Annotated in this window: 62 protein-coding genes and 3 tRNA genes (1 of these 65 running past the window's edge); 19 read left to right on the forward strand and 46 right to left on the reverse strand. The window is 42.5% G+C overall.

Features of this window, described 5'->3' with window-relative positions; translation table 11 throughout:
• Positions 1–483 precede the first annotated feature (483 nt).
• The 11 genes from E0D70_RS17500 to E0D70_RS13045 form a co-directional block, all read right to left on the reverse strand.
• Positions 484–639, reverse strand: a complete 156-nt coding sequence (locus E0D70_RS17500; protein WP_165942907.1) for a hypothetical protein — start codon at positions 637–639, stop codon at positions 484–486.
• A gap of 34 nt (positions 640–673) precedes the next feature.
• Positions 674–1,765: a hypothetical protein gene (locus E0D70_RS13000; RefSeq protein ID WP_133012724.1), complete on the reverse strand. Its 1,092-nt coding sequence runs from the start codon at positions 1,763–1,765 to the stop codon at positions 674–676.
• 194 nt (positions 1,766–1,959) lie between these two features.
• Positions 1,960–2,478 carry a hypothetical protein gene (locus E0D70_RS13005; protein WP_133012725.1) on the reverse strand — a complete coding sequence of 173 codons (519 nt, stop codon included), beginning with the start codon at positions 2,476–2,478 and terminating at the stop codon, positions 1,960–1,962.
• 498 nt (positions 2,479–2,976) lie between these two features.
• A tRNA-Leu gene (locus E0D70_RS13010) sits at positions 2,977–3,062 on the reverse strand.
• A gap of 11 nt (positions 3,063–3,073) precedes the next feature.
• A tRNA-Cys gene (locus E0D70_RS13015) sits at positions 3,074–3,147 on the reverse strand.
• A 26-nt stretch (positions 3,148–3,173) separates the two neighbouring features.
• Positions 3,174–3,248 (reverse strand) — tRNA-Gly (locus tag E0D70_RS13020).
• Between the two features lie 96 nt (positions 3,249–3,344).
• Positions 3,345–3,905, reverse strand: coding sequence for a CDP-diacylglycerol--glycerol-3-phosphate 3-phosphatidyltransferase (pgsA, locus tag E0D70_RS13025; protein ID WP_133012726.1), 561 nt, complete (start codon positions 3,903–3,905; stop codon positions 3,345–3,347).
• A gap of 38 nt (positions 3,906–3,943) precedes the next feature.
• Entirely contained in the window at positions 3,944–5,764 is a 1,821-nt protein-coding gene (uvrC, locus tag E0D70_RS13030; protein WP_133012727.1) for an excinuclease ABC subunit UvrC, read from the reverse strand.
• A 10-nt stretch (positions 5,765–5,774) separates the two neighbouring features.
• Complete coding sequence (locus E0D70_RS13035) at positions 5,775–6,419, reverse strand: response regulator (RefSeq protein WP_133012728.1); 645 nt, start codon at positions 6,417–6,419, stop codon at positions 5,775–5,777.
• A 123-nt stretch (positions 6,420–6,542) separates the two neighbouring features.
• Positions 6,543–7,343: a replication protein P gene (locus E0D70_RS13040; RefSeq protein ID WP_240537127.1), complete on the reverse strand. Its 801-nt coding sequence runs from the start codon at positions 7,341–7,343 to the stop codon at positions 6,543–6,545.
• Entirely contained in the window at positions 7,252–8,124 is an 873-nt protein-coding gene (locus tag E0D70_RS13045) for a DnaT-like ssDNA-binding domain-containing protein (RefSeq protein ID WP_133012729.1), read from the reverse strand. The genes E0D70_RS13040 and E0D70_RS13045 overlap by 92 nt, the downstream gene beginning before the upstream one ends.
• Positions 8,125–8,358: 234 nt before the next feature.
• Between E0D70_RS13045 and hpf the strand changes: the two genes are divergently transcribed.
• The 6 genes from hpf to E0D70_RS13075 all read left to right on the forward strand — a co-directional run bounded on the left by hpf (position 8,359) and on the right by E0D70_RS13075 (position 10,956).
• Positions 8,359–8,676 carry a ribosome hibernation-promoting factor, HPF/YfiA family gene (gene hpf / locus E0D70_RS13050; RefSeq protein ID WP_133012730.1) on the forward strand — a complete coding sequence of 106 codons (318 nt, stop codon included), beginning with the start codon at positions 8,359–8,361 and terminating at the stop codon, positions 8,674–8,676.
• A gap of 162 nt (positions 8,677–8,838) precedes the next feature.
• Positions 8,839–9,495 (forward strand): Bax inhibitor-1/YccA family protein, encoded by a 657-nt coding sequence (locus E0D70_RS13055; RefSeq protein WP_133012731.1) that lies wholly within the window; start codon positions 8,839–8,841, stop codon positions 9,493–9,495.
• A gap of 37 nt (positions 9,496–9,532) precedes the next feature.
• Positions 9,533–9,982 carry a sulfurtransferase complex subunit TusD gene (gene tusD, locus E0D70_RS13060; protein WP_240537129.1) on the forward strand — a complete coding sequence of 150 codons (450 nt, stop codon included), beginning with the start codon at positions 9,533–9,535 and terminating at the stop codon, positions 9,980–9,982.
• 6 nt (positions 9,983–9,988) lie between these two features.
• Positions 9,989–10,336, forward strand: coding sequence for a DsrE family protein (locus E0D70_RS13065; RefSeq protein ID WP_133012732.1), 348 nt, complete (start codon positions 9,989–9,991; stop codon positions 10,334–10,336).
• Positions 10,336–10,626: a DsrH/TusB family sulfur metabolism protein gene (locus E0D70_RS13070; protein WP_240537130.1), complete on the forward strand. Its 291-nt coding sequence runs from the start codon at positions 10,336–10,338 to the stop codon at positions 10,624–10,626. Before E0D70_RS13065 ends, E0D70_RS13070 begins: the two co-directional genes overlap by 1 nt.
• Positions 10,627–10,641: 15 nt before the next feature.
• Positions 10,642–10,956, forward strand: coding sequence for a TusE/DsrC/DsvC family sulfur relay protein (locus E0D70_RS13075; protein ID WP_240537131.1), 315 nt, complete (start codon positions 10,642–10,644; stop codon positions 10,954–10,956).
• Between the two features lie 110 nt (positions 10,957–11,066).
• On the opposite strand, the gene cobA is transcribed toward E0D70_RS13075, so the two are convergent.
• The 6 genes from cobA to E0D70_RS13105 all read right to left on the reverse strand — a co-directional run bounded on the left by cobA (position 11,067) and on the right by E0D70_RS13105 (position 18,320).
• Positions 11,067–11,810: a uroporphyrinogen-III C-methyltransferase gene (gene cobA / locus E0D70_RS13080; protein WP_133012734.1), complete on the reverse strand. Its 744-nt coding sequence runs from the start codon at positions 11,808–11,810 to the stop codon at positions 11,067–11,069.
• A 61-nt stretch (positions 11,811–11,871) separates the two neighbouring features.
• Positions 11,872–13,173: a serine--tRNA ligase gene (gene serS / locus E0D70_RS13085; protein WP_133012735.1), complete on the reverse strand. Its 1,302-nt coding sequence runs from the start codon at positions 13,171–13,173 to the stop codon at positions 11,872–11,874.
• 66 nt (positions 13,174–13,239) lie between these two features.
• Entirely contained in the window at positions 13,240–13,617 is a 378-nt protein-coding gene (gene crcB / locus E0D70_RS13090; RefSeq protein WP_240537132.1) for a fluoride efflux transporter CrcB, read from the reverse strand.
• An 11-nt stretch (positions 13,618–13,628) separates the two neighbouring features.
• A complete protein-coding gene (locus E0D70_RS13095) occupies positions 13,629–14,969 on the reverse strand; it encodes a replication-associated recombination protein A (protein WP_133012736.1) in 1,341 nt (446 codons plus the stop codon).
• Entirely contained in the window at positions 14,969–15,595 is a 627-nt protein-coding gene (lolA, locus tag E0D70_RS13100; RefSeq protein ID WP_240537133.1) for an outer membrane lipoprotein periplasmic chaperone LolA, read from the reverse strand. The genes E0D70_RS13095 and lolA overlap by 1 nt, the downstream gene beginning before the upstream one ends.
• A gap of 34 nt (positions 15,596–15,629) precedes the next feature.
• Entirely contained in the window at positions 15,630–18,320 is a 2,691-nt protein-coding gene (locus tag E0D70_RS13105) for a DNA translocase FtsK (RefSeq protein ID WP_240537134.1), read from the reverse strand.
• 257 nt (positions 18,321–18,577) lie between these two features.
• Between E0D70_RS13105 and aat the strand changes: the two genes are divergently transcribed.
• Positions 18,578–19,300: a leucyl/phenylalanyl-tRNA--protein transferase gene (gene aat / locus E0D70_RS13110; RefSeq protein ID WP_133012737.1), complete on the forward strand. Its 723-nt coding sequence runs from the start codon at positions 18,578–18,580 to the stop codon at positions 19,298–19,300.
• Between the two features lie 233 nt (positions 19,301–19,533).
• On the forward strand, positions 19,534–19,752 hold the full coding sequence (infA, locus tag E0D70_RS13115; protein WP_133012738.1) for a translation initiation factor IF-1: 219 nt from the start codon (positions 19,534–19,536) through the stop codon (positions 19,750–19,752).
• Positions 19,753–19,849: 97 nt separating this feature from the next.
• Here infA and clpA read toward each other — a convergent pair whose 3' ends face one another.
• Positions 19,850–22,108 carry an ATP-dependent Clp protease ATP-binding subunit ClpA gene (gene clpA, locus E0D70_RS13120; RefSeq protein ID WP_133012739.1) on the reverse strand — a complete coding sequence of 753 codons (2,259 nt, stop codon included), beginning with the start codon at positions 22,106–22,108 and terminating at the stop codon, positions 19,850–19,852.
• 20 nt (positions 22,109–22,128) lie between these two features.
• Positions 22,129–22,476, reverse strand: a complete 348-nt coding sequence (gene clpS / locus E0D70_RS13125; protein WP_207923266.1) for an ATP-dependent Clp protease adapter ClpS — start codon at positions 22,474–22,476, stop codon at positions 22,129–22,131.
• A gap of 324 nt (positions 22,477–22,800) precedes the next feature.
• Here clpS and E0D70_RS13130 point away from each other — a divergent pair, with 324 nt between their 5' ends.
• The 6 genes from E0D70_RS13130 (at position 22,801) to E0D70_RS13155 (ending at position 28,571) form a co-directional block, all read left to right on the forward strand.
• A complete protein-coding gene (locus E0D70_RS13130; RefSeq protein ID WP_133012740.1) occupies positions 22,801–23,067 on the forward strand; it encodes a cold shock domain-containing protein in 267 nt (88 codons plus the stop codon).
• Positions 23,068–23,189: 122 nt separating this feature from the next.
• Positions 23,190–23,900 (forward strand): pseudouridine synthase, encoded by a 711-nt coding sequence (locus E0D70_RS13135; protein ID WP_133012741.1) that lies wholly within the window; start codon positions 23,190–23,192, stop codon positions 23,898–23,900.
• The gene (locus tag E0D70_RS13140) at positions 23,836–24,240 is read left to right on the forward strand and encodes an NUDIX domain-containing protein (RefSeq protein ID WP_133012742.1); all 405 of its coding nucleotides are present in this window, start codon (positions 23,836–23,838) and stop codon (positions 24,238–24,240) included. Before E0D70_RS13135 ends, E0D70_RS13140 begins: the two co-directional genes overlap by 65 nt.
• Before the next feature lie 64 nt (positions 24,241–24,304).
• Complete coding sequence (mnmA, locus tag E0D70_RS13145) at positions 24,305–25,432, forward strand: tRNA 2-thiouridine(34) synthase MnmA (RefSeq protein ID WP_133012743.1); 1,128 nt, start codon at positions 24,305–24,307, stop codon at positions 25,430–25,432.
• 32 nt (positions 25,433–25,464) lie between these two features.
• Positions 25,465–26,094: a high frequency lysogenization protein HflD gene (gene hflD, locus E0D70_RS13150; RefSeq protein ID WP_133012744.1), complete on the forward strand. Its 630-nt coding sequence runs from the start codon at positions 25,465–25,467 to the stop codon at positions 26,092–26,094.
• Positions 26,095–26,348: 254 nt separating this feature from the next.
• On the forward strand, positions 26,349–28,571 hold the full coding sequence (locus E0D70_RS13155; RefSeq protein ID WP_133012745.1) for an NADP-dependent isocitrate dehydrogenase: 2,223 nt from the start codon (positions 26,349–26,351) through the stop codon (positions 28,569–28,571).
• A 79-nt stretch (positions 28,572–28,650) separates the two neighbouring features.
• Here the strand turns inward: E0D70_RS13155 and E0D70_RS13160 are convergent, their stop codons facing one another.
• The 6 genes from E0D70_RS13160 to E0D70_RS13180 all read right to left on the reverse strand — a co-directional run bounded on the left by E0D70_RS13160 (position 28,651) and on the right by E0D70_RS13180 (position 32,813).
• The gene (locus E0D70_RS13160; RefSeq protein WP_133012746.1) at positions 28,651–30,261 is read right to left on the reverse strand and encodes an ABC-F family ATPase; all 1,611 of its coding nucleotides are present in this window, start codon (positions 30,259–30,261) and stop codon (positions 28,651–28,653) included.
• 366 nt (positions 30,262–30,627) lie between these two features.
• The gene (locus E0D70_RS17720; protein WP_276312854.1) at positions 30,628–30,750 is read right to left on the reverse strand and encodes a hypothetical protein; all 123 of its coding nucleotides are present in this window, start codon (positions 30,748–30,750) and stop codon (positions 30,628–30,630) included.
• Positions 30,751–30,851: 101 nt separating this feature from the next.
• Positions 30,852–31,163, reverse strand: a complete 312-nt coding sequence (locus E0D70_RS13165; RefSeq protein ID WP_133012747.1) for a hypothetical protein — start codon at positions 31,161–31,163, stop codon at positions 30,852–30,854.
• Between the two features lie 28 nt (positions 31,164–31,191).
• Positions 31,192–31,581 (reverse strand): hypothetical protein, encoded by a 390-nt coding sequence (locus tag E0D70_RS13170; RefSeq protein WP_133012748.1) that lies wholly within the window; start codon positions 31,579–31,581, stop codon positions 31,192–31,194.
• 51 nt (positions 31,582–31,632) lie between these two features.
• On the reverse strand, positions 31,633–31,935 hold the full coding sequence (locus E0D70_RS13175) for a DUF883 family protein (protein ID WP_133012749.1): 303 nt from the start codon (positions 31,933–31,935) through the stop codon (positions 31,633–31,635).
• A 197-nt stretch (positions 31,936–32,132) separates the two neighbouring features.
• Positions 32,133–32,813: a phosphatase PAP2 family protein gene (locus E0D70_RS13180; protein WP_133012750.1), complete on the reverse strand. Its 681-nt coding sequence runs from the start codon at positions 32,811–32,813 to the stop codon at positions 32,133–32,135.
• A 269-nt stretch (positions 32,814–33,082) separates the two neighbouring features.
• Here E0D70_RS13180 and hflK (E0D70_RS13185) point away from each other — a divergent pair, with 269 nt between their 5' ends.
• Genes hflK (E0D70_RS13185) through E0D70_RS13200 form a run of 4 tightly spaced genes read left to right on the forward strand, consistent with a single transcriptional unit; the run spans position 33,083 to position 39,159 of the window.
• Positions 33,083–35,047, forward strand: coding sequence for a protease modulator HflK (gene hflK / locus E0D70_RS13185; protein ID WP_133012751.1), 1,965 nt, complete (start codon positions 33,083–33,085; stop codon positions 35,045–35,047).
• Positions 35,048–35,057: 10 nt separating this feature from the next.
• Entirely contained in the window at positions 35,058–36,116 is a 1,059-nt protein-coding gene (gene hflC, locus E0D70_RS13190; protein ID WP_133012752.1) for a protease modulator HflC, read from the forward strand.
• Positions 36,113–37,177, forward strand: a complete 1,065-nt coding sequence (gene hflK, locus E0D70_RS13195; RefSeq protein ID WP_133012753.1) for a protease modulator HflK — start codon at positions 36,113–36,115, stop codon at positions 37,175–37,177. Before hflC ends, hflK (E0D70_RS13195) begins: the two co-directional genes overlap by 4 nt.
• A complete protein-coding gene (locus tag E0D70_RS13200) occupies positions 37,174–39,159 on the forward strand; it encodes a heavy metal translocating P-type ATPase (RefSeq protein ID WP_133012754.1) in 1,986 nt (661 codons plus the stop codon). Before hflK (E0D70_RS13195) ends, E0D70_RS13200 begins: the two co-directional genes overlap by 4 nt.
• Before the next feature lie 32 nt (positions 39,160–39,191).
• On the opposite strand, the gene E0D70_RS13205 is transcribed toward E0D70_RS13200, so the two are convergent.
• The 14 genes from E0D70_RS13205 to E0D70_RS13270 form a co-directional block, all read right to left on the reverse strand.
• A complete protein-coding gene (locus E0D70_RS13205) occupies positions 39,192–39,611 on the reverse strand; it encodes a gamma-glutamylcyclotransferase family protein (RefSeq protein ID WP_133012755.1) in 420 nt (139 codons plus the stop codon).
• Between the two features lie 24 nt (positions 39,612–39,635).
• A complete protein-coding gene (locus E0D70_RS13210) occupies positions 39,636–40,295 on the reverse strand; it encodes an NADPH-dependent FMN reductase (RefSeq protein ID WP_133012756.1) in 660 nt (219 codons plus the stop codon).
• Between the two features lie 59 nt (positions 40,296–40,354).
• Positions 40,355–41,041 carry an ABC transporter ATP-binding protein gene (locus E0D70_RS13215; protein WP_133012757.1) on the reverse strand — a complete coding sequence of 229 codons (687 nt, stop codon included), beginning with the start codon at positions 41,039–41,041 and terminating at the stop codon, positions 40,355–40,357.
• On the reverse strand, positions 41,038–41,874 hold the full coding sequence (locus tag E0D70_RS13220) for an ABC transporter ATP-binding protein (RefSeq protein WP_133012758.1): 837 nt from the start codon (positions 41,872–41,874) through the stop codon (positions 41,038–41,040). The genes E0D70_RS13215 and E0D70_RS13220 overlap by 4 nt, the downstream gene beginning before the upstream one ends.
• A complete protein-coding gene (locus E0D70_RS13225) occupies positions 41,864–42,709 on the reverse strand; it encodes an ABC transporter permease (RefSeq protein ID WP_133012759.1) in 846 nt (281 codons plus the stop codon). Before E0D70_RS13225 ends, E0D70_RS13220 begins: the two co-directional genes overlap by 11 nt.
• The gene (locus E0D70_RS13230) at positions 42,706–43,761 is read right to left on the reverse strand and encodes an ABC transporter permease (RefSeq protein WP_133012760.1); all 1,056 of its coding nucleotides are present in this window, start codon (positions 43,759–43,761) and stop codon (positions 42,706–42,708) included. The genes E0D70_RS13225 and E0D70_RS13230 overlap by 4 nt, the downstream gene beginning before the upstream one ends.
• Entirely contained in the window at positions 43,761–45,326 is a 1,566-nt protein-coding gene (locus E0D70_RS13235) for an ABC transporter substrate-binding protein (RefSeq protein WP_133012761.1), read from the reverse strand. Before E0D70_RS13235 ends, E0D70_RS13230 begins: the two co-directional genes overlap by 1 nt.
• Positions 45,327–45,492: 166 nt before the next feature.
• Positions 45,493–46,554 carry an NAD(P)H-dependent flavin oxidoreductase gene (locus E0D70_RS13240; protein ID WP_133012762.1) on the reverse strand — a complete coding sequence of 354 codons (1,062 nt, stop codon included), beginning with the start codon at positions 46,552–46,554 and terminating at the stop codon, positions 45,493–45,495.
• A 38-nt stretch (positions 46,555–46,592) separates the two neighbouring features.
• Positions 46,593–47,600, reverse strand: coding sequence for a hypothetical protein (locus E0D70_RS13245; protein ID WP_133012763.1), 1,008 nt, complete (start codon positions 47,598–47,600; stop codon positions 46,593–46,595).
• Positions 47,601–47,769: 169 nt separating this feature from the next.
• The gene (locus E0D70_RS13250; RefSeq protein ID WP_133012764.1) at positions 47,770–48,519 is read right to left on the reverse strand and encodes an RIO1 family regulatory kinase/ATPase domain-containing protein; all 750 of its coding nucleotides are present in this window, start codon (positions 48,517–48,519) and stop codon (positions 47,770–47,772) included.
• 81 nt (positions 48,520–48,600) lie between these two features.
• Positions 48,601–49,080 (reverse strand): MarR family winged helix-turn-helix transcriptional regulator, encoded by a 480-nt coding sequence (locus tag E0D70_RS13255; RefSeq protein ID WP_133012765.1) that lies wholly within the window; start codon positions 49,078–49,080, stop codon positions 48,601–48,603.
• Positions 49,081–49,340: 260 nt separating this feature from the next.
• A complete protein-coding gene (locus E0D70_RS13260; protein WP_338068575.1) occupies positions 49,341–50,087 on the reverse strand; it encodes an ATP-binding cassette domain-containing protein in 747 nt (248 codons plus the stop codon).
• A complete protein-coding gene (locus E0D70_RS13265; protein WP_133012766.1) occupies positions 50,080–51,033 on the reverse strand; it encodes an amino acid ABC transporter permease in 954 nt (317 codons plus the stop codon). Before E0D70_RS13265 ends, E0D70_RS13260 begins: the two co-directional genes overlap by 8 nt.
• A gap of 183 nt (positions 51,034–51,216) precedes the next feature.
• Positions 51,217–52,023 (reverse strand): transporter substrate-binding domain-containing protein, encoded by an 807-nt coding sequence (locus E0D70_RS13270; RefSeq protein ID WP_133012767.1) that lies wholly within the window; start codon positions 52,021–52,023, stop codon positions 51,217–51,219.
• 676 nt (positions 52,024–52,699) lie between these two features.
• Here E0D70_RS13270 and E0D70_RS13275 point away from each other — a divergent pair.
• Positions 52,700–52,957 carry a hypothetical protein gene (locus tag E0D70_RS13275; RefSeq protein WP_133012768.1) on the forward strand — a complete coding sequence of 86 codons (258 nt, stop codon included), beginning with the start codon at positions 52,700–52,702 and terminating at the stop codon, positions 52,955–52,957.
• Positions 52,958–52,966: 9 nt separating this feature from the next.
• On the opposite strand, the gene E0D70_RS13280 is transcribed toward E0D70_RS13275, so the two are convergent.
• The 7 genes from E0D70_RS13280 to E0D70_RS13310 form a co-directional block, all read right to left on the reverse strand.
• On the reverse strand, positions 52,967–53,296 hold the full coding sequence (locus E0D70_RS13280; protein ID WP_133012769.1) for a thioredoxin family protein: 330 nt from the start codon (positions 53,294–53,296) through the stop codon (positions 52,967–52,969).
• Positions 53,297–53,314: 18 nt separating this feature from the next.
• Complete coding sequence (gene trhA, locus E0D70_RS13285; RefSeq protein ID WP_133012770.1) at positions 53,315–53,983, reverse strand: PAQR family membrane homeostasis protein TrhA; 669 nt, start codon at positions 53,981–53,983, stop codon at positions 53,315–53,317.
• Between the two features lie 248 nt (positions 53,984–54,231).
• Positions 54,232–54,543 carry a 4a-hydroxytetrahydrobiopterin dehydratase gene (locus tag E0D70_RS13290; RefSeq protein WP_133012771.1) on the reverse strand — a complete coding sequence of 104 codons (312 nt, stop codon included), beginning with the start codon at positions 54,541–54,543 and terminating at the stop codon, positions 54,232–54,234.
• 221 nt (positions 54,544–54,764) lie between these two features.
• Complete coding sequence (locus E0D70_RS13295; RefSeq protein WP_133012772.1) at positions 54,765–55,523, reverse strand: cobalamin biosynthesis protein; 759 nt, start codon at positions 55,521–55,523, stop codon at positions 54,765–54,767.
• Positions 55,520–56,269: a precorrin-2 C(20)-methyltransferase gene (gene cobI / locus E0D70_RS13300; RefSeq protein WP_240537135.1), complete on the reverse strand. Its 750-nt coding sequence runs from the start codon at positions 56,267–56,269 to the stop codon at positions 55,520–55,522. The genes E0D70_RS13295 and cobI overlap by 4 nt, the downstream gene beginning before the upstream one ends.
• Entirely contained in the window at positions 56,269–57,588 is a 1,320-nt protein-coding gene (gene cbiE / locus E0D70_RS13305; protein WP_133012773.1) for a precorrin-6y C5,15-methyltransferase (decarboxylating) subunit CbiE, read from the reverse strand. The genes cobI and cbiE overlap by 1 nt, the downstream gene beginning before the upstream one ends.
• A protein-coding gene (locus tag E0D70_RS13310) for a precorrin-8X methylmutase (RefSeq protein ID WP_133012822.1) crosses the window boundary here: on the reverse strand, positions 57,588–57,671 show its 3' portion. The gene runs 564 nt beyond the window's last position; 84 of the gene's 648 nt are visible here — the last part of the coding sequence; its start codon lies off the right edge, out of view; the stop codon is at positions 57,588–57,590. The genes cbiE and E0D70_RS13310 overlap by 1 nt, the downstream gene beginning before the upstream one ends.

The raw sequence follows: 57,671 nt of genomic DNA on the forward strand, positions 1-57,671 counted from the left end.
GGGACGAATAAACAATCGCCCAAGAAAGTGTCTAGGGTTCAAGCAACCAGCTATGATTTTCAAGGAATTATGCTTGGTTGCTTGAAATGAAAAGTGTCGCACTTCGGACTTGAATTCAGGTATATGAGAGATTTTACTGAAAAGTAACCGCTGTATATTTTCTGAGTGAACACCATCACTATCGGAATGAATACAGCTTCCGTCACCAACATATAGTATTGCATGTGAAAAACAGCTTGAACTAATTACTCGTATCGCTTTACTTATAGGATGGCTCTGTGTTGTCAAAAGAATATCACCAGCCTTAAGTTTTTCCCTTTCAAGTATGAACATAATTTTAATCTGTAAATGATTTTATAATCAATTGAAATAAATGAGTCAGAGTAAAACTAAGATCTCACTATGACCACGAATAATCCCATTCATAAACATTAAAACGTTTTACGAGTTTTCACCAGAAGAATCGACCACTTACTTGGTTCATCAAGTAGTATGCAGACGAACCTTTCCAAAACCTCGCAACGTAGGCGGATCAGAAAACCGCACCAACTGGCGTTGGATCGCAAGCGAAGCTATGTCATGGGCACTCGCCCAAAGCATCACCACCAAACACCAAACACCAAACCAAATTACAGACACAAAAAAACCGTTTGGAAAGCGGTGCTATGCATTACTACCTTTTAATTTTGTCCACTAACTTCGAGAACTGCTCTATTCCATCGAATGCAGAAATAGCCGTGTCATCATTGGCAAATATGTTTGAAAAAACGATATCTTCAAATTTTTCTAAGGTGGAACCATTTTTTTCTTTAAGCTCAGAGGAATATTCAGCATAACTTTGTATAAACCTACACAATGTCATTCTTAGCTCAAGTTGAGATATTTGTGATTTAACACCTTTGTAATTGCCTAATAAAACCCTAAAGAAGTATGTCGCTATCACAACTAAAGATATTGCAGGAAGCGCAAATAACAATCCCATTTCTGTCGGTTCAGATCTCGCTTTTGCCATTTCAAGCATCAACACCAGTTCATACAGCACAGGAGCAATCATAAAAAAAACAGACGCTCTAATCCACCAAACCAATCGACCTATTTCTGTTTTCTTGTCTTCTAACAAGTCATGAAAACCTTCATTCAACCCAACAAAATTGAAGGCATTCTTATATTCATCAAGAGAGTCCTTTATGGCGTTCACCCTTCCTTCTTTTTCCTTTATTTCTTTATGCCATTCAGCCTCTTTTTCGGATATCATTTCTTCCCATTGATTCTCAATCTTATCCTTACTTTTTAAAATATTTGATATATTTTTAAAATTTGAAAATTCATCCGAACCAATCATGTCGTAAATAATCCTAATACGCATATCTTTATCTGCGTACTCAATAATTCTTCTTAAATCGACTGGAAATTTATCAGATGAATCAGATATGTTATTTCTTATATCGATTAAAGTATTACTAACATTCTCTGATCGTAAAAAAACTTCAACAATAAATGTATATAAAAAAGAAATAATATATTCTCTAGTTAAACCAGTGGAATTTTTGTCGTAATTATTAATCGCACCTACAAGATTATCTCCGTACTTTAATATACTAAAAGGACAAAATTTATCAAAATTATCAGGGTCAGAAATGAAGATTGTTAGAGCATCTACGATGATTTTAATATAATGTTTATCTAGATCATTTAGATCATGATATCCTTTATTTTTTTCAATAAATCTACTGAAAACTTTTTCATTATCTTTAATAAAACTCATATCAACTCCGTTTTTAAAATTAAATACAACCTAAGTAGTATTTAAAATTTAATAATTTTTTCTATGGTATTGAATAAATGTTAGATCAACCGTATGACTCTTCACTGTTATCAATTTTTTGTCTATTCCGACCAAGCTTAGATCATCGGCAATAGTGAACCCGCAGTTAACGAACAATTATCCGACCTTGTTATCTAATTACTAGGAAATAACTGATTACAAAAATCCGTACATACCGAAATATGATGCAAGCAGTCAGGTACTAATATAGTAGAGCCATGGGCTTTTGAGTTTCGCATATTGGGAATAATATCAACCATGCTTTTACACCACCCATTACCTGACTCATTTTTATCGATATGTCTAAAACCCGCATCACAAATCCAACCCTCTTCTACCGCCTTGCTTAGAAGTATTCTTAAGCCAACATGTTTTTTAGGTTGTACTTTGAGTCTGAGTGCATGTTCGATTATGGTGTATGTTTTAAGGTGTACTTCGGGAGCTAATGCATAGAAAAAGTAAGTGTAGAGAGCCATATTCTTAGCCACATTGAACTGCCCTTTTATTTCGTCAGGCACTTCTTCGTTTAGCACTTCTTTGGAAAGGTATTCATGTATCTGCTCAAGGTCTGGAATAGTGCCAGAGATACTCCCTAAGAGATGATGCTTGTGGTCGATTTGAGTTAACTCTTCGAGGCTCTTAAACTTTTCCATGTTTCATCCTATCTCGCTACTCCATCAACTTAATTAACATTATTTTACATTAAATCGTTTTGTCGACTTATACCAGCATAGATAGCATAAATTTCCACCACAAAAAACGCCACTTAGGCGGCTAATTGATTGATATAAGATTTACGCCTTAACATCTGTGTATTTATTACTACCTCTACGATGCTCGCAATAAGCACACCCCCATCCTAGCCAGTCCTTTTTTTAAAAGTATAAGGAGAATGAAGTTTGGTTCGCTGCTAGAAGCACTCAACGGGGAGTTGGACGTATTCGAAGATATAAGAGGCTGCCAATTCAATAAAATTGCTTGTATGCGCTCTCTGAGTCATTTACGACTTAGGTTGGTATGAATCTTAAGGTAGAAATAATCAGTAGGATGTTTTGAAGAGTAACAAGGAAACACAAGAAGGATTAACAAGAGATAGGGATTTAGAATTGAGAGGGATAACAAAATTTAGGTGAAAAAAAAGGCACCATAAATGGTGCCCGGGACCGGAATCGAACCGGTACGCTTATTCAGCGCAAGATTTTAAGTCTTGTGTGTCTACCAATTTCACCACCCGGGCATTTTCTGATATGGAGGCCGGAGTCGGAATCGAACCGGCGTTAACGGAGTTGCAGTCCGCTGCATGACCACTCTGCCATCCGGCCTTCAATATATCAGATGTCTTTTAAGCTGGAGCGGGAAACGAGGCTCGAACTCGCGACCCCAACCTTGGCAAGGTTGTGCTCTACCACTGAGCTATTCCCGCGTCTCAAAAGACGTGGCCTATTCTATGTATTTGAACTTTCACGTCAAGGGAAAAATTCAAATAAATAGCTAACTTAGGCACTTTTTTTATATTTGATTATTTTTTGTCCGAATGTTTTGGAACTAACTCTGGCCATGCTGCTTTCAAATAAATATACATAGACCAAAGAGTGAGCAACGCGGCGATAACGAGTACTGACTCGCCAAAAAAAGACCACATGGTTCCTGGCGGACTGCCTAGCAGAATAAAAATAGCGAGCATCTGCATGGCAGTTTTTAGTTTGCCAATATAAGAAACAGCGACGCTAGCACGTTTACCCATTTCGGCCATCCATTCGCGCAATGCTGAAATAACAATTTCTCGACCAACAATAACAGCGCTGGCTAATGTCATCAGTGGATCAGCATAACTTGCCACCAGCATAACCAAGGCAACTGATACCATCAGCTTATCCGCTACCGGGTCAAAGAAAGCCCCAAACGGCGTTGTCTGGTTTAGCTTTCTCGCTAAATAGCCATCAAGCCAGTCTGTCCAAGCTGCCAGAGCAAACACGGCCGCACAGGTATAGTAGCGCCCTTCCCACGGTAAATAATAAATAGCCACCAAAATCGGAATCATAAAAATCCGCAGGGAGGTTAATATATTTGGTATGTTCATCGTTTTCCTATTTAAAGCCTATAAAATGTACAAGAAAATCAGTTCTTATGGAGATACAGATAAATCTCTTCGGCTTTTTTCACACCGATTCCTTTTACCTTGCTAATGTCTGTTTGGCTCGCCGCTAATAGTTCTTGGTAACCGCCGAAAGTAGACAATAATTCTTTACGTCGACTTGGTCCAATACCCGGAATATCTTCTAATACAGAATGCCGTCTTTTCTTATCTCGGCGACGACGGTGGCTTGTTATTGCAAATCGATGAGCCTCATCGCGAATATGCTGAATCAAATGAAGTGCAGCAGAGTCTGGCGGCAACACCACTTCGTCTTCTTTAGAGCCTATGTACAAGGTTTCTAAACCTGGTTTTCGAGTATCGCCTTTTGCGACACCGAGTAAGAATATATCCACCAGACCAAGTTCCTTTAAGACGGCTTCTGCTTGTGTTAGTTGCCCTTTACCACCGTCTATTAGTAATACGTCTGGCGCGTCTAGTTCGCCACTTTTAACGCGCTTATATCGGCGCATTAAAGCTTGTTTCATCGCCCCATAATCATCGCCCGGCTCCACACCTTCGATGTTAAAAGAGCGATAGCGTTTTTTATCCGGCCCATCGGGTCCAAAAACAACACAGGACGCTACGGTTGCTTCACCACTTGAGTGGCTTATGTCGAAACATTCCATATGACTAGGCGGCTCTTTAAAGCCTAATACTTTTTGTAGCGCGGTGACACGACTAAAATGATTTCGTTTGTCAGATAAGCGCGCTTGCAACCCTTGTTCGGCATTGAGTTTTGCTAAGTCTAGCCAACGAGCTCGTTGGCCTCGTACATTATGCAACACTTCGATGCGTTTTTGTGTCGTTTCAAACACACCTTCTACTAATGCTTCACCATCGTCTAATTCATGGCTGGTAATTAATACTTTAGGAAGCTCTTGGATGCCCCCTAAATAAAACTGAGCAATAAACGATGACAACAATTCACCTTCGGATATTTCGATCGGCATTTTGGGATAATAACTTTTACTACCAACTACTTTGCCGTGGCGAACCATCATGACATGAACACACAAACCACCGGGCTGAATGATGGCGGCAATAACGTCAGCATCTCCCGTTTGTCCGTAAACATCCTGCTGCTCTTGGATGTGCTTAAGCTGAATCATTTGGTCGCGCAATTCTGCCGCACGCTCAAATTCCATGTCTAAAGCGGCGGCTTTCATTTTATCTGAAATTTCGCTTGTTAACTCTTGGCTTTTACCTTGTAAAAACATCCTAGCATGACGAACATCGTCATCGTATTGAGCATCTCCAATCAAGCCGACACACGGCCCTGAACAACGTTTTATTTGATACTGAAGGCAAGGTCTGGAACGGTTTGAATAGGTGCCATCTTCACACTGGCGAACCTTGAAAACCTTTTGCATGGTACTTAGGCTTTCGCGTACGGCGCTGCCACTAGGAAAAGGCCCATACAGTTTCCCTGAACTTACTTTATTGCCTCGTCGAAATAACAATGCAGGATGATGATGGTCAGATAACAAAATATAGGGGTAGGACTTGTCGTCACGAAGCAGAATATTATAAGGCGGACGATGCTGTTTAATCAGCGTCTGTTCGAGCAACAGCGCTTCAGTTTCACTCTTTGTTACGGTGATTTCTATTGCGTCGATTCGACTTACTAGCGCCATTGTCTTAGTCGTCAGACCTGCGGCTCGAAAATAACTCGATACTCGATTCTTTAAGTTTTTAGCTTTTCCCACATACAACAAATCGCCCTTGCCATACATACGGTAGACGCCGGGTCGAGTCGTTAAGTGGCTAACAAAATGCTTTGGATCAAATTCTAAGTGAGTCAAACAAACCTCATTACGATCCCATTCCAAGGACGCTATAACGTACCGCTAACCGAATCAGCTCCACATCACTCTCAATACTCAATTTAGAAAAAATGCGAGTTCGATAGGTACTGACTGTTTTAGGGCTTACATTTAGATGTATGGCTATTTCCGTTGATTTTTTACAATCAACAATCATTTGAGCAACTTGCAATTCACGGTCTGATAACGCTTCAAGCGGGGAACCTTTGCTGTCGATAGTGTATTTTGTTAATGCCATTTTTTGTGCGATGCATTGTGAAACATAGCGGTCACCCTTGTGGACAGCATCCAATGCATCTAGCAACTCCGATGTATTCGTCCCTTTCGTCAAATAACCTGAAGCACCGGCCTCTAACAACTTAATGGGATACAAGCTGTCATCCAGTGCGGATAACGCAATGATTTTCACTCTAGGCATTAGGCGTTTAATTTCTTTTGTTGCCCCTAAGCCTCCAATACCAGGCATATGAACATCCATCAGAACAATGTCAGGAAGCAGTATTCGCGTTTGTATAATCGCATCTTCACCATTGTGAACAATACCAACAACCTCTACACCTTTTACATCCTGTAAAACACGGCTAATTCCCTGACTCACCATATCGTGATCATCGACAATCAGGATTTTCAACAAAGAAACCACCTTATCAAACAGTTAACTTACTACTCTCTCTATGTTAACTAGAATGGCACTAAGCTCATAGCATTGAGTGTGTTTTATTTTAACCCATAGCAAAGATGACTAAATCAACAAGAATTATTCTGGAAGTGTTCCGTTATATCCCATTAACTTCAGCTTTTCTTCTGCTATTAAGCGATAGCGTTGGCGAACCCCTGTACCTTGGGTTTTTTGAGTGTAATACAGTATTGGAGCAATCTCTTCTTCTGATAATTTGAGCTGCTTAGCTATACGACTAATCAGATCATCTACACCAACCGACGCCTTATTCTCGATCATAATAACTCTGGGAATAACAAGACGTTCTCCAGAAATCACACGATCGACTACTTTTACGTAATTTTCTTCAAAAAGCGGCCATGTTACACGCTCTTCTTCTGACTTAAGCTTGTACCAGCCCGTTTGAGTTCCAGCAAAGTAAATAGCAGGATGAGACCAGCGATATGACAAGGGATCAGAGCGACAAGCACACGCTTCTAAATACGCACTACGGGGATCAAGTAAACCATAGGCTTTATAGGCGGTATTAATCAGTTTCAAGAACTCGGAAATAGTCGGCGGCCATGCGTAAACTTCTTTGGTTCGCTCTACTGCATACGCCAATAAAGGCTCTTGATAGCCTTTGAGTACAACAGCCCATTCACGCTTAGCCAGTTTCACCTCATCTGGATTACTGTATGCGGAAGCAAACTTATGAGTATAGATCGCCTTAAACCGGGCGAATAGCATATTCACTAGTACCCGAGTTTGCTGCTGTGCCTCTTCGCGCTGAGTATCCTGCTGGGTATTACCAGTCTGTGTCGTGGATGTTTGTGAGAGCGTCGCTAACTTGCTCGCGAGAGGTTTTATTAAATTTTGAACTGCCTGAGGTTCCTTCATATGAAGACCGATCCGATTGTTTGTATTGCCACTGACGTTTTACGTATTTGAAAAATTCACTGTTCCACGTTCTTACATTTTTTCGCTGCTCTTTTATTCGTAACAGAAACTCAGCTTGCAGCGATAATGCAAATTCTCTCGTAATACCCGCTTGAGCAATTTGCTCTAGTGTGGTTTCTTCGGGTTGCCATTGTCCCGGCTGTCGAGCAAGTTCTTTTTGCTCTAAATATAAATCAAAATCCGTTATGCCTCGACGGTCATTAACCACAGGCGGTTGCGAAGGCTGAATATTTTGGCGAGCCGCTTGCCTAGGAGCATAATTTGCCTTCGGCGGGGTCGACTGCGATTGCTTTGGAGTAAAATGCGAATGCTGCGACGTCTGAGCAGGTGCTGCCCTTGTTGTCTGCGTCGTTTTTTCTCGCACTTCTTGTTGCAAACGGTTCATCTTACCCATCAGAGAATCCTCTGATTCTGCTTGAGGCATCGGCTGCGCTTCTGCCTGTACGCTCCCCGACATAGGCACAACCTGTATTTCCAAAGACTGGTCCTGACGCTGAAAACTTAATAATTGGCTGATTTGTAAATTGGCCAATAATCGCATCACCATAGGCACAGTCCAGAAAGGAAGTTGCGCGCTGAGTTGAGCAATATCCATTTTTAAAACAGCAGAATTCATCACATAAGACTGCTGCTTTAAAAAGGTTAAAAGTACCGTCTCTTCTAGGCCAATTTGGGCTGCCATAGAAAAAGAAATAGGCAATAAAAAATCGTTGTTCAACATAATCCTCGCTTTACACTTTTAGCGCTTCAGTCTAACAAAAGCTTGCGCCATAAGCACGATAACCCGCAAAAGCAATAACCTGAAAATAACAAATTTTCACTTAACAAATAGTTGTGACGACAACATGACAGTTACATAAACCCTCATTGACACATGCGAAAGTGGCTCCTATGCTCGAATGGTGGGAAATAAAAAGCCCCATCTAAAGCCAACTTTACTGAGGAGAAAAGTTGTATGCATACAATCAATATTACCGGACACCACATTGATGTTACGCAAGCGATTAAAGACCACATCAATGAAAAGTTTCATAAAGTGTCCAAGCTAACCGACAAAATCACCACTGTTAATATAATCCTATTGCAGGACAATAAAAACCAAAAAGCCGAAGTCACTGTTCACCTTCCGGGCAAAGAGCTTTTTGCCGCCGCCTCCTCTGAAAACAGGCTATTTCATGCAATAGACGCGATGATAGATAAGTTAACAAGACAAATAGCAAAACATAAAACCAAACAGAATCCAGGAGCTTATAAGGCGACTACCGTTTCATGACAAGCCGACAATGCCAAAAGCAAGGCAACTCATCAAAAACACCGAGCTAAACTCGGTGTTTTTGTATCAACTTGTAACTATTCAAAACACACCTTGAGTTTTTGAACTAACGCCCTCATATTAAGTCATAAGATAGACATAAACTTTCAAGGAGTAACTCTCATGCGTTATACCGAAGCCTTTGCGACACATACGTCAAAATCGGCCAACAAAACGCTCCGCAACACTTATGCGTTGCTATCACTAACATTATTGTTCAGTGCTTTTACTGCGAGCATGAGTTTGGCTTTTAACCTGCCTCACCCAGGTATCATAATTACATTGGTTGGCTTTTATGGCTTACTTTACTTAACTTATAAATTTAAAAACAGCTCAGTCGGTATTCTTTGTGTTTTTGCCCTAACTGGCTTCATGGGAATCACTCTAGGGCCCATTCTAAATGCTTATCTAAGCATGGCAAATGGCGCTAGCATGATAATGAGTGCATTAGGCATCACCGGCTTATCGTTCTTAGGTCTTTCTGCTTACGCTTTAATATCTAAAAAAGATTTTAGCTTTTTAAATGGCTTTATTACTGTCGGTTTCTTTGTGTTGTTGTTTGCAGTAATTGCAGGCATCTTCGTACAAATGCCCGCGTTGCAGATTTTTATCTCTGCTGGTTTTGCTCTGTTTTCAGCAGCCATTATTCTGCTACAAACGAGTCAAATTATTAACGGCGGCGAAACAAATTACATCATCGCAACCGTGAACCTCTACGTGTCTCTATACAACATGTTCTTGAGTGTTCTGTCTCTTTTGGGCATGGCAAACGACGATTAATAAACATTAAGAATCACTAAACAAAAAAGGCCGCTGCATGCGGCCTTTTTTATTGGTAAACTTATTGCTTAATTGCAACAAGGCACAGAATCCAATGCACTACGCTCTTTTAGTCACTGGCTCACCCTACCAAACAAAAGCCTGCCATAGCGCTTTAAAATTTCTTAAAGCCGCCTTACTCAACAAAGAAAACACTCTTGAAGGCGTGTTCTTTTATGAAGATGCGGTCCTTATTGGCAATGCACTCACTCAGCCACCAAGAGACGAGTTTGATGTCAGAAAAGCTTGGGTTGAATTAACCAATGAGCACAAGATTCCACTGTACCTGTGTATTGCTGCGTCAGTACGCCGTGGCATTATTAACGAAACAGAAAGCCAGCGCTATGAATTGCCTCAACACAGCTTATCTGAAGGCTTTCAGTTAGAAGGGTTAGGAACATTTGTCGAGCTAATGAACTCAACAACTAAAATAATACAGTTTAGGTAATCCTCCATGACCAACACGTTAATTCACCTAAGCAGCTCTCCTTACTCTAGCCTTGCCTGTAAAGAAGGCTTAGACCTAGCCTTGGTTCTGGCCACATTTGAGCAACCCGTTGACCTCTGTTTTTCAGGCGCCGCTTTATCGCTTTTGTATAACCATCAACAAACGACAAAAGAAGATGGTAAGCACTTATATAAATTACTTGATGGATTAGAATTCTATGACATTGATAATATCTATATAGAAAGAGACAACGAATTAACGAAAGAGGTCGACATTTGGCCTGGCACTAAGGCGCTCGATCAAAAAGACTGGTACGCCCTCTTTTCTCAATACCAACATGTTTTTCGGTTTTAATGATGCAACTACACCAATTAAATCAGTTAGCTTATCCAAACGACATTGAACAAACTTGGATTAACAGCCTTAAAATAGGCGACACTTTATGCTTAATCGAAGAAGCTATTCTTCGCTGCCAAACTCAGCATGACACCCTCAAAGCGCTGATAGAACAAAAAGACATTTCACTCTTTTATTTAAAAAGTGACACTTTGGCTTATGGCGTCAACCCAACATTAGGAACAGCGCTAAGTGATGATGAATGGGTTCATATGACACTAACCTCAGACACAAACATAAGCTGGTAAACAATGAGTAATAGCATGGATCACATTGGTGTAGATGAAGAAGGCTACCTTCTCAATCTAGCAGACTGGACACCAGAACTTGCAAATACACTAGCGGCACAAGAATCTCTAATTTTGACAGAAATGCATTGGGAGATTATTTTTTTACTTAGAGACTTCTACCAAAAATTCGAAGTTTCCCCAGCTATGCGCCCTCTTGTTAAAGCGGTCTCCAAAGAACTAGGAGCAGAAAAAGGACGGAGCATCTATCTAATGAAGCTGTTTCCCGGTAGCCCACCAAAATTAGCGGCAAAAATTGCAGGACTTCCTAAACCAGCCAATTGCATATAAGCCAAGCTAAGTAACATAACAGCCAGTTATTTATCAGAGACTCATAAAAAAACCACAAAAAAAAGGCGCTATTGAAGCGCCTTTTCTTATATTTATTAGCACTATTATCGTTAGTACTTACCGTGCCATTCCAGCTTATTTTGCAAGGTAACAACATCACCAATAATAAGTAATGCTGGCGATTTCACATCATTCTGTTTAATCACTGCCAAAATGTCACTAATTGTAGAAGTAAATACCCTCTGCTCTAGCGTAGTTCCTTTTTCCACCACTGCAACTGGCATCGACGGCTTCATACCAAAACGTATAAGAGATTGGCTTATTTCTTCTAACCCTGTCAGCCCCATGTAAATCACTAGGGTTTGAGCCGGGTGAACCAATTCATCCCACGGTAAATCTGTAGTGCCATCTTTAAGATGACCGGTAAGAAAGCGAACGGATTGTGCGTAGTCTCGATGCGTAAGAGGAATCCCTGCATACGCAGCGCAACCAGCGGCCGCCGTTATACCTGGTACAACTTCAAAAGGAACACTTTCTTGCACAAGCTCTTCAAGCTCTTCACCGCCACGCCCGAAAATAAAAGGGTCTCCGCCTTTAAGACGAACGACCATTTTGCCCTCTTTGGCTTTTTGAGCTAATAATCCATTAATCTCATTCTGCGGCAAGCTGTGCATGGATTTAGCTTTACCAACATACATTTTTTCAGCCGTAGTAGGAATCAAAGCAATAATATCAGCACCCACTAAACGGTCATAAAGCACCACGTCTGCAGTTGTAATCAAACGATGCGCTTTGATCGTTAACAACTCTGGATCACCTGGACCAGCGCCAACTAAATACACTTTACCTGTCATAGAATATCTCTAGTTTTACAAAAAAAAGCCTCTTCTGAGGCTTTTTTAAAATAAAGAAAGCTTATGCTTTTTCTAATACTCGCTTGCCGCCCATGTAAGGCAACAAAACATCAGGAACACGCACACTACCATCTGCATTTTGGTAATTTTCCAAAACAGCAACAAGCGTACGACCTACAGCTAAACCTGATCCATTTAAAGTATGTGCTAACTCAGGACGACCGGTTTCTGGATTACGCCAGCGAGCCTGCATACGACGCGCTTGAAAGTCACACATATTAGAACAAGAAGAAATTTCACGGTATTTTCCTTGCCCCGGCAACCAAACTTCAATGTCATACGTCTTATGTGCTGAGAAACCTAAGTCTCCACCACACAAAATAACAGTACGGTAAGGAAGCTTTAATTTTTGTAGAATCGTTTCTGCATGACCAACAAGCTCTTCAAGTATCGCTTCAGAACGATCCGGGCGGCAGACGTGTACCAACTCTACTTTTTCGAATTGATGCTGACGAATCATGCCGCGAGTATCACGGCCATAACTTCCTGCTTCACTACGAAAACAAGGCGTATGAGCCACAAACTTTTTGTGTAACTCAGCGTCATTTAGAATTTCATTACGCACTAAGTTCGTAACAGGAACTTCTGCTGTTGGTATAAGATAAAGATCATTATTACCACTTTCTTTATCAACAGGTACTTTGAATAAGTCTTCTTCGAACTTCGGTAATTGACCCGTTCCTTTCAAAGACGTCGCATTCACTAAATAGGGAACATATACCTCAGAATAACCATGCTCATCGACATGAGTATTGATCATAAACTGAGTTAGAGCGCGGTGAAGACGAGCTAAATCACGATGCATAACCGCAAAGCGAGACCCAGTGATTTTAACCGCTGCTTCAAAATCTAACAGTTCAAGATTTTCACCAAGATCAACATGGTCTTTCGGCTCAAAATCGAATTCTTTTGGCTCACCCCAGCGACGAATTTCAATATTATCATCTTCTGTTTTGCCATCTGGCACAGAAGGATGAGGAATATTCGGAATCCCTTCTAATAGACCTTCAAATTCTTCTTGGACCTGAGCCAGCTGCGACTTTGCCGCTTCAAGATCGTCACCTAGTGTCGATGTTTGAGCTTTTAACTCAGCCGCCTTGTCTTTGTCGCCAGACTTCATCGCTTGACCAATTTCTTTAGAAACCGCATTTCGCGATTGCTGCAATTGCTCCGTTTCCACTTGAATGGCTTTACGGCGCTCTTCTAGGGAAGAAAAACGAGCAACATCTAGTTCGTACCCTTTTTTCTTAAGCTGTGCCGCAATGGCTTCTGGGTCAGCGCGTAGCGCTTTAATATCTAACATCGGTGCAACAAATTCCTCTAAAAGTAATCAATATAAAAAACACAAATAAAACGTGTTGTGAAAAGTCTAAAAATAACGAGCTAAGGCAATTCCTGCAGCAACACCAGCAATACCTAACGTACAGCTTAATAATAGATAGCCTGCGGCACTTAGCCAAGCCTGCATATTAATAAGTGAAACGATTTCTAACGAAAAAGTAGAAAATGTCGTAAAAGCACCTAATAAACCGACCTGAATAAAGGGTCTGTAATGCTGCTCCCAGTTCGGCATTTTTTCACTCACGACAACAAAAGCCACACCCATCAGAAAACAACCAAGAATATTAATTAACATGGTTGCTAGCGGAAAGTGATGATGCCAATGGTTATTTATCCATCGTGTTGCACCGTAGCGCCCTAAAGCACCTGTGGCACCACCCAAGGCAATCATAAAGTAGAACATCATAAACCCTCTTATTATGTATCTAAATAACGTTTTATTAAACTCTGAGCATCCAATTCAGACAACCATGACAGCTTGTCTCCAATTTTCTTTTCTAGGCCACGCTCTGTAGGGCGATAATACCGAACACTAGAAATCAATTCAGGGAGATAGTTTTCACCTGCCGCGTAAGCATTTTCTTCATTGTGTGCGTATCGGTACTCATCACCATGTCCCATGCTTTTAGCTAAAGACGTTGGAGCATTACGTAGATGGACAGGCACCTCATAACTTGGTTGAGAGGCAACATCTGCCATGGCTTGATTAAAAGCCATATACACAGCATTGCTTTTTGGCGCACAAGCCATATAAACAGCGGCTTGGGCTATGGCCCTATTCCCTTCTCCTGGCCCCACTCGCTCAAAAACATCCCAGGCATTAAGACCAACCTGTAGCGCTCTTGGGTCTGCATTACCAATATCTTCTGATGCAATGGCTAGTAAGCGACGCGCAATATATAAGGGGTCACAACCACCATCAAGCATTCGCGCCATCCAATACAAGGCACCATCAGGCGATGAACCACGAACAGACTTATGAAATGCTGAAATTTGATCATAAAAAATGTCACCGCCGCGATCATAGCGACGCACACTACCGCCCAGTACATCTTCTAAATGATCATGCGTTACCGTGGCACCGGGTTCAACCAAATCGGATAAAATTTCTAAAAAATTCAATCCACGACGAATATCACCATCCGCTGCTTGAGACAAAATGGAAAGATCATTATCACTGAGCGTCAACCCAGTGTCTGCAAGCCCCTTACTCGCATCCGATAAAGCACGCCGCAAGACCTGCTTAATATCATCTGGCGTCGGTGTTTTTAAACGATATACTCGCGCCCGAGACAATAATGCCGAATTAAGCTCAAATGCTGGGTTCTCAGTCGTGGCACCAATAAACAAAAAGGTGCCATCTTCAATGTAAGGCAAAAAGGCATCTTGCTGAGATTTATTAAAACGGTGTACTTCGTCTACAAAAAGAACCGTTTGCCCGCCCTTCATCATGCGTAACTGCTGGGCCTGTTCGACCGCTGCACGAATCTCTTTTACTCCAGACATTACCGCTGACATTTCAATAAATTGGGCGTCTAATGCATGAGAAAGCAACTGAGCGAAGGTCGTTTTGCCAACACCTGGCGGCCCCCACAAAATAAAGGAGTGACAATGCCCAGTTTCGACCATACGGCGAAGCGGACGCCCCTCTCCCACTAAATGAGATTGACCACTGTATTCGTCTAAATTAACTGGACGCATCCTCGCTGCAAGCGGTTGGTAGCCTCCTACTTGCTGATCAGCGAACAAGTCGTCCATTACTGACCATCTACTATGACATCCACATCAGCCGGCACTTTAAGAGAAAAATTCTCTTTAGCAACACCGCCGTGCGTTTTCACTTTTGTAAATTCAATCACAGTCGTTTGACCAAGACCATCAAGAATACTCATGGCATTAATTTTATTATCTTTAAACGACAAAGTAAGCGTTTTAAACATTTCTTCTTTATTTTTTGGCTCAAGACGGAATTTCTCTTCACCTAATTTGGTAACAATATAATGCGGTAATACACTCGCCGCTGGCTGGCCAAGTAGCGCCGCTGGAGAATCGCTGGATGAGTTATTAATAGGTTTTTTTGTGGCTTGCTGTAAATCAACATCCCACACCAAGATGAATTTACCATCTGAAATAATGCGTTGAGCATATGGCGATATACTGTCCCAAACAAATTGGTTGGGTTTAGCCAGTAAAAACACACCATTACTCACTTGTACTTGTTTGCCTTTTTCATCATACGTCACTTGGCGAAAATCGCCTTTGACATTACGATTCTGATCTAACAAGTGGGTTAATTGATCGGCTGAACTGTTCGTGGCATTGTCTGCCGCATTGGCAACACCTGCTACCAATACTAGCAACACCAACATCATTTTATATATCAAAGTCATTCTCCTAGAACCGCGTTCCAATCATGTATTATTCAGGGATCAATACGTCTCGCTGGCCATTGGTCCCCATAGGTCCCACTAAGCCAGCTGCTTCCATCGCTTCAACCAAGTTTGCAGCTCGGTTATAGCCTATTTTTAATCGACGCTGAATAGAGGATATTGAGGCTTTACGCGTTTCTATTACAATTCGAACCGCGTCATCGTATAACACATCTTTATCTTCAGCATTATCGTTGGTCATTAAGTCTTCTGGATTCGTCACTACATCGTTAATGTAGTCAGGCTCCCCTCTCAACTTCCATTCTTCTACCACAGCATGCACTTCCTCATCGGAAACGAACGCACCATGCACACGAATCGGCGTTGGTAAACCTGCCGGTAAATAGAGCATGTCACCCATACCCAATAACTGATCGGCACCGCCTTGATCCAAAATAGTTCTTGAGTCTATTTTTGAAGAAACTTGGAACGCCATTCGAGTCGGTATATTCGCCTTAATAAGCCCAGTAATAACATCGACAGAAGGCCTTTGTGTGGCCAAAATCAAATGAATTCCTGCCGCTCGAGCTTTTTGCGCAATACGAGCGATTAACTCTTCCACTTTTTTACCAACAATCATAATCATGTCAGCAAATTCATCTACGATGATCACGATGTAAGGTAAAGGCTCTAAATGTGGCACAGTACGAGCGACACCATCCTCAGAGAACATCGCCATTTCAGGTTGCCACAACGGGTCTTCTATTGGCTTTCCTGCGTTAATAGCATCGCGTACTTTTTTGTTATAGCCGGCGATATTACGCACGCCTAATTTAGACATTAATTTATAGCGCCGCTCCATTTCATCAACCGACCAGCGCAAGCCATTAGCCGCGTCTTTCATATCGGTAATAACGGGGGTCAATAAATGCGGTATGCCTTCATAAATCGAAAGCTCAAGCATTTTAGGATCGACCATGATCATGCGCACTTCATCCGGTGTGGATTTCAGCAGCATGCTCAAAATCATGGCATTAACACCAACTGATTTACCCGACCCTGTGGTACCCGCTACAAGTACGTGTGGCATCTTCGCTAAATCCACGACGACAGGCTCACCGGAAATATCATGACCGAGCGATAACGTCAGTGGCGACGTGGCTTTATCGTACATTTCACAGTTAATCACTTCAGAGAAATACACGGTATCTCGTACCTGATTAGGAATTTCAATGCCTATCGTCGACTTACCAGCAATAACCTCAACCACTCGAACACTCATAACACTTAATGAACGAGCCAAATCTTTCGCCAAATTAGTGATTCTCGATACTTTTACTCCCGGCGCGGGCTGAATTTCAAAGCGCGTAATAACGGGCCCGGGATTCACTTCAACCACTTCGGCTTTTACACCAAAATCTTGTAGTCGTCGTTCTAATAATTCAGATAAAGCAAGCAACTCTTCTTCGGTATAACCACCCTGCTTTGGCTTAGGTTTTGTTAATACCGAGCGATCTGGAAGCAAGTAAGTCGGTTCAGATCGTGAGCTTTCTTCCGAACTTGAGTTTGGCCCACCTAATGAATCTAGTTGCTTGGCTTCTGATAACGTGCGAAATGCTGGCTTATGACTTGGGATCGCCGCAATAGGCTCTGGTCTAGCGACAGGCCGCTCTGCCTCAGCGGTAACAACAGGCACTTCCGCTAACGGCTCATCCATAAAAGTATTCGTTTTTTGTTCTGCACGAGGAACGCTAGGTGCTGCTTTGGGCTGCTCGTGGCTTGGCGCTTCCTCTTCAATATAAAGCGTATCGCCGAAAGACATTTCTATGTCTTCAACTGAAATATCATCAAGACCTGAGAAACCTGGATCGGCATGAGTAGTCTCAATCGCGCTATCTTCTTCAGCCGCGTTCGCTTTATTACTCTTTGAGAGCAGACCAAATAAAGCAAATGGCTTTTTAGATGCCTTCACCTTGTCAGTTACTTCTTCTTTGTCATGTTTCACATCAGCAATAGGATCTTGACGATTTTTCCTACGTTTACGAACTATAGCAGGCTCTTCCTGTTCCTCAGGTATCTCCATCGCGGTGTCTATCTCTGATGTTAACCGCTCACGCTTACGCTCTTTTTTAGATTGCCATTTGTCTCTCATGCGCATAACAAGGTTAAATGTTTTTTCGCCTAACTTATCAATCAAGTTTAACCAGTGCACTTGAGACAAAAGAGTAAACGCCAAAATAACTAACGCAAGACCAACAAGAGTGGCGCCATCGTAACCAATAAAACGATAAAGTAGATTTCCAAGTCCACGACCTAGTATGCCACCAGCACCATATTGCAATGAGGCCGAGCCAACCGTGTGCAAGTAGCAAAGGGTCGAACCGAATGAAAGGTATAAAATACCGCCAACGGTACACAACAAAGTGTTGTTGAGAGGAAGCAGTTTATGCGGATTGCGCCATAAAATAATAGCGACCCAAAAAAACAAAGGCGGCAAAGAGTAAAATAAGGAACCAAAAAAACCAGAGAATAAATCAGCGATAACCGCACCGATTGGCCCCATGGAGTTATGAATAGAGCCATCCCGCCCAGAATAAAACCAACCGGGATCATCAGGACTGTAAGTGTAGGTTGCCAATGCGAAGAAAAACAAAAACAGCAATGCAGTAATAAACGCAGCCTGTTTGGCAAACATATCCCATATTGGTGATCGTCCAGACTCACTCACTTCTTCTGCCAAAACACGTCCATCCTATGAATACTAAACCAGAGATTAATACACGCCCAATCATGAGCGACAAGTGCGCATAGCTTATCATAAAAAGCCCTATCCAAAATAATTCAGACTTGCTTTTACACAGATAATAAACACTTCACAGAAAGAACTGACATCTTTGTGAGGATAATGGTTTTTAAAGCCGTTTTATTGCCATTTTAATTCACGATGTAAATCGTTCTATAATAGTGTGTTTCCCACTTTCAAGGCTCAAGTATCTTATGCAAGATCATGCAAACAACGAAAACGAGCTCATTTTATTAACTGAGTCCATTTACGAAACACCCACCCCAAGTAAAGCATTGGACGACCCTGAAGGACTTTCGGCTGTTGGCGGCGACCTTTCTTCGGAACGCCTTATTCATTTGTATAGCAAAGGTTTTTTTCCTTGGTATAGCGACCCCGATCCTATTTTATGGTGGCACCCAAGAGAAAGATGCGTGCTAGTACCGTCACATTTTCACGAATCTCGATCGCTTAAAAAAGCTCAAAAAAAAGAAAACTGGTCATTTACTATCAATCAAGATTTCCACACCGTCATTGAGCATTGCGCCAACCTGAGATCTGATGAAGGAACCTGGATATCCAACGATATAAAACAGGCGTATCAAACATTACATCAGCTGGGTTATGCCCACTCAATAGAGGCTAGAGTAGATGGTCGTTTAGTTGGTGGATTCTATGGCGTGGCATTGGAAAAAGTGTTTTTTGGCGAATCCATGTTTTCACTTCACCCTAATGCTTCAAAAATGGCATTACGTGGTTTTAGTAAAATAGCTGCCCAATGTCATATTGAGCTAATTGATTGTCAAGTAGAGTCCGAACACTTGTTATCACTTGGCGCTCAACTTATGCCAAGAGACACATTTGTAAAGTCGCTCAATAAACTCATTATCGAGCCAAATAAGAATCTGGCACTGCTTAATTTAGCGACATTTGAGTAAAAAAGACGAATTGCTTAAAATAAGCACAACGCATTTCCCTTCTGGGTTTGCCTTACGTCGTGTTTTTAGGCAAAATATGCCTCGATCAAATTCAGACGTCGCTAAACAGCGAAATATAGTTTTTTAGCGATTAATCGGCCGAAGTAGAGACCACTCCTCTCCTTGTCTGCAGACCGTCAAATAGGCATGGTCGGCGTCTACTAATTTAAAGTTAACACCATAGGACACATATTGTGGCAAAAGAAGAGAGCTTAGAAATGGAGGGCACTATCATTGATACGTTGCCTAACACCATGTTCCGTGTCGAATTAGAAAACGGACACGTAGTAATTGCACATATTTCTGGAAAAATGCGTAAAAACTATATTCGTATTTTGACTGGCGATAAAGTAAAAGTAGAACTAACACCTTACGACCTAACTAAAGGCCGTATCGTTTACCGTTCTCGCTAATTTATTTGCTCTTAATTGAGTTGAATAAAAATATAAAAAAACCGGACTATGTCCGGTTTTTTTATATCTAGCGATTTATAACAGTAAAGCACTTACTTCAATGTACAACCGCTTCTTTTACAACATCAAATTTCAACTCATCTGATTTTTCATCCAACGTCACTTTAACATGACCACCTTCATTTAAACCGCCAAACAAGATCTGATCAGCTAACGGCTTTTTAAGATGTTCTTGGATAACACGAGCCATTGGTCGAGCGCCCATTTGGCGATCATAACCTTTACTCGCTAACCAGCCTCGTGCCGTATCGGATACTTCCAACAAAACACCTTTTGGATCTAACTGAGCCTGCAACTCAACCAAGAATTTATCCACGACGTTAAAGATAATACGTTCATCCAATTGTTGAAATTGAATGACGGCATCTAAACGGTTTCTAAACTCTGGCGTAAACATACGGTTGATAATTTCCAAACCATCTGTTGAATTATCCTGACTTGAGAAACCAATCGAACGTCTTGCTAACTCTTCAGCACCCGCATTAGAGGTCATAACAAGAATCACATTACGGAAATCCGCTTTGCGACCATTATTATCTGTCAATGTCCCATGATCCATTACCTGCAATAGCAAATTAAAGACTTCTGGATGGGCTTTTTCAATTTCATCTAATAAGACAACGCTATGCGGGTTTTTCGTTACAGCTTCTGTTAAAAGACCGCCTTGATCAAAACCAACATAACCCGGTGGCGCACCAATCAAGCGAGAAACCGCATGACGCTCCATATACTCGGACATATCAAAACGTATTAATTCAAGCCCTAGCTGCTTAGCCAATTGCTTAGTAACTTCTGTTTTACCGACACCTGTAGGGCCCGCCATCAGAAAAGAACCTATCGGCTTCTGCTCAGCTTTTAGACCAGCTCTTGATAACTTAATCGCTGATGATAAAGCGTCGATTGCTTTGTCTTGACCAAACACCACCATTTTAAGGTTGCGCTCTATATTAGAAAGCACCTGACGATCATCTGAGTTAACCGCTCTAACAGGAACTCGGGCAATTTTAGAGACGATATCTTCAATATCAGCAACGGTAATGACTTCTTTGCGCTTGTCTTCAGGCTGCAATCGTTGATAAGCACCCGCTTCATCAATCACATCGATGGCTTTATCAGGCATATGTCGATCCGTCACATAGCGCTGAGCCAATTCCGATGCCGCTAACAAAGCAGCATCTTCGTATTTTATTTTATGATGTTCTTCAAAGGCGCCTATGATGCCTTTTAAAATTTGGTAAGTATCATCGACACTTGGCTCGTTTACATCAATCTTTTGGAAACGACGCGCCAAGGCATGATCTTTTTCAAACACACCACGAAACTCTTGAAAAGTAGTGGAACCAATACAACGCAAGCCACCTGAACTTAATACAGGCTTGAGTAAATTGGACGCATCCATAACCCCACCAGACGCAGCACCCGCACCAATAATGGTATGGATTTCATCAATAAACAAAATGGCATTGGGTAATTTTTTCAACTCACCCAGCAATTGCTTGAGCCGCTTTTCAAAATCACCACGATATTTGGTGCCAGCCAATAACGCACCTAAATCTAAAGAGTAAACTACGCCATCTGCAATCACATCAGGCACTAGACCATCAACAATACGTTTCGCTAAACCTTCTGCTATTGCTGTTTTACCAACACCTGACTCACCCACTAATAACGGGTTGTTTTTGCGACGACGAGAAAGGGTTTGTATGACTCGCTCAACTTCGTATTCACGACCGATAAGCTTATCGATTTTACCGGCTTTAGCTTCTTCATTAAGATTGGTTGCGTATTTTTGAAGAGGTGCGGCGGCGCTGTCTTCTGCCTCCTCTTCTTCTTGCTCCATGCCTTGGGAAGATGCGTCACCCAACTTTGAAATACCGTGAGCAACGAAATTAACGACATCAATTCGTGCTACACCATGTCGTTTTAACAAATAAACGGCTTGGCTTTCCTGCTCACTAAAAATAGCAACGAGCACATTGGCGCCTGTAACTTCACGCTTACCAGACGATTGCACATGAAAAACAGCTCGCTGAAGCACTCGCTGGAAACCAAGTGTTGGCTGAACTTCACGTTCCATGTCATCTTCAGGGATAAACGGTGTTGTACTATCTACAAACTCTTCAAGCTCTTTACTTAATGTTTCAAGGCTTACACCACAAGCTGTTAACACACCGGAAGCGGCACTATTTTCAATTAACGCTAGCAACAAGTGTTCTACTGTCATGAATTCATGGCGCTTATCACGCGCCGCTTTAAAGGCATTATTCAGGGTCTGTTCAAGTTCTTTATCTAACATTGCTATTCCCTCACTCTGAATCAGTCGACTTTTTGTAAGTCACACATTAAGGGGTGCTCATTTTGCTCTACGAACTGTTGTACCATTGCTACTTTAGTTTCAGCAATATCAAAAGGGTAAATACCACAAACGCCTTTCCCTTTTTGATGCACTTCTAACATTACCTGGTTAGCCTTCTCTCCATCCATTGAAAAAAAACGTTGAAGAACAAATACGACAAAATCCATTGGCGTAAAATCATCATTAAATAACACCACCTGATACATTGAAGGTGGCTTTAATTCCGTTTCTTCTGGGGCAATCGCTATATTTGAATGCCCAGCTTCATCTTCTTCTGATATTAGTCTAATTTGTTGATTTACAATCATCCTATGCCTCTGAGGCTACACTTTTCCACACAATTCACCAAATTTGGTTCATTCCTACTTAATAAGTTCACATATCGCCACTTAAATTTTACAAATACCAAAAGAGCTTCTACTCTCATTGTAAGTGGGTCAAATGTGTAACCAATGTTTATCTCTTAGATTTTAGCATTGTACTATCAAGAATACTTTGAACCTATTTAGCAACCTCATTTAATAAAAGTTTCAACTACGTTGCAATAAAACTCGAATAACAGTCAATACCTAAGTGGTTTAGCTGAAAATTATTGATAATTAACAACACCTTGAGTGGATAAGGAGTGGCTCATGCATAATGGATCCGTAAAGTGGTTTAACAACGCTAAAGGCTATGGTTTTATCGTTTGCGAAGATTTTGATGAAGACTTATTTATTCATTACTCTGCCATTAATGTGGAAGGTTATAAAACCCTTAAAGCAGGCCAATCCGTCACGTTTAACGTAGAGCCCGGACAACGAGGCCTACACGCGATAGATATTTCGCCTGAAGCAGCAGTAGAAAACGATGAGAATAGTGAGACTAAAGATGATGATGCAAATGCCCAGTTAGCTTAACGCTACTGCAATATCGCTATCGCGTACTGATTTTGCTATCTTATGATTCCTATTGAATCGTGAGAGGTTTTTTTGTTTCTATACGATTCAAGCCTTTAAAATTTATTTAGACTTATCGATTCATGCCTTCAAACTTAATTTTACTCAACAAACCTTTTCAAGTCCTTAGTCAGTTCTCCGCTGATGGCGACAAAGTCACTCTAGCCAAATACATCAACATCCCTGAATTTTATGCCGCGGGAAGACTGGACTACGACTCAGAAGGCTTGATGCTATTAACCAATCAGGGCGCCATTCAGCATATTATTGCATCGCCTGAATTCAAATGGCCAAAGACTTATTGGGTGCAAGTGGAAGGTGACATCACCGAAGAGGCTCTACAACAACTTAAACAAGGAGTAGAGCTTAAAGACGGCCTAACAAAACCTGCTCAAGCAGAACGCATGAGCCCACCTGATATTTGGTCAAGAACCCCTCCTGTACGCCACCGGGAGTCCATTCCTACTAGCTGGATTGCATTGCAAATCAAAGAAGGGAAAAACCGCCAAGTTCGACGAATGACCGCAGCGGTAGGTTTTCCTACACTTCGGCTTATCCGCTATGCCATTGGTCCTTATACATTGGAAAGTTTACCTACAGGGCAATGGCTATATGCTGAGCCAACCACAGAATTACTAAATGAGGTAGATAATTTTGAACGACAAAAAAAGAGAAAGGCTGCCACATCTGACCGTCGCCGCTCTAGTCAAAAAGGACAACCAATATCTCATGGTGAAAGAGTGGCAGGACGGGATTCTCGTCCTAAATCAACCAGCTGGGCACGTCGAAAATAACGAAAGCATACTCGATGCGGTTATCAGAGAAACAACTGAAGAAGCCGGTTGGCTGGTAAAACCCATTGGTTTAATTGGCTTTTACGCTTTCACGCCATTTGAAGGCGCCGATACCTATCATCGAGTTTGTGTCTTATGCGATGCCCTATCACCAACCAATACACAACTTGATCCAGATATTGTTTCTTGTCACTGGATGACTTATGAAGAGGTAATGTCTAAACCGCATCGCAGCCCTTTAATAAAAACCTGCATTGAAGATTCATTAAACAACCCCATTATATCCTTATCCTTCCTATCGAATCAGCACTTGTCAGCTGTGCCGACATTGGAAAAATAAAGTACAATGACGCGATTCCATTTCATTGAGGCTCAGCCTCTTCACAGTAGAGTAATTACAGGTCATGACTGAACAACTAAACCCCACAGATTCGCAAGCTAACCAAGATAAAAAAGTTATCGTCGGTATGTCTGGCGGCGTAGATTCATCCGTATCAGCCCTTATTCTGATGCAGCAGGGGTACCAAGTTGAAGGCCTGTTTATGAAAAACTGGGATGAAGATGATGGCACCGAATATTGCACCGCAAAAGATGATCTCGCAGACGCTCAAGCGGTTTCTGATACGTTAGGCATTACACTGCACACCGCCAATTTTGCTGCAGAATATTGGGACAATGTTTTTGAGCACTTCCTAGAAGAATACAAAGCAGGTCGCACACCAAACCCTGACATTTTATGCAATAAAGAAATCAAGTTTAAAGCCTTCCTTGAGTACGCGTTAGAACTAGGAGCCGATTACATTGCAACGGGTCATTATGTTCGACGTGGTGAACGCGATGGCGAGCCAGTATTACTGAAAGGCTTAGATGGCAACAAGGATCAAAGCTACTTTTTGTATGCCGTGGGTAAAGATGAAATTGCCAAAACACTCTTTCCTGTTGGCGAGTTAGAAAAACCTGAAGTTCGTCGTCTTGCTGAAGAGTTTGGTTTAATCACCCACAATAAAAAAGATAGCACTGGTATCTGTTTTATTGGTGAACGCCGCTTTAAAGATTTTCTAGAACAATACTTACCAGCGCAACCTGGCGATATTGAAACATTAGATGGAGACAAAATTGGTCGCCATCTAGGATTGATGTATCACACTATAGGCCAGCGCCAAGGTCTAGGCATAGGCGGTTTATCTAACTACCCGGATGAGCCTTGGTATGTGGTTGAAAAAGACTTAGAAAAAAATGTCCTTAAAGTAACGCAAGGTGGACAACATGAATCACTCTTTAAAACGCATTTGATTGCCGATAACTTTGATTGGGTGGCGCGTACAAAGCCTAACTTGCCATTAACATGCAAAGCTAAATGCCGTTATCGTCAGCCTGATCAAGATTGTACTATCACAGAATTAGCCGATGGCCGTGTGGAAGTTTCTTTTAAAGAACCACAACGTGCGATCACACCAGGTCAATCCGTCGTTTTTTATGTCGATGACTTATGTTTAGGTGGCGGCATCATCAATGTCGCATTCAACAAGTAAATTACACCAAGCAATATGAGAGATTATTTATTGTGAGCCAACAAGAGAAAGAGCAAACCATTGCCCTATCCGCAATTTTCCAGGCCGCTGAACTTGTTGCTACCTTAGCGAAAACAGGCAAGATGGATAACGATTACTTAAAACCCTTGGTAAACAGCATTTTGTTAGTCAATGCTGAGACAACTGAGGATATTTATGGAGGCCAATGGGATTGCAAAAGCAATTTAGCATTAGGTCGTCGCATCACTCGCCAAGCCCTCGGCAAAGAGCGTAGTAGTGTTAATCCAGATACCTTACGCTATGCATTAAGCTTAATTCATTTAGAAAGTAAGTTATTAAAATCAGATGGTATTTTGTCAGCACTGGGTAATGGCATAAGCCAGCTAGATCGTCAAAAAACACATTACGAAGATCCGCTTCATGAAAATATGATCGCGGCAATTTCGGGTATTTATCAAGATACTTTGAGCAAATTACCATTTCGAATCCAAGTACATGGCGATAGCCGTTTCTTACAGCAGCCCTCTATTTCTAATCAAGTTCGCGCAACCTTGTTAACGGGCATTCGTGCCGCCATGCTTTGGCGTCAACTTGGCGGTAAACGCTGGCATTTGATTTTCAAAAGAAAATCATTACTAAATGCTTTAGAAGCAACACGTTAAGAAAATAAAAAAGGCCGTTAGGTCTTTTTTTTCTCGTTATGAAACATCAAATAATGAGCATAACGAGAAACATTCTTAATGAGAATAACTCACATCTATTATGAGTATATTTTTATCCAATATCTCTACCATTTATTTTTAGGTAGTATATTGGCCAAAATAATCATTAGTACATCGATAAAGATTTTAGAATGGAGACCAAAAGTCACCTTCTTTTTAATTTGCCATATAGCCTTAAATGTTAGGGGAATTACATGTCTACAAAACAAACTATTTATTATACCTTCACTGATGAAGCGCCAGCACTGGCGACGGCTTCTTTGCTGCCTATTTTTGGCGCCTTTGCAAAAGAAGCGGACATCGAATTGAAATTGACTGACATTTCTTTGGCGAGTCGTGTAATTTCTGCCTTTGCTGATAAGCTACCTGCAGACCAACAAGCAGAAGATGGCCTTAAATTTCTTGGTGATCTGACTGCGAATCCTGAAGCAAACATTGTTAAACTGCCTAATATCAGTGCTTCTTTACCGCAACTGAATGCAGTAATCAAAGAACTTAAAGCTCAAGGTTATGACATTCCTGACTACCCAGAAAATGCTCAGACTGATGAAGAAAAAGACGCATTAGCACGTTACTCAAAAGTACTAGGCAGTGCGGTAAACCCAGTATTGCGTCAAGGTAACTCTGACCGTCGCGCACCAGCAGCGGTTAAGAACTTTGCCCGTAAAAACCCTCATTCAATGGGTAAGTGGAAAAAAACGTCTACATCTCATGCAGATTACATGCGCGATGGCGATTTTTACTCTTCTGAGCAGTCCGTTACTATGGATTCCGCTCAAACGGTTAAAATTGAATTCGTTAAAAAAGACGGTTCTGTTGAGCTTAAGAAATCACTGCCTCTTCTAGCTGGTGAAATCGTTGATAGCATGAATATCAGCTGCGCTAAACTTCGCAACTTCTTCGAAGCAACGCTACAAGAAGCAAAAGAAGATAACATCATGTGGTCTGTGCACCTTAAAGCAACCATGATGAAAGTCTCTCACCCTATCGTATTTGGTCACGCGGTAACGGTTTTCTACAAAGATGTTTTCGAAAAATACAGCGAATTGTTTCAAGAAATCGGCGTTAATCCAAATAACGGTTTAGGCAGCGTTTACGATAAAATCCAAACATTGCCTGAAGCGAAACAAGAAGAAATCAAACAAGCGATTCAAGACGTTTACAAAACTCGCCCTGAACTAGCAATGGTTGATTCAGACAAAGGTATCACCAACCTACACGTACCAAGTGATGTCATTGTTGATGCATCTATGCCTGCTATGATCCGTGGCTCTGGTAAAATGTGGGGCCGTGATGGTAAAGCACATGACGCTAAAGCCGTTATGCCTGACAGCACTTACGCACGCATTTACCAAGAAACAATCAACTTCTGTAAAACCAATGGCGCATTCGATCCAGTAACAATGGGCACAGTGCCAAACGTTGGTTTGATGGCACAAAAAGCAGAAGAATACGGTTCTCACGATAAGACTTTCGAAATCACTGAAGCCGGCACTATGCGCGTTGTTGATGCACAAGGTAATGTCCTAATGCAACACGCGGTAGAGAAAGGCGATATCTGGCGCGCTTGTCAAACTAAAGACGCTCCAATCCGCGATTGGGTGAAACTTGGCGTTACTCGTGCTCGTCAATCTGACACACCAGCGATTTTCTGGTTAGAAGACGAACGTGCACACGATAATGAACTTCGTAAGAAAGTTGAGAATTACCTAAAAGAACATGACACAAATGGTCTAGACATTCGCATCATGAACTACAACGAAGCGATCCGTTTCTCTATGGAACGCATCATTCGTGGCCAAGACACTATTTCAGTAACGGGTAACATTTTGCGCGATTACCTAACTGACTTGTTCCCAATCTTAGAATTGGGTACTTCTGCGAAAATGCTGTCTATCGTGCCAATGCTTCAAGGCGGCGGCATGTATGAAACAGGCGCTGGCGGTTCTGCTCCTAAGCATGTTCAACAGTTAATGGAAGAAAACCACCTTCGTTGGGATTCTCTTGGTGAGTTCTTGGCAGTGGCTGTCTCTTTTGAAGAGTTGGGCATCAAGCACAACAACGAAAAAGCTAAAATCTTGGCAGCAACGCTAGACAAAGCAACAGGCAAACTTCTAGACACCAACAAATCTCCTTCTCGTAAAGCGGGTGAAATTGATAACCGCGGTAGTCACTTCTATCTGGCTCTATACTGGTCTCAAGAATTGGCAGCGCAAACAGACGACGCGACATTGGCGGCGAAATTTGCACCACTTGCTAAGCAACTAGCAGACAACGAAGCAGCCATTGTTGCAGAACTTGCTGACGTTCAAGGCAAGCCTGCTGGCTTATCTGGTTATTACCATATGGATCTTGCTGAAGTCGCTAAGATCATGCGCCCAAGCGCTACATTCAACAAAACACTAGCGTCTCTATAATTTATTAAGAGGCTCTAAGCGCCATAAAAAAGCCCGAGTAACGATATCGTTACTCGGGCTTTTTCGTTTGCGTTACGATTTAGCCATTTGCGACACGTTGAATGTGCTGCTGATTCGCTAAATATTCATCGTAAGTGCCTTGGAAATCTACGACTTGATTATCTTTAATCTCAATTACTCGATTTGCTAGAGACGAAACAAACGCTCGGTCATGACTGACAAAAATAAGGGTTCCGTCAAAATCAACCAAAGCATTGTTTAGCGCTTCGATGGCTTCCATGTCCATGTGGTTGGTTGGCTCATCCATTACTAGAACATTCAAGTCCATCATCATTAACTTGCCAAAGAGAAGGCGGTTTTTCTCACCACCTGAGCACACTCTTACTTTTTTATTGAAGTCGTCTGCGGTAAATAACAAGCGCCCTAACATCGCTCGCACTTTTAAATCATCATGCTTTATTGTTCGCCACTTAGACATCCAATCAAACAAGGTTAAATCACAATTGAAGTCCTCAGTACTGTCTTGTGGGCAATAACCTATCACAGCATTTTCAGCCCACTTAATGTCACCTTTTTTAGCGTCTAACTCACGCATCAAACAACGTAAAAAAGTCGTTTTGCCAGCACCGTTCTCACCAATGATAGCCAATTTAGAGCCAGCGTCTAGAATCAGGTTGCCTTCACTGAAAAGCATAGTGTCTTCATAGCCATGAGCAAGATCTTCTAAGATCAACGCTTGGCGATGAAGTTTCTTATCTTGCATCAAAGAAATAGACGGTGTCATACGACTAGACTGCTTAACTTCTGACAATTCGATTTTGTCTAATTTTTTCGCACGTGAACTGGCTTGTTTGGCTTTTGACGCATTTGCAGAGAAGCGATTTACAAAGGCTTGTAAATCATCCATTTCAGCACTTTTCTTTGCATTTTCCGTCAATAGTTGTTCACGTATCAATGCAGAGGCTTCCATGAAGTACTCATAGTTGCCAGGATAAATTCGTAATTCACCAAAATCGATATCCGCCATGTGAGTACAGACTGAATTCAAGAAATGTCGATCATGGGAGATGATAATCATGGTGCATTTACGCTGATTCAATACACCAGCCAACCAATTAATGGTGTAAATATCCAAGTTGTTTGTTGGCTCATCCAAAAGCAAAATATCTGGGTTTGCGAACAATGCTTGTGCAAGCAATACACGAAGCTTCCAACCAGGAGCAACTTGGCTCATCAAACCAAAGTGATATGATTCATCAATACCAGCTTCTAACAGAATGTCACCGGCACGACTTTCAGCGCTATAACCATCCATTTCAGCAAACTCTGATTCAAGTTCACCAGCACGCATGCCATCTTCTTCACTCATTTCTAACTTAGAGTAGATTGCATCACGCTCTTGTTTCACTTTCCAAAGCGCGGTATCACCCATAATCACAGCATCAACAACTGAATACTCTTCAAAAGCAAATTGGTTCTGGCTTAAAGTACCGACCTTTTCGCCCGGAGTGATGGATACATTTCCAGAAGTAGGTGTCAGCTCCCCACTTAAAATTTTCATAAAAGTGGATTTACCGCAGCCATTCGCACCGATCAAACCATAACGGTTACCGTTGCCAAATTTTGCAGAGATGTTTTCAAACAATGGCGTTGCGCCAAATTGCATGGTGATATTAGCTGTGGAAATCAAAAAAAATACCTTGAGAGTGAAGGAGAAGAATTCGCTTACTTTTGATAATTTGAACGTCGTACAAAAGATAAGCACAAAGGCGGCGAATATAGAGATTTATAGGGCTAAAGTCGAGGTTTAGATGGATTATTTTACTAGAAAAGTAATAGCGTCTGAAAATAGAGCCATAGTCAGCATTTACAACCTTTAAAGGAAAGGCGTTTATTAAGCGCGCACATAAATCACACACATACAGCACCATCATTCTCGCGCTGTTTTAACGCCTGAAACGCAATAGAGTTATCGATAGCAAAGAGTAAGCTCTTAATCATCGACAACTCTATTTAATGTACCTTATTTCATCACAATGAGTTCGTTGAAGGACAATCACTCTTTTACATCAACCCAAGCGTCCCATCCTTTCCACTCATATTCATCGCTTTCAGCGGCATTAATAACAAAACGTTTAACCAATCGGTTGCTGCTGAATTTATTTATTAAGTAACTCATAGTACTGCTCCTATCCAAGATTCATATTTAATATTTAATATTTCTTAACTAAATTTTATCAATCGTTAGAGGTTAGTTAAAATTGCTTTTCACTAACTTCACTATAGGCCTGTACTATTTCCATCTGATGACGGTGTGCTTTTTTCCTCTCGTAAAAACAAGAAGCCTTCCTTTAGAAAACGAATGAATTCAGGTCTTATTCCTTTTAAAAGCATGCTGCGGTTTTTATTCGCTAGGTCACTCTGAGTGGTTAAGCCTAAAATAAAGCTCACCGCCAACCCTTCAGGACTTATCGCTACATCAAGCACATCTTGAGCAAAACGCTTTCTTGAACATTCAGCTCTAGACTCTAATAACACCGTTTTTACATATAATCGCTCGCGCTGTTTACGCATTTTTTTAAGGCCAAACATCTTGCCTCCGCTCTTCTAGCTCATCCTATTAAGACGATTTTTCATCCTGACTATCTGGAATTAATGCATCTAAGGTTCGGGTGAAATTCATACTTTTTAAAGTAACAAAAGCAATATAAGACAAACCCGCTGCGCTTAATAAAGTAACCAGTGTCGCAATCAGCAATATGCCAACCAACGAAAAACCATAACTCCATGCTAGTGCCGCAGCACTTGCTATCATTAAAAGCCAAGAAGTTATTAATAAAAAGACAACACCACCAACGAGCGCTAGCAACTGAGCACTTGACGTCACCCACATTTTGGCTTCAAGAGCACCCAATCCTAATACGCTTTTTAGCCATTGTTTATGCGTTAAAACGACATCGGAAAAATCAAGATGCTCTTTTTTCTGCTCAGTTGATTGCGACTGTTCCATGATAGATTCGCCTGCTATTTTGCTTTAATAATTCGCTATCTTTGCGACCATCTATTTCCGTTTACATAATAGACCTGCGGCAACCGCACCAGCTAAAAAGGCAATACCAACCGTTTTTATTGGATGCTCTTTGGCATACTCGCCAACCACGTTAGACACTTTCTCTGACTGCTGTTTAGCCGTATCTGCCATTTTATGAGCTTGTTCGCTAATTTGATGGGCAACCTCTTCAATACGTTCTTCACTTTTCGCGGCCATATCGGAAACACCATCTACGCCGTTATGGGCATTTTCTGCTGCTTGATCCACTTTTTCATGCGCTTTAGCTTGAGTTGTACTTTTAGTTGTTGCCATGATAAATCTCCATAACGTTTGAATGTATGTATTACATTGCCAACATCATGCCAACTTATAAGCTATTGATTTATATATAAATTAAATATATTAGGTAGAAAGCGTTAGCAAGATAAGACATTTACTACATACTTCATTGTAAAAATTTCATGGCGAATATTGCACGAAATAAGAGTGACAAATAAGCGACCAACTCGCTAATTTTTATCCAAGCGAACTAAATAAGGTCGAGCGATAACAAAGCAAAACAAAACCCAAAAGAAGCCAACAAACAAACCTGCGGTAACATCTGTTGGCCAATGAACCCCTAAATATACTCGACTAACAGCAACAAAAATCGGAATCACTAGCGCTATGGTCAGCATCAAGTACTTAGCTGAACGGTAAGCATTACGCCAACTAACGACTAAGGCAAATGATAGAAAGAATAACGCCGACGACATAGCGTGCCCTGACGGAAAGCTACTCGTATACACCTGTGTAGCATGAGGCACTAGCTCGGGACGAGGTCGAGAAAAACCTAACTTCAGCATAAAACCAAAAGCAGCACCAGAAACAACCGTTGCTAAAAACCATAACGCTAAATGGGTTTTATTGGTTAAATGAAGATACCAAGCAAACATGACACTAAAAAAAGCAACGATCCAGTTACTGCCAAGCGCAGTAATGTCTCTCATGGTTTCTCCTACCCAAGAAGGCCCCCATTCTTTTGTAGAGTCTGAAGCGTCCCGCAGCATTAATAACAACCTTGTATCGATATAAGGAACCCCGGAGCGGTTAACAAATACGGCTATCACAACAAACCCTATTAATAATCCCGCAAGCAAGATAAAAATAGGATCTAGTGTTTTTCTAGCAAGAGCGTCATTGTCGAACATAAGATATTGATACCTAAATATTATTTTTAACGCTCATATCTTAGTTATTTTCATTGTAAATCAAAAGGATATAATAAGTATTTACGTTTTTATCAATGCTTTTGAGCCTTCTAAAATAACGGTAAACAACCTAAAAACAATCGTTTGTAGTACAATCTCGGACGATTTTTCGATGATATTTTCAATTACTTTTCTCGGAAAACACCCACAATAACGAATAAGCCAGTATTTATAATGCCAGCATTATCCAAGCGCTATTTGGAGCATTAATGAGAGTTGATCTTGAGACGAACCATGCAGAATTAGAAGCCACCCCTCGGTTTCAATTAGCTTCTGCACATAAACGCCAACTGCAGTTCTGTAATATCGGTTTTACCTTATTAGCCTCTCTGCTTATCTTCATCTGGTTAGTGGTTGCCATTTTTGCCCCGCAATCCATTTGGGTCCCACTGCAACTTAATATTACCGCTATGATGATTGTCCTTATTGCTTCATTTCAATCAGCATGGCGTATTTCTCGCTGGAGAGAACAGACATTAACTGAGCAACAACAAGAAGAGACAACGGAGGAGCACAAGGAGATAAAGCAACAAGCTGACACCAAACAGTCCAATGCGTTTCAAACACTGTTTCAAGAATTCTTTGAACGATGGCTAAAGCCAATAACCACAGCAATTAGTATTGATGCTATCTGGATTATTGCCTTAACCTTGTTGGCTCTCATGTTGGTAGCAACTGGCTGGAATTTAACCCTGCCAAGCCGTGCCGTAGCCGATTCGGCCTATTTATTTGCAGGACTCGCGCTATTAGCGGCATTTGCCTTACTGGTCCTCGAACGCTACTTGGCAGCGAACCAAAACGAATGGCCTGAAGCCATTAGCTTAGCCATGTTAGTACGCGTTGCCATTGCCACTCTTGTGGTGTCAGCAATTTGTTTAAGCTATGCGTCTTCTGAGCGAACTTGGCCCCTTCGTATTGCGGTTTTATCAGGACTTTTACCTACTATTGTTGCGTTAGAATTGGCCATTCGAGCCATTCTTTCTGCATTCACACCGCAACGAGTCAGCCTTGAGCCTAAGCTTTTCGCAACAAGCTTTATGGCAGAACTATTGCGTTGGCCACCAAAACCCATGCAACTGATGCAAGACGGCTTGTTTCAACGCTTTGGGGTAGATTTACGTCAAGTATGGGCCTTTGGTTTCATCAAGCGCGCCTTTCTTCCGGTTGTTACACTCATGATTTTTTGTGGTTGGTTATTGTCTGGCGTTCATGAAATCCCCATTAATGGGCGAGGGATTTATGAGAAGTTTGGCAAGCCAGTCGTCATTTTCAAGCCCGGTTTACACACGACATTACCATGGCCTTTTGGCCGCGTTATCAATGTAGAAAATGGTGTCGTACACGAACTAACAGCAAGCAGCGATGAAAACAGCCTAGCGCCTCTGACACCAGCAGAAGGTCCTGCACCCGAAACCGCTAACCGTTTATGGGATGCCACTCATCGCAGTGAAAAATCGCAAATTATTGCCAGTCGCAACGATGGCAAACAGAACTTTCAAATTGTCGATATGGATGTCCGCTTTATCTATCGCATTGGCTTAACGGATCAAGATGCTTTGGATGCCACCTACAATACCGCTAATTTACCGACGCTGATTCGCCGTACTGCCAGTCGTATTCTCGTTCACGACTTCGCAGGTAGAACGCTTGATGATCTATTAAGTGAACAGCGTAACGAATTATCAAAAGATGTTGGTAATGCGGTCCAAAAAGATCTAGATCAGCTCAATAGCGGTGTCGAATTATTAGCCACGGCAATAGAAGCAATACATCCACCCGCAAAGGCCGCTAATGCTTACCATAAAGTGCAATCGGCCCAAATTGAAGTACAAGCTTTGATTGCCAGAGAGAAAGGAAAGGCAGCAGCAGAAATCGATAAAGCACGTCAACAAGCCAGTTTAATAGAGGACGGCGCGGACGCAAATGCCCACCAAAATTTAAGTAAAGCCAAAGCCGATGGTATTATTTTTGACGCCGATCATGCCGCCTCAAACATCGCGGGTAAAACCTTCCTGCGTGAACAATATTATCAGCAACTAATTCAGGGTATGAGTCACGCAAATAGCCTTATTATTGATAGTCGAATCCATGGTGAAAAATCGCCTACTTTGGATTTTAGAAGTTTTGTGCCACCCGTAGATCCTTCTTCAAACAACACCAACACAACTCACTAGGAAAGCGCCAATGAGCACGCAGCATAACCACCCCCATCATGCGCATGACGAATCCAATCACGCCTCTCATAACCATGAGAATACACAGGATGATAGCCACAGCCCTGCGCCGTCTAATTCGCCTAAAGGTACATGGCGCCGTATTAGCTTCGCCCTGCTGCTGGTTGCTTTTGCTATTGCCGCAGCGTGTTTAGTACAGGTTCGCTCGGGTGAAGCCGAAGTCATTACTCGCTTTGGCAATCCAGTCAGGGTGCTATTAAAGCCCGGCTTAGCATGGCATCTGCCAGCGCCTTTCGAGCTTTCCACTCCCGTGGATTTACGATTACGCACGACGTCTAGTGGTTTACAAGATGTTGGGACCAAAGACGGCTTACGTATTATTGTTCAAGCTTATGTGGTTTGGCAGGTAAAATCAGACAAAGACGATGTGCAACGCTTCATGCGTGCGGTCCAAAATAAACCGGATGAGGCGGCGCGCCAACTACGAACTTTTGTCGGCTCCGCTTTAGAAGCGACCGCCAGCAGCTATAACCTCTCCAGTTTAGTCAATACCGATGCAAGCAAAGTACAAATCAGCCACTTTGAAGAAAGGTTACGCCAGCAGATTAATCAATCGCTGTTAGACACATATGGTGTTCGCGTGGTTCAAGTGGGCATCGAACGCTTAACTCTACCGGTAGTAACCTTGTCGGCCACGGTAGACCGTATGCGAGCTGAACGAGAAACGATTGCGACACAACGTACGGCTGAAGGTAAACGACAAGCGGCACAGATCACGTCGACCGCACAAAAAGAGTCACGCATTATTACCGCCGATGCGACAGTAAAAGCTGCGAACATTGAGGCTAAATCTTTAGTCGACGCCGCTAGTATTTACGGCAAGGCCCACGCACAAGCCCCTCAACTCTACGATATGCTTCGCTCACTAGACACGTTAAGCAGCATTATTAATAAAAATACGCATCTAGTTCTCAGAACCGATGCGGCGCCATTCAAAGCGCTTATTGATGGACCTAAAATATTTAGCTCGCCGACGTTAGATAAAAATGAAGAGGCGAAAAAACCATGATATTTGGAAAAAAAGTCGAGCAAAATACGTCGACAAACAAGCCAAATAGTCACTGGTTTCAGGCTGGGCGATTGGCTTTTATCGCACTCTACTTACTCACATTGGTAACGGCTGTTACTTGGTTAGTTGCCAATGTCCGTGAAATTGGACCCGATTATCGAGCGGTTGTACTGCGCTTTGGCGCCATTGATAGAGTGCAAAACTCAGGTTTATTACTGGCTTGGCCACAACCCTTTGAAAAAGTAATTCTTTTACCATCTGCGGATCGCGTTATTGACCGCACTATAAAAGCATTAATTCGCCCTGAGACAGCCAACTATGCCGGGCTAAATTCAGGGATGGCCAATGATGCCACCGCTGGAGTCGGCTACCTATTAACTGGGGATGCGGGTGTCGTGCAGCTAGGGGTTCACTTGTATTACAGAGTGACAGACCCTTTCGCTTATGTGCTCCAGGGTAAACACGTCACCTACGCATTGGATAGATTAGTCGAACGCAGCGCTGTAATCGTGTCGGCCTCTCGCGACCTAGACACCATATTGGTAGCACGACCTGAGTTAGTAGGGTCAAGCACCGAAGCGGCGATTAAACGAGAAAAATTACGAGCCGACCTCGTTCAAAGTATTAATAAAAGTTTAGCGGCATTAACGAAATCTGGCGCCAGCCTTGGTATTAAAGTAGCCCGAGTAGACTTACAACCAAGCTTACCCGTTGAAACCGTTGATGCCTTTAATGCCGTGCTGACTGCTAGCCAGTTGGCAAAGCAAACCGTCGCCGAAGCCAATAACAAAGCGGCCGCCACATTACAAAAAGCCAACCAAGAAGCTGATCGCATTATTCAGCAGGCCAATGCGAATGCCAATGAGCGTGTAGCAAAAGCACAAACGAATACCGCCACCATAAGTCGCCTCGCCCAACTACAGCAAAATAATACTGACCCAGGTTTGCTATGGCGACTGTATCGTCAACGCGTTAACACCTTGCTATCACAAGCAGGCTCCGTCACCACAATTGATCCAAGTGACGATGGCAAACTCATTCTACAAGGCAAACAACCATGACCCAGTCGTCCCATTCACACCACGAACATGATCACGAACATGATCACGAACATGATCACGGACATGATCACGGACATATTCATTTTGGCAGCGGTTCATTAAGTCGCAGCGAACAAAAAGCCGCAGCCAAGCAGCTGACGCTAGCCATGATCGCCCTCGGTTTATTAACGCTAGGCCTTATCTGGCATTGGCTGTTCCCTTCTCAGCAAAGCGTCAGTCAATTATTGCTTGGCTTAGCTTCTGTACTGGTGGCTTTTCCTGTCTTACGTTCTGGCTGGCATAGCCTCAAACACCCAAGTCTACATGGCATTACGGATCAATTAATTGCACTCGCCATGTTGGGCGCATGGGCAACGGGCGATTTAATGACCGCTGCGTTATTGCCCATTATTATGATCTTTGGCCACATTTTAGAAGAACGAAGTGTCATAGGCTCTCAAGAAGCCATTGAAGCATTAGGCCAACTAACACAAAGTAATGCTCGTAAAATCAACCAAGATGGCAGCATTAGTGAGGTAAATAACCAACGCCTACAAACGGGTGATTTGATCGAAGTGCGCGCTGGCGATCGCATCCCTGCAGATGGCCTTGTTATAGAAGGTATGGCGAGCTTAGACACCGCCCCTATTACCGGTGAATCCGTGCCTCAAGACGCTAAAACTGGCGACGAAGTCTTTGGTGGCGCCATCAACCTAGATGGCTTATTACGCGTCCAAGTCACGCGGACTGGTGAAGAATCGACGCTTGGTAAAGTTATTGCCCTCATGCAAAAGGCGGAACAAGCCAAGCCCCCAATTACTCGTCTATTAGAGCGCTATGCTGGCCAATACATGGTGCTAGTGTTAATGGTGGCGGCCATTACTTGGTTTGTCACTTACGATGCTCAAGCGATGCTCGCTGTGTTGGTCGCCGCATGCCCATGCGCGCTCGTGTTGTCTGCTCCTGCCGCGGCCATTGCTGGGATTGCTGTCGCAGCCCGTCATGGTATTTTGATTCGCAGCTCAGCCTTCTTAGAAGAGTTCACCGAACTAAGCTCCTTAGTAGTCGACAAAACAGGCACTCTGACCTTTGGCTCTTTAAGTCTGCAATCATTGCAGCCCATTCCCGATTCTCCGATTCCTGAATCTGAGTTACTAACATTAGCGGCGAGCTTAGGCGCTTCTAGTAGCCACCCCGTGAGTCGAGCTTTAAGTAGCCTTATTGCTCATGAAAACTATCAGCCGTTACAAAGTGTTAAAGAACACCAAGGGTTGGGAGTCGTCGCTGAGACAACAAAGGGGGAAGCCGCTCTAGGTCGACCTGAACTATTCACTCAATTGGCTATCCCGTTTCCTAATATACCCGAGCACGATGGCCCTATCGCGGGATTGTCTTTAAATGGCGTATTTTTAAGTTGGTTTTTATTGGCTGATAAAGTCCGCCCAGAAACCGCTCAAGCTCTCGCGGATTTGAGAGAATTAGGCATAGGTCGACAATTACTTCTTACGGGAGATCGACAATCCGTCGCTGATAAACTCGCAAAAGAAGTGGGTATTACCGACGTCGTAGCCCAAGCCCTACCTGAAGATAAATTGCGCTGGGTGAGTCATGAAATTGAGTCCGGCTTTAAACCCTTAGTGGTAGGTGATGGTATTAACGATTCTTTGGCTTTAAAAGCTGGGGTGGTGGGCGTTGCTATGGGCGCGGGGGGAGCTGACATCGCATTAGCATCCGCTGATATTGTTTTAATCGGCAGCGATTTAAGACGTTTAGGAACCTGTGTTCGACTCAGTCGTCGCTGTCGTCGTACGTTGCACATGAATGTAATTATTGGACTAAGCTGGACTATCGCCATTATGGCAGCGGCAGCCTTTGGCGCACTGGGTGTCGCTGGGGCGTTAATCGCGGCGGTATTGCATAATCTCAGTACTTTGCTGGTATTAGTCAATACTGGCCGACTATTACGTTTTGAAGAAGTTCTAAAAGAGATAAAAAAACCTTAACAGGGTTAAGGTTTTAGAAATAACAGAAGAGATCAGCGGCGGCGAGCATAAAGCGCCGCGTGCTCTAGCAAATACTCACCGTTTAGCGTCATTTGAATATCGGCATTGCTAGTGCTTTCAACAGGCTTACCGTATGCAAAGACCGTTTTCTCCAAGCCGTTCTCGAGATTAACAACATTCATCTCAAGGCGCTGATAACCGTCACTTTGTGTTATACGCTCTAGCTCATCCATTTCAGCTAAGCCAGCATCATCAAGGCTAAATACTTGTCCGACAACAGGACTGCCCTCGCCTTGCTTTAATACCAGCCAAGGTGAATAGCGTTTGCCAACTAATAATAATGGATAAGCATGCACGGTTCTAAAGGTACCTAGGACGCGCTTACCTTTGTTGCGTTCGAAATTAGGAAAACCTTCTTTTAGAGTGCCAAAAACAAAAACAAGATGATTCATATTTTACCTATTCCCTGTTCAGCGCTAAGGGGCATCGCGTTCAATTGGCGTACGAGTAAAAGACGCTATCAAACTATGAGGGTCTGTTTTCTCAGTCTGTGCTTTACACGCCTCAGCCCACCAAATTAATTGACTAAAGGTTCGATGAAAGTAGCTTTCCCAATGGTTAGAGTCTTGCGTTAAGCTTATATGTCCATTTTCCTCAAAAACATCTTGAGCATGAGGAATATGAACCATAGCAGAAACAGGTAAACAGCCAAGTTCACTTAAAAATACACGCATACCAACAGCGGCTCGCATGCCGCCCCATTGGCCAGAAGAATAAGTCACAATTGCACTGGGCTTGTAAGAAAATAATGAACTGCCGAAATGATTCAATAAATTGGCAAGCGCAGGGCTCATGCTGTGATTGTATTCAGGACTGACCATGATATAGCCATCGGCCGCACGAATTTTATCCGCCAGCGAATCTAAGTCTTGCGGCACTGCGCGCTTGGAATAGGAAAAATGCGGTTTGAAAACCGCCCCTAATTCATACTCTAAAGGGTCAATGAGTTCGATTTCATGGTCAGGATAAGATAGCTCAAAAAAAGACTGACATGCTTTACTGACTCTTTCTCCTAGTCGAGCAGGACGTGGCGGTGTACTGGTTCTTACCGACCCAAGGAAGATCAAAAACTTCATAACTTCTCTCCTTTAGACAAATGACATCGACTAGCTAATACTAAACAAAGCCCGATACCTTAGACGTAACGCTTTTCCTGATCAATCCGCCCTGCCTTCATGGTGACCGCATGATCACACATATAATCTATGACATCAGGGTCGTGACTCACCATAATCATGGTCAAGTCATGATTGGCTTTTAACTCGTTTAATAGATTTAATATTTCAGCCTGAACCGACATATCTAAAGCGGAAGTTGGTTCATCAAGCAGTAATAATTTTGGCTCAAGCAATAAGGCTCGGATAATCGCCACCCGTTGGCGTTGCCCGCCGGACAACTGATGAGGATAACGATCAATCATATTTTCCGTTAGGCCAACTTGTTTAAAGCCTTCGCTAATACGATCGTTAATATCACTCAGCCCCAGTAGCTTTAATGGTTCTGCCAGCGTGCGGCGCAATCTATGCTTCGGATGTAAGGAAGCATAAGGGTCTTGAAACACCATTTGGACTCGACGACGACGATCGCCAGTAAATATTTTTCCCGACTCTAACGGTTGTCCAAATAGCGTAATCTCACCTTCCCAATGTGGATTTAGGCCTGCTAAGACCCATAAAAGAGACGATTTACCACAACCAGAAGGACCCACTAAGCCAAAGCATTCACCGGCTTCGACCGTCAAGTCTATATCATGCACCACGGTATTACTCTGTAAGCCCTGAACATGACTTACACTGACTTTTTTAAGCTCAAGCTGATTCAATTTAAGGTCTCCAAATGCTCTCGGTCTAACGTGGGCAAGGGCTGACCTCGCTTAGCGATATTAGGGCGACACGACCACAAAGTTTGCGTGTAAGGATGAGTCGCATTTGGCAAGGCTTCTGCGGCCAAATGGTCGATCAATTTACCTTGATACATAACCATCACCCGCTCGCAATAATCGGCTACTTGTTGTAAATCATGACTGATCAACAATAGCCCCATATTACGTTCTTCTACTAAAGAATGAATTAAAGCGAGCACTTGATCTCGGACCGCATGATCTAAGGCTGAGGTAGGCTCATCGGCAATTAATAACTGTGGATCATTAATCAGTGCCATGGCTAACATCACTCGCTGCCCCATACCGCCTGACAGTTGATGAGGGTACATTTTCCTCAATTTGGCAGGATTAGGAAGCCCTACTGCATCCAGCATATACTCGACTTTTTCTACCCTTGCCTTACTCGACATAGACTGATGCAATACCAGTGGCTCGGCAACTTGTCGGCCGATATTTTGCGTCGGATTTAGTGCGTATTTAGGGTCTTGTAGCACCATGGAAACTTGATGCCCCCGTAGTGTATTCCATTGCCGTTGGCCATACGTTAACACAGGGTGATCAAGTAGCTGAAAATGATCGGCTTCGACGTACAAAGAATCCGGTAGCAAGCCCATTAAAGAGCGTGCCGTGAGTGACTTACCAGAACCAGACTCTCCTACTAGAGCAACACGCTCGCGGCCCATTGAAAAATCAATGCCTTTAACCAATTCGGTGCCGTCGGCAAGCCCAATCTGCAGGCCTCGAACATCTACCAATGAAGATTTATTTGTCATGACGAGGGTCCATTTTATCTCTCAGCCCATCTCCGAGCAGATTAAAAGCAAGGCTGGCTAATAAAATAGCCACACCGGGCACTGCTGCTACCCACCACTGATCAAAAATTACGCGACTACCACTGGCCACCATTGATCCCCATTCAGCTGCTGGAGGTTGAATCCCCATTCCTAAGAACCCTAATCCGGCCGCTGCTAAGATAATACCGCCTAAATTTAACGCCGCTCGGACAATAGCACTGGGCAGAATCAACGGAAGAATATGACCGAAGATCAATCGAAAGCCCGTAATGCCCTGCATTTTTGCAGCAGAAAGGTAATCACTATTACGGATAGCAAGCGTCTCTGTTCTCGCTTGACGCGCAAAAGATGGCCAACTGGTAAAAGCCAATGCCAAGGCTCCATTCATTAAACCCGGACCTAAAATAGACACCAAGGCCAAAGCAATGACCAAACTGGGTAAGGACATAACAATATCGGTTAAGCGCATTAAAATACGCTCAACCCAACCACCAAAATAACCGGCAAAAATCCCAATCGCCAAACCGATAGGAACGGTTAGCAGAATAACCAAACTGACTAAAATCAGCGTTGGTCGTGCGCCATAGAGCACACGAGAAAAAAGATCTCGACCAAAGCGATCGGTGCCAAACCAATGCTGTGAGTCTGGCGCGAGCAAGCGCTCTTGAATATTCTGAATATTAGGATCGAAAGGGGAAAGCAAGGGTGCCAATAACGCCAGCCCCACAAGAATAACCACCAAAATCAAACCAATATTCAATGTATTAAACGGGCGTAACCATCGAAAAGAAACGCCCTTCTTTGAAATAATCATCGTGTTCTTGGGTCCACCCATTTAGTCAATGTGTCCGCTAAGGCATTTAAAAGGACAAAACATGTGCCGATAAGTAGCGTTGATCCTAAAACCGCGGCCGTATCCGATGCGAATAAAGCACTGGTTAAGTAACGTCCAAGACCCGGCCAAGCAAACACAGTTTCCGTTAACACAGCCCCTTCCAACAAACTGGTATAAGACAATGCCAATATTGTAATGAGTGTTCCCAAAACATTCGGAAAGACATGGACAAGCAATATTCGTAAACGGCTGGCGCCTTTGGCTTGAGCTAACACAACGTATTCTTTATTACTTTCTTCTAGCATGACCGCTCGCAATAAGCGCGTGATCGATGCCATCGACAATAAAGCCAATACTGAAACCGGCAACCATAGATGAGCAATGGCATTTTTTACAATAGCCATATCGCCACTGCGAAATGCATCTATCAGTACAAAGCCACTATTTTGCGTCATGGTATAGGTGTAGATATCATCGAGACGACCTGGACCTGCAGACCAATGAAGTGTGGCATAGAACAGCAGCAAGCCAAGTAAACCTAGCCAAAAGACAGGCACAGAATACCCTAACAAAGAAATAAAGCGTGCGAGATGATCTAACCAACTACCCGGTTTATACACCGCCAGTGTGGCCAGTAAAATACCGAAAAAAGCACCAAAAAACATAGCACAAGTTGCCAGCTCGATGGTGGCAGGAAACGTACGTAATAAATCACTCGCAACAGGTTGCTGACTTAACTGAGAAACACCTAAATCACCGTGACTCAGACGACCTAAATAGTGCGCAAACTGCATCGGTAACGATTCGTCTAGCCCTAGTTCATGTCGTGCCTGTTGATAGGTTGCTTCACTTGCGTGATCTCCGACCAATTGTAATGCCGGATCGATTGGTGCCGCCCGAGACAAAACAAAGGTAAAAATCAATAAACCAAATAACGTTAGAGCCAATGAAATAAGGCCGCTTATCAAGTTTCGACTGCGGCCTATCCAAAGTCGACGCATCGCGCCGACTGATTTATGTTGATCATTCATTATTTAGAAACGTTTTGATAGTAAACCATATCTGGCGTAATACCTTGGACATAACCTTTTAGGTTATCTCGAATGGCAACTAATTTTTTGTTCTGCAAACCGATCACAAAAGGAGAGCTTTCACGTACTCGGCGTTGCAGCACTTGGTACATTTCAGTTCGTTTTGCCTCATTGGTTTCAGCTCGTGCTGCAATGGTCATTTTACTTAATGCTGGAATCTGCCAATTTGCGCGCCATGCTAACGTTTTAGAGCCATTTCCAGGATTGTAAGCAAACGTTGATGCGTTGGTGTTCGGATCAAAATAGTCAGGCCCCCAAGCAGAAACAGTCGCTTCATAGTCATGCTCTTTCACTTCGTTAGACACTTGGCTACTAATGCCTGGAATCAATTCAACCGTAATACCCGCTTTTGCAAAACTGGCTTGAAGTGCCTGTGCGACATCTAAGTATGGTGGTTGGTTTGACACAATCAATTTAAAGTGAGGGTTTTTAATTCCTGCGTCTTTTAAAATCTGCTTCGCTTTTTCTGGATTATAACGATAAGGCTGATCCGTCAACGCGCCTTTAAAACCTTGTGGAAGGAAGGATTGTTGAACTTGAAATTGGCCACGCATTAGATCGACAGCAATGCCTTTATAATCAAACGCCCAACGTGCGGCTTCCCAAAACTTAGGATTGCCTAAAACAGGGTTATTTTTAGCTTGCGTGTTGAACATCAAGTAATAGAGTGACGCATAAGGCAACGCCAGTGTTTTCACACCGGGTTTACCTTTTAAAGATTGAAATTGGTCTGAACCCAAGTTGCGAGCAATATCCGCATCGCCTTGTTCAATCAATAACTGGCGAGTGGCTGCATCAGGTACATTTTTCATTAAGATCATCTGCATTTTAGGTGCGCCTGCAGGAGACGTTTTATTAGCTGCAAGTACCAGCGCTTCATGCGGCGTGTATTTCAAAATTTTAAATGGGCCGCTGCCTGCAGAATGGTTGTTTAACCAAGAATGACCTAAATCACCATTTTTTTCATGCGCTTCAACCACTTTTTCATCAACAATAGAGGACGCTGGAGCCGATAACAAACTCAATACAAATGAAGGCCCAACATTAACATCCCAAGTGATTTTTATTGTGTTCGCATCAATTTTCTGCAAATGGCTATCCACATTGTCTTTATTCCACCCTAGCTGAGTCAAAATAAAAGAAGGGGCCAAATTCAATTTTACAACGCGACCTAATGAGAAGATAACGTCTTCTGGACGAATTGGATTACCACTAGCAAACTGAGCCTTGTCTAATAATGTTAGCGTCAAACTGTGTGCTGTCGATTTCCAACTGGTCGCCAATGTCGGCTTCAATTGTGTTGGGTTCTGTGGATCAGATTGCACAAGGCGCTGATAAATATTCGTGAAGGTTTGTACTGATGTCAATTCAAACCCTTGGGCAGGGTCCAAACTCGTTACATCATCAAGAGACTGGGCAACCACCAAAGCATTTGGTGGTGTTGCAGCCATAGCGGCAAAGCTCCCTGTAAGCAATATGCTTATAGCGATCAGTTTCTTAATCATTAGGTTTCTTCCTGATAATAGTCAATTTTATTAAAGTGTAAGTGACCCTGCCTATTTGGGAAAGCACTCGAAACCTATTGGCTTCTTTTATGCACATTTAATGTTTGTTAAATGGTTTATAACCATAAAAAATCATATTTAATGACGAATAACAGTAAATTGACCTTTATTTATTTTCTCCAAGCGCCAATAACTTGGTTTGTTCAAACGCGGAGTTTTCTCTACAACCAGACGAATTTTGGCCACACCAAAGTGAAGAAAAACCACTGTCCCCTTGCTGCTCATAAAACGCTTTTAACTGCGCTATTTCAATTGAAGCATGGGGGAATGCAGGCGCTAAAGGAGACATGTAATGCAAATCTCGCATGACACGATTAACAACAGAACGTGCGGGCCGTCCGGTAAATACATTTGTCAGCGCCGTATGCGGTGAAGAATCACGACCAATCGCTGTTCGATGTAGTTTTGATATTTTCGCTTCGTCGCACAATAAGTAAGCGGTTCCAACCTGAACGGCTGTTGCGCCAAGAGCTAATATCGCCTGAACTTCCCGATGATTACTGATACCTCCAGCGGCAATCACTGGTATCTTAACCTTGGCAACGATGTTTGACACAAGAGAGAACATCCCTACCTGTGTCGTAACGTCCTCCGATAAGAACATTCCCCGATGTCCACCAGCTTCAATACCTTGAGCAATAATCGCATCTACGCCTTGTGATTCTAACCATAAAGCCTCTTCGACTGTTGTCGCGGAAGACAATATCTTAGTCCCCCAACGCTTAACTCGCCGCACCAAATCTGGCTCAGGCAGGCCAAAATGAAAACTAATAACTTTCGGTGAAAAGGGTTCAATAGCGTCAGCAATAGCATGGCTAAAAGGAGCGCGATTTTTACTGTTTGGTAAGCTTTTGCACGTTTCGCCTATATCAGAAAAATAAGGCTCAAGCGTTTCTTGCCAAGCACTATGCCGTGCTTCGTCGTACGCTTCAGGCTTATGGCAAAAAAAGTTAAGATTGAAAGGCTTATCCGTTTCCGCTTTAACCGCCTCAATTTCATTGATTATTTCATCAATATTAAGCATCGCACAGGGCAAAGAGCCCAACCCACCCGCTTTAGACACAGCAATCGCCATCTTACTGTCTTGGGCGCCAGCCATTGGCGCTTGAATAATGGGGTATTTGCATCCCAGCAATGAGTTAACCTCTTCGATTCTTATTTGGCTCATCAAAAATAACTCCTTTGCATCTTACAAAGCGACACACATCACTTCACTTTAGGAAGATAACTTCTTATTGATATTGGCAACACGCTCAATAATTGAGCGCGAATAAAGTGCCATTTCGCCGATAACAACAGCAAGCCTCCACCAATCAACACACCCGTAAGCGCAAAGCTATAACCAATACCACCATAATTTTCAATAATCGCGGAGACCGCGTACATAACATACATCAACGAAGACACCATAAACGCTCGACGATCAACGGCAATGGAAATGGAGGTCATCAATAAGTACAACACAACAACCACCAACATACTGATCAGGCTGTCGTTACCGTTTAAAATACCAAGGTTGGAAAAAATAGGATGAATGATCAATGGCGCTGATAATAAATGCAGCCAAAATGCGACATCTGAACGACGAGTCATTCTTTGCGTGTCTGATGCATCCCAATACATAGCTAAAGAGAATGCCGCAATTCCGCACAAGAATAGAATAATCAGTAAGCTTTCTTTAGCCGTAGGAAAAACAACCAATAGGAGGGAAAGTAAAAATACAAAAAGTGCCCCCATACCCACTGCAACAGTGATCGGTACTTTAAAACGCCGCCAATGACAGTAAGCGGACAACGTTGCTACAGCAGCAGCGATAAGTGAGGCAGCTTGTAGGGAAAAATACGGCACTGATGAGGTAATAGAAAACACACACCAGAACACGCCACCAACAAAGGACAATAATAAAGTGATTGCCGGTAAGGCCATTTTACGTTTTAGAACAAAGAACTCTGCTAACCACCAAGACAAGATTGCAAACACCAACATGGCAAGCGTGTCGCTAATGGGTCGAAGAACCCAAATGGACGAAAATAAAAGTAACATGCAGGCTATAACAACAAAAATATCGTTAAAACCACCTATCAACCGGAAGTTTTCTTCATCTACAGACGACGTATGTTTTTCTGTTGCTAGCAAAGAACGAAATTCATTCACCGCCGTGTCGGTAAACACGCCTTTCTTCACCGCATAATTTAAGTCTTCATCCGTATACATACATTGATTACCCTTCTCTGATTGAATAACAATTTATTATTGCGTTTTTAATTCTACGGAAGAAGTGTTTTGGTAAATAGTCTGCAGTAAGGAAAGAGCGTAAAGAAAGTCAAATAGCCAAAGATTGGAGACAGAACGAGTGCCGGAACATGACTCGTCCTCAAAAAACTTAAAACCGATCAGTAATACTACGCAATAAGCCTGCGCCGGGTAATTGGCTAGCAAGCCCAACCAGCCATAAACTCGCTCTGTGTATTGGATAGCCACGAAAGATCCAACGTTTTCTAAACTGATTAAAGTTAGTGAAAAATATCTTTTTGTAGCCTGTAACAGGCAGTTCACAAACCGCAGACCAACCTTTATACACGCCAGAAAGATCCGCGCCACGCATATAACGTTGTAACCAAACAGGAAAGCGATCAAAGGTCATGGCAGATTGAAAATCAATAAAATACGGTTTACCGTCTTTGCCTAAAATAACATTCCCTAGATTGCGTAAATCTAGGTGCACAAGACCTCGCCGATGCATTTCAGACACCATATGCTCTAGTTGATTAAAAAAAGCTTTAGGTATTTTTTCACCTTGCTTGCTTAACGTTCGTAAAGGAACGCCCTCAATAAAAGCGTACGCGATTCCTATAGAAGACAATCGGTGATATTCATCACTTACGCCATCCATTCCATTGAGACGTTTTAGCGCTTTGTATTCTTGATTAATAAACAAGCGAGCAAGGGTCTTGCGGACAAACCAAGGACTGTGTTGAAAGTCCTTAATAACGAAATCAAAATGATCGTCTTTATAACGATACACGATTGCATTAGCGAAACGTCCTTTATGAAGAACGCTTAAATTATCTACATGAAAATCTCTTTGCGGGAAACGTTCAGCTAGCTGTGAAACCAGTGTTTGCTCGTTCATAATGTAAAATCTGCATAAGTAATTGCCTAGACAACTACTTTAGCAAACCTCTAGATTACGAAATAGAGAGCGGCGACAGTCTCACTCTTTGTTACGAACTTCTTTCAAATTGTTCAAAAATCTCAGCAAAAGTGAATTTAATTGTTCTTTTTCTTGTTCAGCAAAGCCATTGAACCCTTTATGAAATACCGCATTCACCTTGGGTAGAATATCAGGAATAAAAGCAGCCCCTTTATCACTCAACGTCAAATACATTGAACGCTTATCTTCAGGGCAAGGTTTTTTGTCTAATAATCCTTTGCTTTCAAGTCGACAAAGCAGGCGACTCATAGCACCTCTGTCATAGTCCATTTCTTCACATAGATTCGCCAGTGTACTTCGCCCATTGTATGACAAAATCATAACAACACGGTATTGAGCGGCGGTTAACTCTAATGGCGCTAACTCTGTGTCAATCGACGATACGATCGCTGATTTCACCATAGAAATTAAAAAACCAACGTCTTTTACTGAATCTAGATTGTCTAATTTATTCGTTTTAAAAATACCTGATGTAGACATAACAATCCTTCACTTTTAACACCTAATAAGTACGCTAATGACTAACGAGGCATTGTAGTTTGGCTATGTTTGGCGGCTTATTGTTAAGCCATCCGATTAAAAATCATCAGAATGCATAGTAAAATAAGACATGCGAAAAAAATGTTAACTCGGTTCAGCAGACTTACTAAATGACTGGCGTTGCCCAAATAGGCAATGGAAAAAAGAGATTACGATGAATAAAACACCCTTACTAATCGATTGTAAGGGTGTTTGGGGAGTTATAAAACTTGGCCTAGAAATCGTTGTAGCCTAGGGTTTGGAGAATCAAAAAAGCGATCTGGTTGCTCTTCAAAAACTAACTCACCATCTTCCATAAATACGACACGGTCGGCCACTTCTCGCGCAAACCCCATTTCGTGAGTCACCACAACCATCGTCATGCCATCACTAGCGAGGCTTTTCATTACATCTAATACTTCACCCACCATTTCAGGGTCAAGCGCACTCGTCGGTTCATCGAATAACATGATCTTAGGTTTCATCGCCAACGCTCTGGCAATGGCGACACGCTGCTGTTGCCCTCCAGATAAGTGCGAAGGATAACTGTTCATGCGATTCGCTAAACCCACTTTAGTTAGTAGCTCATGAGCTTCTTTCTCCGCATCAGCTTTTGACTTTTTCAGCACTTTTAATGGCGACAACATCACATTACCAAGCGCTGTTTTATGAGGAAACAAGTTAAAAGATTGAAAAACCATCCCAACTTCTTCACGCATCTTATTGATATTGGTACTTTTTGCAGTCAGATCAATATCATCAATATGAATCGTTCCGTCAGAAATGGTTTCTAGCTGATTAAGTGTTCGCAGAAAAGTCGACTTACCTGACCCACTGGGACCAATAATCACAACGACCTCTCCTCGCTTAACTTCAAGCGAGACATTTTTCAGCGCATGGCAATTATTCGGGTAAATTTTTTCTATATTTTCAGCGACGATAATGCTGTTACTCGATACTTTAGTCACTGGCAGATAACCTCTTTTCTAACTTTTGAATAATCCAAGACAAACTCCCGGTCAGCACTAAATACATAAGCGCAACGGTGAACCACACTTCAAATGGAGCAAAGGTCGAACTAACCACTTCACGTCCTGATTTGGTCAAATCGGTAATCGATATAACCGATACCAATGAGGAGTCTTTAATTAAGTTGATCAGCTGTCCAGCTAATGGTGGCAATGTTCTTTTAAAGGCTTGTGGCAAAATAACATAAACCATTGCCTGAAAGTAATTCATTCCCACACTACGAGCCGCTTCCATCTGACCAGGGTGAATAGACTGAATTCCTGAGCGGATAATTTCAGCAATATAAGCACCGGTAAAGACAGACAACGCAGCAACACCTGCGGTAAATCGGTCAAGATTTAAAATGGTGCCTATGAAAAAATAGAAAATAAATATTTGCACCAGTAACGGTGTACCGCGAATTATTTCTACATAGGTAATGGCAAAATATCGTAAGGCAGGGTTGTCAGAAATACGCGCAAGCCCTGTAAATAAACCGATAATCATCGCAAAGATAAGCGCAACAAAGGACAGTTTTAAGGTGGTAATCAGTCCCCATAAAATGGGCCCGACTCGCCAGCCATTAACTTGTGCTAATGGGTCCCCTTCAAAAACAATGTCACCGGACATAACATTGGCTTTATCGAATTTTTTAATAACAAAAGGGTTCCCACCTTGATCTGGCAGAACAACCATACTGTGATTTTTAATATCAACACTTTGCACTGTGCCGTCAAATGGAGAGCGGATATCCTTAGGCTCTACACTGATAATATACTGTGGGATTCTTTCCCATCGCCATGTGTAGTCAATACTTTTGCTGGAAGCGTAAATGCCAAATCCTAGACCTATCAGGACTAAAACAAAGACAGCTTTCCATAAAAGCAAATTGTGTTGCTCTTTCATCGGTAAGAAATTCCCCGCATTATAGTTTTTTGGTTTTTGTAAGGTTGAGACCAGTTAATCAATTAACTGAAGGACAAAGACACGAGCGTAAAGCTCGAGATAATACAGGAAAAGAGTGGCTCGTACACGTTACAGCTATACGCAACACATCCTTATGCTGCATATAGGTGTAGTAACTTGGTCTTATTGAACTGAGCTGATCCAGCTATTCGATTCAAACCACTTGTGGTAGATTTTTTGATACGTACCGTCGCCTTTGATTTGAGCAAGGTAGTTATTCAAAAAATTCATAAAGTCTGGGTCGCCTTTACGGATTGCCCAAGCAAGAGGCTCGTAAGTAAACACTTTACTTAGATGAACTATTTTACCTTTGTTTTGAGAGGCATAAATAGCATTGAATGGCATATCGTACACAAACGCATCTGCTTTACCATTAACCACTTCAAGCACTGCTTCTGATTGTGTTTCAAACAAATTCAGCTTAGCTTTACTCATGTATTTTTTGGTAGCAAGTTCTCCAGTAACGCCCAGCTTACTTACGATTGTATACTTAGCGTTGTTTAGATCTTTATAAGATTTAACTTTATCTTTTAGCTTTGGATTAAGCAGAATAGATTGACCAATAACAATATAAGGGTTTGCAAAGTTAACTTTAAGGTTACGCTTTGCTGTTACCGTCATGCCACCCATGATGACATCACATTTAGAGGTCAACAATGCTGGAATAATACCGTCCCAAGCGGTGTTACGAATATCTAATTTAACACCCATGGCATTAGCCATCGATTTGCCGATATCTACATCAAAGCCAACAATACGGCCTTGTTTATCACGCATTTCAAAAGGCATATAACCAGCATCTAAACAGATCTGTAATGAACCACGAGAAACAATTTCATTTAATGTTGATTTCTGCCACAAGGCATTATCAGACGCAGAGGCAATCCCTACATAGAACAGCATAAAGACGACGGTAAATAGCTTTTTCATTTATTTCTCTCTTATAATAAATTGGAATGACACTATTACTAAAAAGGTTTTAGCAAACACAAGGTATTAAATTGACTATTAATTATAACCTAAATTATCGCTATAAAATTAACAGACAACACTAATTTTCCCAACGCTGTTGGCGCATAAAAAATACATATGAAAACTTTAAAAACAAGCGCAAAACACGCTTGAATATGCAAACAGTCTTTTTTATAGAAGCTATAAAAACCATTCCGCAATGATAAATATCATTTTAATTCAAGTTTAAGATGACAAAGTTAACTTGATATTACTCTAGGCTCTTTAATAAAAACAAGCCGAATGCGCTAAATATTTCATTACTTCAAAAAACACATTATTAGAGTGTAAACCTACCAACGCTCCTTCCTCTTCATTGTTAGCTATATTCAATAAAATGAAGCCATCCCTTTATTTACCAGATTATTACTGAAGAAACGTTCGTCCCAATACTTCCAATCAAACGAAGAAGAAAAAAGAGCATTAAACCATTTAAGACGAAACATCACCTACAACCTAAGTCATGTCCAACTAACTAGATAGAGCATCTTTGTGCTCAGTTGCTGACAACAGCCTATGGATTGGTTAAGATCAAGCAAGCTTAATTCACCGCTGAATTGCGCGTTAAGCTTCATCTTGGACTAAGGGCGACATAATGCAGATCACCAATTCACCATTCAATTACGGTCAAACGGGGCTTAAAAATAGCCAAACCGGATTGGATGAAGCGACTCAGAAAGTGGCAAATGCTTCTAATACTGCATCATACAGTCGTCAGATGAGCCAGTATGGCTCGCAAATTCAGGATGGGGTAATACAAGCAAAGGAAAGTGCACTTAGCGCAAAAGCTAATGCCCGTGTAGTAGATAGCACAGACAAAACAATCGGCTCACTTATTGATATTCGAGTATAGACAGCGTTTCTATCTTGTTAAAAAGTCATTTATTTCTTGTTTAAGCAATGGTCGTACAATACGACGCACCTCTATCCCATTTCGTAGCAAGATTAACGTTGGCCAGAGCTTAACGCCAAACTTCCGACCTAGCTTTTTCCCTTTCCCATCAGACACTTTGATATGGGTAATGGATCGGCCATCTAATTCCGCTTTAATCCCTGAACGAGCAGCCTGACAATGACCACACCAAGGCGCACCAAACTCTAGAATAATATCGTCAGTTAATTGGCAAATATCCTCATACGTGGGTGCATCTTCTGCATACTCAGCGTTAAACCCAATTGCACTTGCTTTCATACTTTGCCTCCCATCATTTTATACTGCGGCATAAGCGCCATACCAAAGAATAGAAAAAAAGTGGCACGCGGTTCCCGATAAGACAAACAAATGCCAAATTAAATGCCCATAGCGTACACGCTCGTCAAACGCATAAAACAACACACCTAAAGTATAGAATACGCCACCAAGTACTAGCAGTAATAACCCTTGTGGCGCCATCAATTCAACCAAAGGTTTGATCGCAATAATAATGAGCCAGCCAAGCAAAACATACAGAGCGGTTGAAACAAGAGGATGCTTCGCCTTACCAAATGCTTTTAGCAATACGCCAATAGCAGCAAGCCCCCAAACTGTACCTAAGATAGACCAACCCCAAGCGCCACGCAGAACCCCAAGCATAAAAGGCGTATAAGTACCGGCGATCAAAAAATACACGGCGGAATGGTCAATGATACGGAAAAAATTCTTAACTGAGCCTGCAGGTGCTGCATGATAAAGTGTCGATGCCAGATACAATAAGATCATTGTTGCCGAAAAAATACTGACACCAACAACAAATCCAGCGTCTGCGTTTTCGACGGCGCTCACAATCAGAAATGGTGTACCTATTACGGCGGCTAGCAAGCCTATACCGTGACTAATACTATTGGCTATTTCTTCCCCTAAAGACTGGTCTCTTTTTATCGGTGCTAGTGTATCTTCCATCACCTGTTCTCCATTCATTACAAAAAAACAACAACCTAATTACTAACAAAGTAACCACATCCTATTCTATAAATAGCTTAGGTGGTCTATAAACTCATTGTAGAAGTATGAATCATGGGATTTTGATCATGACATTTCAAACAGTACCAACTCTGTAAACCCTAAGTCGGTACTGTTTAAACTCGATGCGGTCTAACATCCTAAAGTAGCTAAGAAACAACAAGACGACATGATTAGGCGCATTTACCTTAATCTATCGTCGATGCATGAACCTCCATTTGCTCAGCCAATAGAAAGTCTTTTTCAGACAAGCCCTCCACATCCTCAGTGGTCAACTGAATATGAACTTCATTATAGGAATTAGACCATTCTGGGTGATGGTCCATTCGTTCTGAAACCAAGGCACACTGCGTCATAAATCCAAAAGCTTGCTGAAAGTTTCGAAAAGTATAACTGCGAGACAGCTTGCCATCCTTAACAACCCAACGTCCGTCAGTAGACTTATTAAGCTCTTTAAGTGACCATTCAATTTCTTCTTGAGAGAGTGCTTTTAATGACATAAATACCTCCACAATGTCTTTATTCTCTGCCTATATAAAGTATTGGAGAATAAAGAAGGGAATTCAATTACCTAGAGAAAAGATCACCATAGTTGCCGTTTTCTTGCCTCTTAGGAATTAAGATGATGAGCAAATAGTATTTGAAACAGCGAATTCATGAGTATTCTATGGACTAAAAAAAGCTGAAAAAACATTTACTAAAAGCCGATGGATTAAACATATTATCTTTTGAAGGTTCTCGCAATAGAGACCGTTGCTTTACCATTTTTAATCTTATTTAGCACCAATTCTGGCGGTGAATTAGTCGCCAGCTTAGCCGCCAGTAATGCGGCGGACTCTGCCACACCATACACGCCGACCGTATTAAATATATAGTCTGACCTTGTACTTAATAAACTCGCCATCGGGGTTAATTGTGCTGCGCTAAAAGTCTGAAATCGCCAGCCATATTTCTCTGCAAGCGCAATTAAGTTCTCTTCATCAGCCTTGATATCAATACTGTTAAGGGAATGAATATCACTCGGCGTTAATCCTTTTTGGGACAAGCCTTCCAACATGAGCTCTTCCAAATACTCAAGTGGACAGCCTCGCTCGCACCCCATGCCAAGAGTATAAACAGGGTTCAAATACATTTTTGCAGTGGTCATCACCAGCTGAGCGCCAAGGCCATCTGCCACCTGTGCGCCCCAATCATTCGCACCACCTTCGTGGCCAGATAGCAGAGGAATCACAAATTTACCCAGCTCGTCCAACACCAATACCGGCGGGTCTTGGTGTTTGTCTTGCATTACTGGTGCCAAGGTGCGCATAACAATGCCAGTAGCACAAATAAACACCAGATGCTCGCCTTGCCGAAAGGCGGTTTGCACCACCTTTGCAAACGGCTTTGGCTTATAATCCAACACCGCCTCAGGCCAATGTCGCAACAAACGCCTACCAAGCTGTTCACCCGCAGGAGTCAAAGCGACAATGCGAATCAACGTGTGCCTCGCTCACTCTTAGTGACCACAAACAAAGAAAAATACGGCCCGGCTTTGTCTTCTAATGTTGAGACATCTTGCACTATGCGCTCATTGTCACGGCCTATGTACTCTAGATATTTTGCGTCTTGCAGGCGATTCGTCTTACGTAATGCGGTCAGGATTCGCGGGCGTGCTCGGCCTGCTTTCATGATAACAACGCTGTCATGCTGCTCTAAAGCCGTATCGATTTGCAATGCAGAATGACGACCACTTACCACGGCAAACGATTCTTTCAATACCGTTAACGGATGATTTAACGCCGATGAAGCAGCGTTAATAGAAGACACGCCAGGCACCACTTGGCAAGAGAATTGACCTTCTAGGCGCTCTAATAAATACGCGAAAGAGCCGAAAAAGAGCGGATCCCCCTCACACAAGAACACCACGTTGCGGCCACGTTCTAGTTCAGCCGCAATCGCTTCAGCACCTGCGTCATAAGCCTTATTCGCTTCTTCACGATCGGTCGACATTGGCATAACAATGGCGATTTCATTTTGCGGATGAGTCACCCCAGCAAAGGCTTCGCTAGCAATGTTTTTGGCTTGTGAATTGCCTTCACCGTTGGCGAGATAGCTCACCACACTGGCATTTTGGATTAAACGCAACGCTTTTAACGTAATCAATTCAGGGTCCCCTGGACCCACACCGACACCAATAAAGCGCCCTTTTGCTTGTTCGTTTGTTGTCATCTCGACCGCGGTCATTACTCGGTGTCCTTTTGTGTAGTAGTCGCCATTGACGTCTTGATAAATAAAGACAATGTCACTGGTAAATTAGGGCGATAAAGTCGCTGTCCGGCTAAGCGGTCTTGTTTTGCCACGGCCAATTGCACACTTTGCTCTTCGCAGTCTTCGCCCTGCGTTCGCTGTGTAGCAAATTGCATGACTTGATACTTGCTGTCTTCTGTCACCGCGCTCACCATTAAATGCCCACCAAGAGGCAAACAGGACCATGCTTGTGTTAGCAGATCATTTAAGGTGCCGTCGCTACCGCCAATAAATACCTTATCAGGCAAGGGCAAATCCGCTAGCGCCGCGGGAGCACGCCCAGCCACAATAGATAGATTTTGCGTTACGCCAAAACGCTCTTGGTTGGCCTCTAAACACGCTAAACGCTCAGGGTGATGTTCAATGGCAACGACCTTACTACGCGGGTGCCAGTACGCTAATTCCACGCTCACACCGCCGCAACCCGCACCAATATCCCACACGGTGTCGCCCTCTTGAATATTCAAGTAAGACAGGATAATCAACCTGACTTCACGCTTGGTAATCATCCCTTTGCCATCCCCTTTGTCCGTGACAAAAGCGTGATCAGGGATGCCAGGGGAAGTAGGATAAAAGCTTCCATGAGAGGTATTTGAAGCGCTCGTTTTCACGACAATCACATTCAAAGGGTCAAAAGACGGCACCTTTTTTGCGAGCAAGTCCGCGACTGAAAAATGGCGCACTTGTTCGTTTTGATAACCTAATGCTTCACAAACAATAATATCACTGTGATCAAGCCCTGCCGCTAAGCACTCTGCGGCAATCTGCGCTGGCTGGCTATGCTGATCCGTCAGTAGCACTAAGGTTTTATTCGCGTGTAATAAGCGGCGTAAGTTCGACAATGGACGACCATGCAAACTGACCACTGCAACGTCTTGTAGTGATAACCCTAGACGATGACAAGCCACTTGAATACTGGACACGTTCGGGTAAAAAACCAATTCATGCTGAGAAGCTTCGCCACCAAAATGACGCTTTAGCCAAGCCCCTATCCCATAAAATAATGGGTCTCCTGAAGCCAGCACGACCACTTTCGCGCAGCCTTGTTGTTGCCATTGCTCAAAGCTAGTGGCCAATTGGGACAGTTTTGGCAGCCGTTCAACCTGAGCCTGATGCGGATAATCCACTAGCGTGTCGTGTTGTCGAGGCGAACCCAGCACGATGTCGTGCTCTGCCAAACTGGATAACACCACTTGCGCTTGACGATCTAGCGTGGCGCGCTCCGCAACCCCCAGCCCAATGACGTGAATCTGCATTAATAATACTCGTCTAAGTTACAGCGTAATAAAGCGTTGCAGCTGGCGGATGTTACTGCGCTGCCGCCCATACGACCCAGCAA

The organism is Marinomonas flavescens (genome assembly GCF_004352835.1).
Taxonomy (GTDB): domain Bacteria; phylum Pseudomonadota; class Gammaproteobacteria; order Pseudomonadales; family Marinomonadaceae; genus Marinomonas; species Marinomonas flavescens.

Excerpts from the sequence above, each read along its gene's own strand:
- E0D70_RS13000 (WP_133012724.1), bottom strand. The coding sequence starts at position 1,765 with ATGAGTTTTATTAAAGATAATGAAAAAGTTTTCAGTAGATTTATTGAA.
- E0D70_RS13005 (WP_133012725.1), bottom strand. The coding sequence starts at position 2,478 with ATGGAAAAGTTTAAGAGCCTCGAAGAGTTAACTCAAATCGACCACAAG.
- pgsA (WP_133012726.1), bottom strand. The coding sequence starts at position 3,905 with ATGAACATACCAAATATATTAACCTCCCTGCGGATTTTTATGATTCCG.
- E0D70_RS13040 (WP_240537127.1), bottom strand. The coding sequence starts at position 7,343 with ATGAAGGAACCTCAGGCAGTTCAAAATTTAATAAAACCTCTCGCGAGC.
- E0D70_RS13045 (WP_133012729.1), bottom strand. The coding sequence starts at position 8,124 with ATGTTGAACAACGATTTTTTATTGCCTATTTCTTTTTCTATGGCAGCC.
- hpf (WP_133012730.1), top strand. The coding sequence starts at position 8,359 with ATGCATACAATCAATATTACCGGACACCACATTGATGTTACGCAAGCG.
- E0D70_RS13055 (WP_133012731.1), top strand. The coding sequence starts at position 8,839 with ATGCGTTATACCGAAGCCTTTGCGACACATACGTCAAAATCGGCCAAC.
- tusD (WP_240537129.1), top strand. The coding sequence starts at position 9,533 with ATGCGGCCTTTTTTATTGGTAAACTTATTGCTTAATTGCAACAAGGCA.
- E0D70_RS13065 (WP_133012732.1), top strand. The coding sequence starts at position 9,989 with ATGACCAACACGTTAATTCACCTAAGCAGCTCTCCTTACTCTAGCCTT.
- E0D70_RS13070 (WP_240537130.1), top strand. The coding sequence starts at position 10,336 with ATGATGCAACTACACCAATTAAATCAGTTAGCTTATCCAAACGACATT.
- E0D70_RS13075 (WP_240537131.1), top strand. The coding sequence starts at position 10,642 with ATGGATCACATTGGTGTAGATGAAGAAGGCTACCTTCTCAATCTAGCA.
- cobA (WP_133012734.1), bottom strand. The coding sequence starts at position 11,810 with ATGACAGGTAAAGTGTATTTAGTTGGCGCTGGTCCAGGTGATCCAGAG.
- serS (WP_133012735.1), bottom strand. The coding sequence starts at position 13,173 with ATGTTAGATATTAAAGCGCTACGCGCTGACCCAGAAGCCATTGCGGCA.
- crcB (WP_240537132.1), bottom strand. The coding sequence starts at position 13,617 with ATGATGTTCTACTTTATGATTGCCTTGGGTGGTGCCACAGGTGCTTTA.
- E0D70_RS13095 (WP_133012736.1), bottom strand. The coding sequence starts at position 14,969 with ATGGACGACTTGTTCGCTGATCAGCAAGTAGGAGGCTACCAACCGCTT.
- aat (WP_133012737.1), top strand. The coding sequence starts at position 18,578 with ATGCAAGATCATGCAAACAACGAAAACGAGCTCATTTTATTAACTGAG.
- clpA (WP_133012739.1), bottom strand. The coding sequence starts at position 22,108 with ATGTTAGATAAAGAACTTGAACAGACCCTGAATAATGCCTTTAAAGCG.
- clpS (WP_207923266.1), bottom strand. The coding sequence starts at position 22,476 with ATGATTGTAAATCAACAAATTAGACTAATATCAGAAGAAGATGAAGCT.
- E0D70_RS13130 (WP_133012740.1), top strand. The coding sequence starts at position 22,801 with ATGCATAATGGATCCGTAAAGTGGTTTAACAACGCTAAAGGCTATGGT.
- E0D70_RS13135 (WP_133012741.1), top strand. The coding sequence starts at position 23,190 with ATGCCTTCAAACTTAATTTTACTCAACAAACCTTTTCAAGTCCTTAGT.
- E0D70_RS13140 (WP_133012742.1), top strand. The coding sequence starts at position 23,836 with ATGGTGAAAGAGTGGCAGGACGGGATTCTCGTCCTAAATCAACCAGCT.
- mnmA (WP_133012743.1), top strand. The coding sequence starts at position 24,305 with ATGACTGAACAACTAAACCCCACAGATTCGCAAGCTAACCAAGATAAA.
- E0D70_RS13155 (WP_133012745.1), top strand. The coding sequence starts at position 26,349 with ATGTCTACAAAACAAACTATTTATTATACCTTCACTGATGAAGCGCCA.
- E0D70_RS17720 (WP_276312854.1), bottom strand. The coding sequence starts at position 30,750 with ATGAGTTACTTAATAAATAAATTCAGCAGCAACCGATTGGTTAAACGT.
- E0D70_RS13165 (WP_133012747.1), bottom strand. The coding sequence starts at position 31,163 with ATGTTTGGCCTTAAAAAAATGCGTAAACAGCGCGAGCGATTATATGTA.
- E0D70_RS13170 (WP_133012748.1), bottom strand. The coding sequence starts at position 31,581 with ATGGAACAGTCGCAATCAACTGAGCAGAAAAAAGAGCATCTTGATTTT.
- E0D70_RS13175 (WP_133012749.1), bottom strand. The coding sequence starts at position 31,935 with ATGGCAACAACTAAAAGTACAACTCAAGCTAAAGCGCATGAAAAAGTG.
- E0D70_RS13180 (WP_133012750.1), bottom strand. The coding sequence starts at position 32,813 with ATGTTCGACAATGACGCTCTTGCTAGAAAAACACTAGATCCTATTTTT.
- hflK (WP_133012751.1), top strand. The coding sequence starts at position 33,083 with ATGAGAGTTGATCTTGAGACGAACCATGCAGAATTAGAAGCCACCCCT.
- hflC (WP_133012752.1), top strand. The coding sequence starts at position 35,058 with ATGAGCACGCAGCATAACCACCCCCATCATGCGCATGACGAATCCAAT.
- hflK (WP_133012753.1), top strand. The coding sequence starts at position 36,113 with ATGATATTTGGAAAAAAAGTCGAGCAAAATACGTCGACAAACAAGCCA.
- E0D70_RS13200 (WP_133012754.1), top strand. The coding sequence starts at position 37,174 with ATGACCCAGTCGTCCCATTCACACCACGAACATGATCACGAACATGAT.
- E0D70_RS13205 (WP_133012755.1), bottom strand. The coding sequence starts at position 39,611 with ATGAATCATCTTGTTTTTGTTTTTGGCACTCTAAAAGAAGGTTTTCCT.
- E0D70_RS13210 (WP_133012756.1), bottom strand. The coding sequence starts at position 40,295 with ATGAAGTTTTTGATCTTCCTTGGGTCGGTAAGAACCAGTACACCGCCA.
- E0D70_RS13220 (WP_133012758.1), bottom strand. The coding sequence starts at position 41,874 with ATGACAAATAAATCTTCATTGGTAGATGTTCGAGGCCTGCAGATTGGG.
- E0D70_RS13225 (WP_133012759.1), bottom strand. The coding sequence starts at position 42,709 with ATGATTATTTCAAAGAAGGGCGTTTCTTTTCGATGGTTACGCCCGTTT.
- E0D70_RS13230 (WP_133012760.1), bottom strand. The coding sequence starts at position 43,761 with ATGAATGATCAACATAAATCAGTCGGCGCGATGCGTCGACTTTGGATA.
- E0D70_RS13235 (WP_133012761.1), bottom strand. The coding sequence starts at position 45,326 with ATGATTAAGAAACTGATCGCTATAAGCATATTGCTTACAGGGAGCTTT.
- E0D70_RS13240 (WP_133012762.1), bottom strand. The coding sequence starts at position 46,554 with ATGAGCCAAATAAGAATCGAAGAGGTTAACTCATTGCTGGGATGCAAA.
- E0D70_RS13245 (WP_133012763.1), bottom strand. The coding sequence starts at position 47,600 with ATGTATACGGATGAAGACTTAAATTATGCGGTGAAGAAAGGCGTGTTT.
- E0D70_RS13250 (WP_133012764.1), bottom strand. The coding sequence starts at position 48,519 with ATGAACGAGCAAACACTGGTTTCACAGCTAGCTGAACGTTTCCCGCAA.
- E0D70_RS13255 (WP_133012765.1), bottom strand. The coding sequence starts at position 49,080 with ATGTCTACATCAGGTATTTTTAAAACGAATAAATTAGACAATCTAGAT.
- E0D70_RS13265 (WP_133012766.1), bottom strand. The coding sequence starts at position 51,033 with ATGAAAGAGCAACACAATTTGCTTTTATGGAAAGCTGTCTTTGTTTTA.
- E0D70_RS13270 (WP_133012767.1), bottom strand. The coding sequence starts at position 52,023 with ATGAAAAAGCTATTTACCGTCGTCTTTATGCTGTTCTATGTAGGGATT.
- E0D70_RS13275 (WP_133012768.1), top strand. The coding sequence starts at position 52,700 with ATGCAGATCACCAATTCACCATTCAATTACGGTCAAACGGGGCTTAAA.
- E0D70_RS13280 (WP_133012769.1), bottom strand. The coding sequence starts at position 53,296 with ATGAAAGCAAGTGCAATTGGGTTTAACGCTGAGTATGCAGAAGATGCA.
- trhA (WP_133012770.1), bottom strand. The coding sequence starts at position 53,983 with ATGGAAGATACACTAGCACCGATAAAAAGAGACCAGTCTTTAGGGGAA.
- E0D70_RS13290 (WP_133012771.1), bottom strand. The coding sequence starts at position 54,543 with ATGTCATTAAAAGCACTCTCTCAAGAAGAAATTGAATGGTCACTTAAA.
- cobI (WP_240537135.1), bottom strand. The coding sequence starts at position 56,269 with ATGACCGCGGTCGAGATGACAACAAACGAACAAGCAAAAGGGCGCTTT.
- cbiE (WP_133012773.1), bottom strand. The coding sequence starts at position 57,588 with ATGCAGATTCACGTCATTGGGCTGGGGGTTGCGGAGCGCGCCACGCTA.